38 protein-coding genes (2 of these 38 only partly in view) are annotated in these 57671 nt (G+C 67.5%); 18 read left to right on the top strand and 20 right to left on the bottom strand.

From position 1 onward, the window contains the following. From ASE63_RS24985 to ASE63_RS24965, 5 genes are all read right to left on the bottom strand, one after another. The coding region annotated (locus ASE63_RS24985) for a leukotoxin LktA family filamentous adhesin (protein ID WP_056808134.1) crosses the window boundary (this coding region is incomplete at its 3' end): on the bottom strand, positions 1-4444 show 4444 of its 15498 nt. 11054 nt of the annotated region lie to the left of the window's left edge. A 2-nt stretch (positions 4445-4446) separates the two neighbouring features. After that, a complete protein-coding gene (locus ASE63_RS24980; RefSeq protein ID WP_056808132.1) occupies positions 4447-5022 on the bottom strand; it encodes an invasion associated locus B family protein in 576 nt (191 codons plus the stop codon). A 316-nt stretch (positions 5023-5338) separates the two neighbouring features. Further along, positions 5339-6694, bottom strand: a complete 1356-nt coding sequence (locus ASE63_RS24975) for an MFS transporter (protein WP_162261830.1) — start codon at positions 6692-6694, stop codon at positions 5339-5341. Next, on the bottom strand, positions 6688-7620 hold the full coding sequence (locus ASE63_RS27835) for a hypothetical protein (RefSeq protein WP_056808128.1): 933 nt from the start codon (positions 7618-7620) through the stop codon (positions 6688-6690). Before ASE63_RS27835 ends, ASE63_RS24975 begins: the two co-directional genes overlap by 7 nt. A 143-nt stretch (positions 7621-7763) precedes the next feature. Beyond that, the gene (locus tag ASE63_RS24965) at positions 7764-8357 is read right to left on the bottom strand and encodes a TetR/AcrR family transcriptional regulator (RefSeq protein WP_082610284.1); all 594 of its coding nucleotides are present in this window, start codon (positions 8355-8357) and stop codon (positions 7764-7766) included. 479 nt (positions 8358-8836) lie between these two features. Between ASE63_RS24965 and bcsN the strand changes: the two genes are divergently transcribed. The 7 genes from bcsN (at position 8837) to sucD (ASE63_RS24930) (ending at position 19890) form a co-directional block, all read left to right on the top strand. Then, the gene (gene bcsN, locus ASE63_RS24960; RefSeq protein WP_056808124.1) at positions 8837-9700 is read left to right on the top strand and encodes a cellulose biosynthesis protein BcsN; all 864 of its coding nucleotides are present in this window, start codon (positions 8837-8839) and stop codon (positions 9698-9700) included. 27 nt (positions 9701-9727) lie between these two features. Further along, the gene (gene bcsA, locus ASE63_RS24955; protein ID WP_056808122.1) at positions 9728-11917 is read left to right on the top strand and encodes a UDP-forming cellulose synthase catalytic subunit; all 2190 of its coding nucleotides are present in this window, start codon (positions 9728-9730) and stop codon (positions 11915-11917) included. Continuing rightward, on the top strand, positions 11914-14361 hold the full coding sequence (locus tag ASE63_RS24950) for a cellulose biosynthesis cyclic di-GMP-binding regulatory protein BcsB (protein WP_082610283.1): 2448 nt from the start codon (positions 11914-11916) through the stop codon (positions 14359-14361). The genes bcsA and ASE63_RS24950 overlap by 4 nt, the downstream gene beginning before the upstream one ends. Next, positions 14358-15383, top strand: a complete 1026-nt coding sequence (locus ASE63_RS24945) for a glycosyl hydrolase family 8 (RefSeq protein WP_056808119.1) — start codon at positions 14358-14360, stop codon at positions 15381-15383. Before ASE63_RS24950 ends, ASE63_RS24945 begins: the two co-directional genes overlap by 4 nt. Next, on the top strand, positions 15374-17503 hold the full coding sequence (locus tag ASE63_RS24940) for a tetratricopeptide repeat protein (protein WP_056808117.1): 2130 nt from the start codon (positions 15374-15376) through the stop codon (positions 17501-17503). Before ASE63_RS24945 ends, ASE63_RS24940 begins: the two co-directional genes overlap by 10 nt. A 332-nt stretch (positions 17504-17835) precedes the next feature. Then, entirely contained in the window at positions 17836-19005 is a 1170-nt protein-coding gene (gene sucC / locus ASE63_RS24935; protein ID WP_056808115.1) for an ADP-forming succinate--CoA ligase subunit beta, read from the top strand. A 3-nt stretch (positions 19006-19008) separates the two neighbouring features. After that, a complete protein-coding gene (gene sucD, locus ASE63_RS24930; RefSeq protein ID WP_056808113.1) occupies positions 19009-19890 on the top strand; it encodes a succinate--CoA ligase subunit alpha in 882 nt (293 codons plus the stop codon). Positions 19891-20033: 143 nt separating this feature from the next. Here the strand turns inward: sucD (ASE63_RS24930) and bhcR are convergent, their stop codons facing one another. Beyond that, positions 20034-20864: an HTH-type transcriptional regulator BhcR gene (gene bhcR / locus ASE63_RS24925; protein ID WP_056808111.1), complete on the bottom strand. Its 831-nt coding sequence runs from the start codon at positions 20862-20864 to the stop codon at positions 20034-20036. A 241-nt stretch (positions 20865-21105) separates the two neighbouring features. Between bhcR and gcl the strand changes: the two genes are divergently transcribed. From gcl to ASE63_RS24910, 3 genes are all read left to right on the top strand, one after another. Beyond that, the gene (gene gcl, locus ASE63_RS24920; RefSeq protein ID WP_056808109.1) at positions 21106-22884 is read left to right on the top strand and encodes a glyoxylate carboligase; all 1779 of its coding nucleotides are present in this window, start codon (positions 21106-21108) and stop codon (positions 22882-22884) included. 37 nt (positions 22885-22921) lie between these two features. Beyond that, positions 22922-23980, top strand: coding sequence for a 2-dehydropantoate 2-reductase (locus tag ASE63_RS24915; protein WP_056808107.1), 1059 nt, complete (start codon positions 22922-22924; stop codon positions 23978-23980). 68 nt (positions 23981-24048) lie between these two features. Beyond that, a complete protein-coding gene (locus ASE63_RS24910) occupies positions 24049-24837 on the top strand; it encodes a fumarylacetoacetate hydrolase family protein (protein WP_156410599.1) in 789 nt (262 codons plus the stop codon). 1 nt (position 24838) lies between these two features. On the opposite strand, the gene ASE63_RS24905 is transcribed toward ASE63_RS24910, so the two are convergent. From ASE63_RS24905 to ASE63_RS24890, 4 genes are all read right to left on the bottom strand, one after another. Further along, positions 24839-25564: a GntR family transcriptional regulator gene (locus ASE63_RS24905; RefSeq protein ID WP_056808168.1), complete on the bottom strand. Its 726-nt coding sequence runs from the start codon at positions 25562-25564 to the stop codon at positions 24839-24841. Between the two features lie 308 nt (positions 25565-25872). Further along, positions 25873-26802 carry a succinate--CoA ligase subunit alpha gene (sucD, locus tag ASE63_RS24900; protein ID WP_056808105.1) on the bottom strand — a complete coding sequence of 310 codons (930 nt, stop codon included), beginning with the start codon at positions 26800-26802 and terminating at the stop codon, positions 25873-25875. A 122-nt stretch (positions 26803-26924) separates the two neighbouring features. Beyond that, complete coding sequence (gene sucC, locus ASE63_RS24895) at positions 26925-28121, bottom strand: ADP-forming succinate--CoA ligase subunit beta (protein ID WP_056808104.1); 1197 nt, start codon at positions 28119-28121, stop codon at positions 26925-26927. Positions 28122-28320: 199 nt separating this feature from the next. Continuing rightward, positions 28321-30498, bottom strand: coding sequence for an acetate--CoA ligase family protein (locus tag ASE63_RS24890; RefSeq protein ID WP_056808103.1), 2178 nt, complete (start codon positions 30496-30498; stop codon positions 28321-28323). Between the two features lie 324 nt (positions 30499-30822). On the opposite strand from ASE63_RS24890, the gene ASE63_RS24885 reads away from it, so the two are divergent. Continuing rightward, entirely contained in the window at positions 30823-32544 is a 1722-nt protein-coding gene (locus ASE63_RS24885) for an NADH-ubiquinone oxidoreductase-F iron-sulfur binding region domain-containing protein (protein ID WP_056808102.1), read from the top strand. Beyond that, positions 32541-35312 (top strand): formate dehydrogenase subunit alpha, encoded by a 2772-nt coding sequence (gene fdhF, locus ASE63_RS24880; protein ID WP_056808100.1) that lies wholly within the window; start codon positions 32541-32543, stop codon positions 35310-35312. The genes ASE63_RS24885 and fdhF overlap by 4 nt, the downstream gene beginning before the upstream one ends. 427 nt (positions 35313-35739) lie before the next feature. Here fdhF and frc read toward each other — a convergent pair whose 3' ends face one another. The 3 genes from frc to ASE63_RS24865 form a co-directional block, all read right to left on the bottom strand. After that, complete coding sequence (gene frc, locus ASE63_RS24875; protein ID WP_056808098.1) at positions 35740-37014, bottom strand: formyl-CoA transferase; 1275 nt, start codon at positions 37012-37014, stop codon at positions 35740-35742. Positions 37015-37026: 12 nt separating this feature from the next. Continuing rightward, on the bottom strand, positions 37027-38763 hold the full coding sequence (gene oxc, locus ASE63_RS24870; RefSeq protein ID WP_056808096.1) for an oxalyl-CoA decarboxylase: 1737 nt from the start codon (positions 38761-38763) through the stop codon (positions 37027-37029). 64 nt (positions 38764-38827) lie between these two features. Then, on the bottom strand, positions 38828-39514 hold the full coding sequence (locus ASE63_RS24865) for a GntR family transcriptional regulator (RefSeq protein WP_056808094.1): 687 nt from the start codon (positions 39512-39514) through the stop codon (positions 38828-38830). A 266-nt stretch (positions 39515-39780) separates the two neighbouring features. On the opposite strand from ASE63_RS24865, the gene ASE63_RS24860 reads away from it, so the two are divergent. The 4 genes from ASE63_RS24860 to ASE63_RS24845 all read left to right on the top strand — a co-directional run bounded on the left by ASE63_RS24860 (position 39781) and on the right by ASE63_RS24845 (position 46440). Further along, positions 39781-41295 (top strand): tripartite tricarboxylate transporter permease, encoded by a 1515-nt coding sequence (locus ASE63_RS24860; RefSeq protein ID WP_056808093.1) that lies wholly within the window; start codon positions 39781-39783, stop codon positions 41293-41295. Positions 41296-41381: 86 nt separating this feature from the next. Then, positions 41382-42401, top strand: coding sequence for a tripartite tricarboxylate transporter substrate binding protein (locus ASE63_RS24855; protein WP_082610281.1), 1020 nt, complete (start codon positions 41382-41384; stop codon positions 42399-42401). Positions 42402-42544: 143 nt separating this feature from the next. Next, entirely contained in the window at positions 42545-43057 is a 513-nt protein-coding gene (locus tag ASE63_RS24850; RefSeq protein WP_056808088.1) for a tripartite tricarboxylate transporter TctB family protein, read from the top strand. Positions 43058-43392: 335 nt separating this feature from the next. After that, complete coding sequence (locus tag ASE63_RS24845) at positions 43393-46440, top strand: cyclic nucleotide-binding domain-containing protein (RefSeq protein ID WP_156410594.1); 3048 nt, start codon at positions 43393-43395, stop codon at positions 46438-46440. Between the two features lie 60 nt (positions 46441-46500). Here the strand turns inward: ASE63_RS24845 and ASE63_RS24840 are convergent, their stop codons facing one another. From ASE63_RS24840 to ASE63_RS27830, 4 genes are all read right to left on the bottom strand, one after another. After that, positions 46501-47532 carry a G1 family glutamic endopeptidase gene (locus ASE63_RS24840; protein ID WP_162261829.1) on the bottom strand — a complete coding sequence of 344 codons (1032 nt, stop codon included), beginning with the start codon at positions 47530-47532 and terminating at the stop codon, positions 46501-46503. Further along, positions 47529-48554, bottom strand: coding sequence for a phosphatase PAP2 family protein (locus tag ASE63_RS24835; protein WP_056808083.1), 1026 nt, complete (start codon positions 48552-48554; stop codon positions 47529-47531). Before ASE63_RS24835 ends, ASE63_RS24840 begins: the two co-directional genes overlap by 4 nt. A 67-nt stretch (positions 48555-48621) precedes the next feature. Next, positions 48622-50370: an adenylate/guanylate cyclase domain-containing protein gene (locus tag ASE63_RS24830; protein ID WP_056808081.1), complete on the bottom strand. Its 1749-nt coding sequence runs from the start codon at positions 50368-50370 to the stop codon at positions 48622-48624. A gap of 236 nt (positions 50371-50606) precedes the next feature. Continuing rightward, a complete protein-coding gene (locus ASE63_RS27830) occupies positions 50607-50867 on the bottom strand; it encodes a hypothetical protein (protein WP_056808079.1) in 261 nt (86 codons plus the stop codon). A gap of 158 nt (positions 50868-51025) precedes the next feature. On the opposite strand from ASE63_RS27830, the gene ASE63_RS24820 reads away from it, so the two are divergent. Then, a complete protein-coding gene (locus ASE63_RS24820; RefSeq protein ID WP_056808077.1) occupies positions 51026-51709 on the top strand; it encodes a Crp/Fnr family transcriptional regulator in 684 nt (227 codons plus the stop codon). A gap of 12 nt (positions 51710-51721) precedes the next feature. Here ASE63_RS24820 and ASE63_RS24815 read toward each other — a convergent pair whose 3' ends face one another. From ASE63_RS24815 to ASE63_RS24805, 3 genes are all read right to left on the bottom strand, one after another. Then, the gene (locus ASE63_RS24815) at positions 51722-53497 is read right to left on the bottom strand and encodes an adenylate/guanylate cyclase domain-containing protein (RefSeq protein ID WP_056808075.1); all 1776 of its coding nucleotides are present in this window, start codon (positions 53495-53497) and stop codon (positions 51722-51724) included. Between the two features lies 1 nt (position 53498). Continuing rightward, positions 53499-54464 carry an ABC transporter substrate-binding protein gene (locus ASE63_RS24810; protein ID WP_056808166.1) on the bottom strand — a complete coding sequence of 322 codons (966 nt, stop codon included), beginning with the start codon at positions 54462-54464 and terminating at the stop codon, positions 53499-53501. A 428-nt stretch (positions 54465-54892) separates the two neighbouring features. After that, positions 54893-56356: a calcium-binding protein gene (locus ASE63_RS24805; RefSeq protein ID WP_082610279.1), complete on the bottom strand. Its 1464-nt coding sequence runs from the start codon at positions 56354-56356 to the stop codon at positions 54893-54895. A gap of 668 nt (positions 56357-57024) precedes the next feature. Here ASE63_RS24805 and ASE63_RS24800 point away from each other — a divergent pair. Further along, positions 57025-57671 carry the beginning of a type I secretion system permease/ATPase gene (locus tag ASE63_RS24800; RefSeq protein ID WP_082610278.1) on the top strand. It continues 1159 nt past the right edge of the window, so 647 of the gene's 1806 nt are visible here — the first part of the coding sequence; the start codon lies at positions 57025-57027; its stop codon lies off the right edge, out of view.

Genomic DNA, 57671 nt, shown 5'->3' with positions numbered 1-57671 from the left:
CGTGCAGGTCGGTGAGGCTGGAGCGGCTGACCTTCGCGCTGACGGCGTCCTCGCCTTCGGAATCGCGAATATCGACATAGGTGAGCGCGAGACCGAAACCGACCTTGCCGCCGGCATAGCCGGCGCCGCCGCCGATGCCGATATCGGTGGTCTGGTAGGCGCTAACCCGCGCGACCTGCGAATTGGCGATGCTCGGCACGCCGCTGAGGACGGAGTCCTCGATCGAGGCCGCGACACGGTTGGTGATCAGGCCGAGCGCCGCCGAGATCGCGATCGCACCGCCATTCGAGGTCGCGCCCGCGAGGCCGAGCCCGACCACGGTCGCGCGGCCGCCGGAAACGGCCTGGACGGTGGTGTCGTAGACGCCGGTCAGGGTGGAATTGGCGATGCGCGCATCGGTGCTGTTGTCGAACTGGCCGATCGCGACCGCGCCGGAGACGCCGCCGCTCAGCGGGCTGTTGCTGCCGGCGAGGTTCAGCGCCGCGGCGCCCGAGCCGATCTCGGCGATCGTCGCGTTCAGCGCGGTGACGTTCGTCGTCACCCCCGGGCCATGCCGGACCACCGTCGCCCCGTCGAGCCAGGCCGAGGTGCCGAGCGTCGTCAGGCCGACCGAGGAACTGCCTGCTCCGGTCAGGCTGATCGAGGAGGAGGTCTTGCGGTTCGAGGTCGCGATCGCGTCGCGCACGAAGTCGGGCGTGCCCGGCGGCAGGAAGTTCTCCATGCCACCGCCGCCGACGCCGGCCGCCGCGCCGGCCACGGACGCCACGGTCAACCGTCCGTCCGTCGTCGCGGTCACGTCGAGGTCGGCGGTGGTGATCCGGCCCTGCGCCACCGAGCCGGCGAGGCGCCCGTCGGATAAGTCGTCGCGGTTGTTGCCGACATAGGCGCGGGTCACCGCCGCCGCGTCGAGCACCGAGAGGGCGAGCCCGAAGCCGTTCGAGCCGCCCGCGGTCAGCGCGCCGCTCAGGCTGAAGACCGAGACGATCTGGTCGGCATTGACGTTGACGCGCGGGGCCGTGATCCGCGCCTCGTTGCTGATCGAGGCGATGGTGCGGTTGCTCAGGCCGGCGATCGAGACCATGCCGTTCAGCCCGATCGTCCCGGCCGATTCCCCCGAGGTCGTGGCGATCACGAACATCTTGTCGGAGGTCAGCGCCGTGACGGCTAGCCCCGTCGTGTCGATGACGGCACCAGCGGCGATCGCAGCGATGGTCGTGCTGCTGCGGCCGATATTCAGCATCGAGCCGCCGACGGCGGAACCGCTGCCGCCGCTCGTACCGCCGGTGAAGCCGAAATTGCCGCCGGCGTCGATGCTGTGCGTCACCGTCTCGGCATCGATATGGACACCCTGGTCCCATCTCTGCGTGTAGTCGTAGTCGAGATCACTCGTCCACGAGCCGGTATGGCCGGTCTGGTTCAACCGCGCGCCGCTGGCGACATAGGCCGAAGTCTGGTTGTCGACGCGGAAATAGTCGATCGCGCCGGAGAGCCCAAGCTGCGTCGAGGCCGAGGTGGCGTTGGCATAGGTCGTCAGGATGTTGCTGACGACGCCCATATTGCCGTTGAGATGCGAGAAGGTCTCGCCGAGGCCGGACCAGTTCAGCCAGGTATTCGAGATCGGCATCTCGCTGAGGGCGGCGACGCCGATCGTGCCGGCATTGATGGTGACGCCCGACCCGATCGAGGCGTCGGCCTCGTGCTTGAAGTCGCCGACGGCGATGCCCATCGAGACGGAGATGTTGGCGGAGGGGTTCGACGCCGTCGGGTCGGTCGATTTCGAGTTGGTCGAGCTGTCTGCGATGACGCGCACACCGAAATCGCGCTGACGTGCCGCGACGACGACGTCGCCGGAAGCCCAGATCGTCGGAGCGGCGTCGCCAGGATCGGCGCCGATCGTCGCTCTGGCCGTCAGGTCGCTGTTGGCGATCGCGATGGCGCTGCCCACCCGCGCCGGGACGCTGGAACTGCCGGTCCTCACCTCGCCCAGGATCCTGGTCAGCAGGCCGGGAATCGTCGTACCGCCCAAATCGGCATTGAACAGCGCGTTGTTTCCGACCGTGGTCGAGGCGCTGGTCGCGTTCTTCGTGGTGTCGGTCGTCGCCTGGACCGTGAGCCGGTAGATCTTGTTGAACTGGCCGCCGACCGAGGCTCCGAACACGGCCTCCGTCGTCGCCTTGTAGTCCGAATAGGCGAAGGCGATGCCGCCGAGCCCGCCTGCCGAGGCCATCGCGGTGGCCGATGTCGAGAAGCTGTTGGTGTTGCCTGCCGTGACGGTGACGTTCGAGTTCCAGGCGCTGTTGATCGTCGCGCCCGAATGCACCTTCGCCGTGGTCGTCACGTCGACGGCGCCATAGGCCACGGTCGCCGCGACCACGGTCTGGCCGGTGGTGATCGTCAGCGCGGTCGCCATCAGGTTGACGTCGTTGCGCGCGGTCACCGCGAGGTTTCGCCCGACATTGATCGTCGCGCCCGAGGCGATGTCGGCCTTCACCGTGCCGGCGATCTCGCCGATCGAGACCGCCGCGCCCCAGGGGAAATTGCCCGACAGTGTGATCGCCGGCAGCGATGCGTCCTGCTCGCCGGTGGCCTCGAGCTTGACGTCGCCCGTGGCGGTGATGGTCGCGCCGTTCTCGATCTCGATCTTCGAGGTGATGTCGCTACCGACATACGCGCCGTTCAGCCCGAACATCGCGCCACCGAGCGTCTGCGCGGCCATCGCGACCAGCGTCCCGGCATTCGGGTCGATATAGGAGGCGATCGCGGTCGCCGATGCCTGCATCGTCACGTCGCGGCCGCTTATCGTGCCCGAGACGATGATGCTGGCATTGGCGTTGGCCCGGCCGGCGATCAGCGTCTGCGACTGGCTGGCCTCGAGCAGGATGTCGCCGGCATTTTCGCCGCTGCCGGCGCTCACCCCGGCGAGCAGCTTGCCCCTGACGGTGATCGCCGGCGCGACGAGCGTGATCGAGCCGGAATGGCCGAGCGACGGATTGGCGACGGAAAGCTCGCCATTGCCCCGGTTGAAGTTGCGGGTGTCGATGATCCCGTCGCCGAGGATCCTGATGCTGTTCGTCGCCTCCAGCGACACGTTCGTGCCGTTGGTGATCATGTTGGCGCTGCCGCCGGTGCCGATCACGATGTCGGTTGGGTCGATATAGAGCAGGCCGGCCTTGCCGTTGCGGGCCGAGAGATCGACGTCGACTGCGCCCAGAGTCACGGTCTGCTTGGCGCTGAGCTCGAGGAAGCCGCCATCGCCGCTGGTGCCCGCGGTGCCGCGGAAGCGGGCGCCGGCCTCGACGTCGAGATCCGTGCCGGCGAAGACGATCGCCGAGCCCGCCTTGCCCGCTGCATCCCGTGCCGCGCTGACATCGAGCGTCGCGCCGCGCGCGATCGCGATCGCCGCATCTGAGGTGATCGAGACCTTGCCGCCCTCGCCGGTATTGACCGCGCCGGCAGCGGCAGGGCCAGCCTGCCTTGGCGCCGTGCCGGTGGCGCTGATCTGCGCCGTCTGCGCGACGGTGGTTCCCTTGCCCGAGCGGATCGCGACGGATCCGGCGCCGCGCCTTGCCGTCGCATTGGCGCTGAGCCGGCCCGACACGCTCGCGGTCCCGGCCGCGACGATCTCGATGCCGCCGCCCTTGCGCGCCACCATCGCCCCGCCATGGCGCAGCCCTGCAGTGTTGACGCTCTCGGAGAAGGCCGCCTGGTGCCGCCGGCGGCGCTCGCCAAGATCGACCGACGCGGCATTGGCCTTGATCTGTCCGGCGACGCTGACCGAATGGCCGTGGAGCGTGACGCCGCGCCGGGCGTTGATCGTGCCGTCGATGGTGATCCGGCCATCGGGCGAGATCGGCACGTCATTGGCACGGAGCCTCGCCGCCATGGCCTCGTTGACCACGCCGTCACGTCCGATCACCTGGTCGAGGAAGTCGCGCGTCGGCGTGTTGACGGTGAGCTGGCCGGTATTGATCACGCCCTGCGGCCCGACCGTGAAGCCGGCCGAATCCGAGAAATAGATATGGCCGCCGATCTGGCCGTTCCGATAGGAATTCAGGATGCCGTTGACGACGACGGGGCCGTCCCGGACGATGTTGACCAGCGCGCTCGTATTCTGCGGCAGGTGCATGTTGACCGTGGTTCCGGCCGCCTGCTCGAAGCGCGAGAAGGAGTTGTAGCCGGCCCCGGTCGCAACGGTCTGCGTGGTGATCGTCGTCGTGCTGCCGCTGACTGCGACATTGGTCTGGGTGCGCCCGTCCGGCGTGATAATGTTCTGCGCGAAGGCGGGTGCGTTCCACAGCGCCAGCGCCATGGCCTGCCCGACGAGGCAGCGCTGGCGCCAGCGCGCCAGGATCGACCGCGACTGGTCGGCGCGTGCGGCTTCATGGCTTGCGCCGGTGCGCACCAGAATCGCCGGAGCGGGTTTGGCGGCGCGACGGCGCGACATGGTCAGAGCCTCTCCTTGGCGAGCGCGTCGAGCGCCGGATCGAGGCCGCGGGTCGAAAGCGGCAGGGTCAGGTCGCGACCGGCGGCATCCCTGAAGACGATTCGCCCGGCGTCGCCGGCCTTGCGCCATTGCTTGAGCATGTCCTCGCCGGGCTGCGCATCGGCGAAGCAGCCGCTCGCGATGCAGCGACGCCACGGCAGGTCGAGCGGCTTGGGGTCCTTGTCGCCGATGGCGATCTGAACGCTGCTCGGGAAGGTCACGCTGACCGGCATCACGGCGGTGATGCGCAGCGGGTCGGCGGCGGCCATGCGCCCGATCGCGATCTGCGCGATCGGCGTCTGCTGGCCCTGGGCCTGCAACACCAGCGCGACCTCGCAGACGCGCGGCGCCTTGGCGCTGTCGAGGCGCTGGCAGCGCAGCGTCCAGTCGCCGAAGCTGGCGGTGGTGACGCTCGGCTCGGCCGGGACCTGAACGGCAGCCGGCGTGGCTGCCGGAGCCGTCGCGAGCGTGTTCCCCGGCTTCGGCGCAGGCGCCTGGGCGGTGGCTGCAGCCGAAATGAGGATAATCGAAGCCGTCATCCACAAATGCCGGATGCTGCTGGCTTTCTTGCGTCCTGTCGTCACGCCTCACCTCAACCAGGCCGGGCCGCCGGCGGCGCCGGTCGGTACTGCTTCAAGGCCGGAGGCGTCGCGAAGCCCGGACACGGCACCACCCCGCTCCGCTCGTGGCAGTGCGAAAGTGTGCGGGCCGTGCCCGGTCAGGCACAGCAACAGGCTGTCGCGGCAGGAGCCCCCCGGCCGTTCGATGATCAAGAATTCTCAGATTGCACGTTACTGTGCAATACGTGTGTCAAAAATGGTCAGTGAAGCAGAGGCCGCCGTAAGGCACCGATCCTCAGATCAGCGCTTGCCGCGAGCGGCCGCGCGGACCCGCTACCGCGAGCAGGATTGCGCTGAGACCGAGCGCCGCCGCGATCAGCGCGAACATGCCCCAGACGCCGGCACCCCTGATGATCGCGAAGCAGATGAGGGGGACGATGATCGAGACGAGCCGGCCCATGCCCCAGGCCATTGCGGTGCGCGAGGCTCTCAGCCGTGTCGGGATGATCTCGGCCGCGTAGATGGCCAGGATCGAGGCATAGACCGCGCTGAGCAGGGCGAAGCTGATGCCGAGGCCGACGAGGGCGGCGAATTCCGTCGCCTCGGCGAAGAAAAGACCCAGCACGGCCATGGCGCAGGCGCAGATGATCAGGCTCGCCTTCCGGCTGATCCGGTCGATCAGGGGCGCGACGAGCAGGTTGCCGATCACCGGACCGAACATGATCAGCCCGGCTGCGACCACGGATTCGTTGATGCTGAACTGCTTGCTGACCATGATCGCCCCGCTCATCAACGGAAAGCCGATGGTCGCCCAGGGGGCGAGCGCATAGAGACAGCAGAGCAGGACGAACCTGCGGCCGGTCGTGCCGGGCTCATCGTCGGCGCGGGCGTTCGGCGCGCTCGGTGCCGGTCCGGCGGTTTTCCACAGGATTGTTCGACCGAAGCGGCTGAGCGCCGTTTCGGCCTCCGCGAGGCGGCCGGCCGCGGCGAGCCAGCGTGGCGATTCAGGCAGCAGGCTCAGGAGGGCGGCGGCGAGCGCCGCCAGGACCGCGCCTGTCCCGACCGCCCAGCGCCAGCCCTCGATGCCGATCCAGGTGGGGGAGGCCGCGCGCAGCAGCAAGATCAGGGCCGGCGCACCCAGGAAGGCCAGGCCGGCGCAAAGGCAGGACATGGTTCCGCGCAGCCGCGGTGGCATGATGTCGGCCAGATAGGCGGCGATCAGCGGCGGGCAGGCCCCGATGCCGAGACCCGAGAGGAAGCGGTAGCCGATCAGGCTCGTCGAGCTGTCGCTCGCTGCTGCGGCGAGCGAGCCGATGGCGACGAAGGCCAGTGCCGCCTGCAGCGCCAGGCGCCGGCCGACCCGGTCGCCAAGCAGGCCGAAGATCGGCGCCCCTATGGCGCCGCCGGCGAAGATCGCGGCGAGGAACACCGAGAGTTCGGTCGGCGTCATCGTGCGGGGCGGCGCCTGGAACACCGCGCCCAGAGCATTGCCGAGCGCGACCTCGGCGATGTCGGCGAAGAGCGCGAGCGTGACGACGGCGAAGATCGCGAGCCTGAGCCGGCAGAACGGCAGCGCATCGAGCCGCTCGCCGACCGTCGGCACCGGCAGGCTCGATGCCGGCGATGCCGTGTCCCCAACCTTGTTCAACACGGGGAACCGCTCCGCTCTGCGAGGGCTGCGTCCGCGACGGCCGGCAGGGCAGCGCGGCCGTCGAAGTTGGTGGCCGCGTCGAACGCGTTGCCGATGACCGCGAGTTTCGCGGCCTGCACCTGCGCATAGCCGGCGCGGAAGCCCTGGGAGAGCCAGATCGGCGAGCGTCCGGCTGCGCCGCACCAACCGAGGCTGCCGATCGCGATGGCCGCGGCGAGCGTTCGCCCGGCATGGGTCCGCGAGACGTCGAACGGCCGGGCGAGGGCGGAGACCGAGGTCACGTCGGTGATGGCCCTGTCCACGTCGCGCGCCGCCGCCATGTCGAGGCCCGCGATGAGCCGGTCCATCAGGCTTCCGCCCTCGTCCACGGAGGCGAACACCGCATAATCTGGCGCCGGGGTGCGGATGATGCTGCTGGCCAGAAGCCCGTCTGCGACCGCGGGCTGCATGCGCGGCAGGAACTCGGCGCCAGCCTCCCGAAGCTGGGCGGCGCGGCTGCCGCCGTCGAGCGCGTCGAGCGCCGCCAGATGCGCATGATGCCATTCGGTCAGCGCCCAGAGGACCGCCGGCGCCGGCATCGCGAGCACGCCGGCGGAGCCGATCGCCGTCCGGGTCGGCAGTATGATGCCGTATTTCAGCGCCTCGGCGAAGAACGCCTGGGCCGTGTTTCGGCTGGCAAGGCGATGCGCCAGCGCATCCTCGACGAATTCGCGCCGCGACACGCCCGCCCGACCTGCCGCTGCACTACGGAAATAGCGCGAGAGCGCGGCATGCGACATCAGCCAGCGTTGTTGGGTGGAGAACTGGGCAGCCAGTCGCGGCGCGGCCTGCTGCAACGCCTGGAAGCTGCTGGCGAGCCGGTGGACGACCCGATCGAACTCCGGATGCGCCAGCATCCGTTCGATCTCCGCTGCCGCTGTCTGCATCCATTATCCCCGGCATGGCGCAGCGTTCGTCGGCGCGACTTCTTCAGCTTTTCTTAACGTAAACCATCCGTTGTTCAAGAAGTCATGACCGCCTTGCCGCGATGGCGGGCCCGGCCCGTCTTCCGCGTGCCGAACCTGGCCGATCAGGCGACAGGCCCGGTGGCGCCGTAAAGGAGCGCGCGGACCATGCTCTCATAGCGCAGATGGAGCTTGTCGGGGGCTATTGGCGGCAGGCTCTGGTTGGTGCCGCGGGCACCGTCGGCGAGCAATTGCGCCAGATCCTCTGCTCTGCCGTCCGGCTTGAGGCGCAGAAGGCCCTTGGCCTGCATCTCGGCGATGAGGCCGGCGAGCTCCGCCTGGAAGGCGACGGCGGAGGTGATCATCAGATCGCGGCAGCGCCGGAAGGCCTGGTCGTTGATCTCGATGGCGTGTGGCGAGGTCGCCAGCCGGCGGCGGGCATGGCCATAGCGCGTGTCGAGAATCGCCGCGAAGATCGCGACAGGATCGCCCTGATCGTCCAGGACGGCCCGGCCCGCAACCATGCCGGCCTCGACAGCGTCCAGGTTGACGTTCTCGATCAGGAAACGGAAGGCCTCCTCCTTGCCGCTGAAGTAGTTGTACAGCGTTCGCCGGGTCACATCGACGGTCTTGGCGAGGCCGATCATCGTCAGCTGCTCATAGCCATGGTCCAGAAATGCCCGCTCGAGCCGCAATACGAGCTCTGTCCGAGTTACCATCTAATCGTCCGGGTGTTCGGCGTGGAACGCGCTCCGGCAAGCCCTAGCGCGACAGGCGAAACTCGCGCAACCGTATGAGCTCCGGCCAATCGTCGTACCCCCATCGGCTTCGGCGGAGTGATCGGATGCCAAGATGGGTCGCCCGTCCGTCTGAAGCAAAAAACGGTCGCTTGCGGCTTCCTTTCCCGCCCGTTGCTACCTTCTTGAGTGGCGCCCGCAAGGCAGGCCGGCCTGCCAAATCGTGGCCGGGTTGACGCCGGGGAGCGCGACGATCTGCTTCCGGGCGCCGCAAGCAGTCCAAGCAGCGCTTGGAGATAGCGCGCGAATCATCGACATAGTGGTTCAGCCGGGGGGCTGCGAGGTCGATCGTATGCGACTTCGCACAAGTGACGATCGGCTGCCGATGTCCGCAACGGCATGACGATCGACCCTTCACAGCGGTGGCGTCTGCCCCCGATGGGAGCCCGGTTAACCGAACGATGGCTTTAGCAGCTTGCCGCCTTCTCGCCGCTGTCGGTCTCTGCACGGCCCTCGCCGCCTGCGGCGAGCATCGGCTCGCCGATTCCGATCTGACGGTGGCGACGCGCGCCATAGCCGTCGCGCCGAGCCGCGCGATCGTGATCCCGCCGGTGGGCGGCCCCGCGATCGTCTCCGTCACCCAGCGCAGCTACGACAATGCGGTCTCGCAGGAGATCCGGCTCGCGACCCGCGGCGCGACGCCCGGCGAGAACGCGATCTACGCGGCACTCTTCACCGCCGCCGATGTCGTCGAGACCGAAGGCGTCGAAGGCAGCCTGCTCAAGATGCCCTCGCTCGATGATTATGCGATCGCGCGCGAGATGGAGGAACGCCTGCCGGGCGTGGTGATGATGCCCTCGGCTGTCTTCGTCCAGAACAAGTACGGCCCGTTCGGCTACGCCTTCGGTCGCGGCATCGGGGGGGAGGCCTGCCTCTTCGCCTGGCAGAGGCTGGCGCGCGGGGACAGCTTGTTCCGGCCGCGATCCGGAGCGGTCTCGGTCAGGATACGGCTCTGCGATCCGCAGGCGACCGAGGCTTCCCTGCTGCGGATCGCCTATGACTACGCGATCAGCGGGTCGCTTTCGCGCTCGGGCTGGAGACCCATCGACGACGCGCCGCCGCCTTCGAGCGGCCTCGGCGAGGCCGGGGCGCCGGTCTACCCTGTCGTCGCGGGGCCGGGCTTCGGGGAGGCCCCGGAGCGTCCGTCGGCATCCGTGCGGGCGCGGCCGAGAACCGTTGCCCCGCGCGTCGATCCGGCGGAACCTCCCCCTCCGGATCGACGTATCGAAGGATACCCGATCGTTCCGCGCCCGGCGGGCCCATGACAACAGCACCCGTCGCTGGATAACCCGATGCGAACCGCGATCTACGTCATCGTCTGGGCCATCGTCGCTGCTGTCGTTGTCGCCCTCATCACGCTGCCGATCAGCCTGCAGGCGCATCTGATCGCCAGCACGATCGTGATCGCGGCCATGATCCTGCTCAAGTTCCTGCGCCCGCTCGGCGTCTGGCGGCTGATCGCGCTCGGCCTGGGGACGGCGATCGTCCTGCGCTATCTCTACTGGCGCACGACCAGCACGTTGCCGCCCGTCAACCAGATCGAGGATTTCATTCCGGGTCTGATCCTCTACCTCGCCGAGCTCTACAACATCGGCATGCTGTTCCTCAGCCTGTTCGTGGTCTCGATGCCGCTGCCTTCTCGCAAGGCGCCGCCGTTCGACCCCGAGAACCCGCCGACCGTCGACGTCTTCGTGCCGACCTACAACGAAGATGCCGACCTGCTCGCGACCACGCTCGCGGCCGCGCTTGCCATGGATTATCCGGCAGGTCGCATGCGGGTGTATCTACTGGACGACGGTGGCACGGACGAGAAATGTGCCTCGGCCAATTTCGTCGCCGCGGCTGCGGCGCGGGAGCGGCGCGCCGAACTGCAGGGGCTTTGCGCCGGGCTGGGCGTCACCTATCTCACCCGCGCGTTCAACAAGAGCGCCAAGGCCGGCAATCTCAACAACGGGCTCGCCAACTCGACCGGCGAGCTCATCGTCGTGTTTGACGCCGACCATGCGCCGGCGCGCGATTTCCTCACCGAGACGGTCGGCTTCTTCGGCGTCGATCCGCGGCTCTTCCTGGTCCAGACGCCGCATTTCTTCATCAATCCCGACCCGCTGGAGCGCAACCTCAAGACCTTCGATCACATGCCGTCCGAGAACGAGATGTTCTACGGCATCATCCAGCGCGGCCTCGACAAGTGGAATGCGGCCTTCTTCTGCGGCTCGGCCGCGGTTCTGCGACGCGAAGCGCTCGATGAAGTCGGCGGCTTCGCCGGCCGGAGCATCACCGAGGACGCCGAGACGGCGCTGACGCTGCATTCGACTGGCTGGAACAGCGTCTATGTCGACAAGCCGCTGATCGCCGGCCTGCAGCCCCCGACCTTCGCGAGCTTCATTGGGCAGCGCTCGCGCTGGGCGCAGGGCATGATGCAGATTCTGATCTACCATCGCCCGCTGTTCAAGCGCGGCCTCTCGCTGCCGCAGCGCCTTTGCTACACCTCCTCGGCGTTGTTCTGGATGTTCCCCTTCGTACGGCTGATCTTCCTGGTCGCGCCGCTGTTCTACCTGTTCTTCGGGCTGGAGATCTTTACCGCATCGGGCGCCGAGTTCCTCGCCTACATCCTCGGCTACATGATCGTTAACCTGCTGATGCAGAACTATCTCTATGGCCGCTATCGCTGGACCTGGATCTCGGAGCTCTACGAGTTCATCCAGTCGGTCTACCTGCTGCCGGCGATCGTCTCGGTCATGCTCAAGCCGAGCAAGCCGACCTTCAAGGTCACCTCAAAGAACGAGACGCTGGCGACGCGCCGGGTCTCCGAGCTGGGCACGCCCTTCTTCATCATCTTCGGCGTGCTGGCGCTCGGCCTCGTCGCGACCTACTGGCGCACGATCGTCGAACCTTACAATGCCGATACGACGCTCGTCGTCGGCTATTGGAACATCCTGAACCTGCTGATGGCCGGATGCGCGCTCGGCGTCGTCTCGGAGCGGCCGGAAGGGCGCTCCTCGCGGCGATTCGCGGTCGAGCGCCGCGGCGAGATCGTCGTCGATGGAAGGACCATCCCGATGGTGACGGATGATGCCTCCGTCGGCGGCGTCGGCATCCGCATCATGGCGAACGAGTACGACCGGATACCGAACGGCAGCGCGGCGCTGATCTCCTTCGAGACGACGATCGACATGCCGCGCGGCCAGTTGCCGGTCAGGGTGCAGCGCGTCCAGCGCGACGAAAAGGGCGTGCTGCTGGGCTGCCGCTACGAAAGCACGGAACCGCTGCACAGCCGGATGATCGCCGACCTCGTCTTCTCCGATTCCGAGACCTGGAGTCGCTTCCAGGGCGGGCGGCGGCAGAATATTGGCGTGACGCTGGGCACGCTGCGCTTCCTGCGGATCGCGATCTTCCAGACCAGCCGCGGCCTGACCTACTTCTTCGGCCTGACCCGCTTCAACCGCCAGAGGCCCCCGGTCAAGAAGGAAGCCACCCGATGACCGGGCGTTTCCTGATCCGCGCCCTTGTCGCGGCAATGCTCTCGGCCGGCGCTTCCCATGGTGGCGCGCAGGAACCGGCGAAGCCCGTGGCGCCGGTCGCGCCCTTCACGATCGCGCCCCCAGCGGCATCGCCGTCTTCCCCGGCTCCGGCACCGGCGTTGCAGGCGCCGGTCGCCCCGGCGCGACCGGTCCAGACGAATGTTTCAGCCTTCAGGCCGCTGCTGCCTGCGGCGCGCGTCAATCTCGAGGGCGAGGCCGATACCCGTACCTGGTCGTTCCATCTGACCCAGGACGAGGCGGGCGCCGATATCGACCTGAATGTCGCTTATCAGAATGCGCTCGTCGTCATGCCCGAGGCCTCGCGCCTGGTCGTGAGGGTGAACAACGAGCGCGTGCTGGAGGCGCCCGTCGCTTCTTCGGAGCGGCAGGCAAGCCTGTCCGCCAAGCTCCGCAAGGGGCTGCTGAGACCGGGACAGAACACGATCCGCTTCGAGGTCGCGCAGCGCCACCGGACGGATTGCAGCGTTGCCTCGACCTACGAGCTGTGGACGCGGATCGAAGGGGCGGGCACCGGGCTCGTCTTCAGAGCGGTCTCGCCTTCGTTGCGGCAGCTGCGCAATCTCGACGACCTGCCGGCGGTGGGCGCCGACGAGAGCGGCCAGACGACGCTCCGGATCATCGCGCCGAGCGTCTCGCGCTCGGTCGCGGGGAACCCGATCATGGCCGTCGCCCAGGCATTGGCCCTGCGCGGCGGTTTCAGCCAGCCGGTCGTCGAGGTGATGGAGCGCCCCGAAGGCGCGATCCGCGCCGGCACGCTCGCCGTCGTCCTGGGGATCACCGCCGAACTTCCCGAGGTTCTCGCCGAGGTGCCCGAACAGGCGAAGGGACGCAGCTTCGTCGGCTTCGTCTCCGATGCGAGGCTGGGGCCTTCGACGCTGCTCATCGCCGGCAACACCTGGCAGGATGTCGAGAACGCCATCGAGACGACGCTGACAAAACCCATGCGACGGCCGCCCAACATGACCCGCAGGGTCATGGACACGGCGAGCTGGCATCTGCCCGCTGCGCCCGTCATCACGGACGAGCGCGCCCTGTCATTCTCGGAACTGGGGATACCGACGCAGGAATTCACCGGTCGGCGCCTGCGGGTCCGGGCAGTCGTCGCCTTCCCCGGGGACTTCTATGCCGGGGCCTATGGCGAGGCGACGCTGTATCTCGACGGCGCCTATTCCCCCGAAGTGCGCCCGGGAGACAGCCATCTCGAAGTCTTCGTCAATGGGCGGGTCGCCGCCACGGTGCCGCTCAATGCGGCTGGCGGCGGCTATTTCCGGCGCTTTCCGATCAATCTGCCGCTCCGCAACTTCCGGGCCGGCATCAACGAGATCTGGTTCGAGGCCGTGACCGTCTCCGCAAGCGACCTCGCTTGCGGTCCGGGCGCCACGCTTCCCGGTGCGAACCGTTTCGCCCTGTTCGATTCCACCGAGCTCGCCTTTCCCGATTTCGCGAAGATCGGCGTGATGCCCAATCTGGCGGCGACGGCTGGCACCGCTTTTCCCTACTCGGTCGCCACCCGAACCTCGCTGATCCTGGGACGACAGGATGCAATGAACTACGGCGCGGCCGCCACGCTGCTTGCGCGGCTGGCCCAGCAGGCGAACCGCCCGCTGGCGATCGATGCGTTGAGCAGCACGAGCACGGCGTCGGGCCAGCCTACGCTGATCGTGGGAGCAGCCGGGCAGCTGCCATCGGGCGTTCTCCCGCGCGTCGGCGTCTCTGAAAACGTCCGCACCACCTGGCCAGCGCGCGCCGACGAGGCGGTCGTGGGGCCCGACAGCGAGGGCTCCGCCGTCTTCGATGCCGTCATCAAGAGCTTCCAGGGGCGGCATGGCAGACCTGTTACGGAAGCGGAATCGACGCCGCGGAGCAACGACGAGCTGCGCGATCGCTGGCGCAGTTCGCTCGGGGGACCGCTCGCCCGCTATTTCGTCTCCTTCGATCAATGGCTGCAGCGCACCTTCTCGTTGTCCTTCGCGCAGCTGCGCGTGCCGTCCGGCGCGACCACGCTGTACGATCCCGCCGCGGGCACGGACATGATCGTGGCGCAGGCGGTGGATCCGGATTCGGGCGAGGTCTGGACGGCTTTCGTCGCGCGTCGCACGACGGCGCTCGAGAGCACGATCGCGCGGCTTACCAAGCCGGGGAACTGGGCCGGCCTCTCCGGCAAGCTGACCGCCTATCAAGGCTCGCAGGGGTTCCAGGTGCAGGAACCGGAGAAGACGAACTTCGTCGCGACGCGGGCCTTCAGCCTTGCCAATATGCGCCTGGTATTGGCGAACTGGATGTCGAGCAACATCGCAATCTACGCGCTTGCCGTGCTGGTGGCCTGCATCGTGCTTGGCATCGGGACGTCCCTGGTGCTGCGCCAGGTGGGACAACGGTCATGAGCAGAATTCTTGCGAGCCTCGTCGCGGCAATCATGGCTTTCGGCATCGCATTTCCCGCCGCCGCGGCGATCCCGGCCGAAGCCTGGGACCTCTACCGGCAGAAATTCGTGATGGCGGATGGCCGCGTCGTCGATGACGTCAACGGCGAGATCAGCCATAGCGAGAGCCAGGGCTACGGGCTCCTGCTGGCCTATCTCGCCGGCGACCGCACGACCTTCGCCCGCATCCTCGCCTTCACCCGCACGGAAATGCTGATCCGCGACGACGGCCTTTCAGCCTGGCGCTGGGATCCGAAGGCGAGCCCGCATGTCACCGACATCAACAATGCCAGCGACGGCGACCTGTTGATCGCCTATGCGCTGGCATCGGCGGGCGCGGGCTGGAACATGCCGAACTACACGGCGGCGGCGCGCCAGCTTGCGCGCAGCCTGACCAAGGTCGCCCTGCTGAAGCGCAACGGCGAGATCTGGCTGATGCCGGGCGCGCATGGCTTCTCCGAGAAGGACCGCCCCGACGGACCCGTGGTCAATCCTTCATACTGGATCTTCGAGGCCCTCCCGGTCATGGCGCGGCTGACGGGCGACCAGAGCTGGATGCAGGTGAAGGCCACGGGGCTGCGGCTGCTGGACCGTGTCGCGAAGACGGCCAAGCCGCCGGCCGAATGGCTTTCGGTGAAGGGCGAGCCGAAGCCGGCCGAGGGCTTCCCCGCGCAGTTCAGCTACAACGCCATCCGCATCCCCCTCTATCTGCTGCGCGCCGGCCTCACCGAGCCCGCCCGCTTCGGCCCGATCCGCGCGGCATGGTCGAACGGAACCGCCACCATCGATCTGGGCAGCGGCAAGCCGGTCGATCCGCTTCCCGATCCGGGATATCGCATCCTGGCGGCAAGCATCGCCTGCGCGCTCGACGGAACGCCCGTGCCGGCGGAGTTGAAGACCTTCCAGCCGACGGCCTATTATCCCTCGACGCTTCACCTGCTCTCGCTCGCCATGCTCGCCGAGAGGTATCCGCGATGCATGTGAAATCGATCCTGGTCACGGCAGCGGTCGCCGGCACCGTGGTCTATGGGCTGGGCAGCTACTACGGCTGGCCGGCGCGGGGCGAGAGCCAGAACCCGCTGGAGAGGGCCCTGGCGCAGGAGAAGCGTACGGCCGAGGAGGCGCTGCAGCCCGCGATCGATCTCGCCCAGGCGCAGCGCCCGCCCGCCGGGCAACCGGCTCCGGCCCCACCGGTCGTCGACGAGAGCGCGCTGCGCTATTTCGCGCAGCAGGGCGACACGCGCCGCCTTGAGGCTGAGATGGCGCGGCTGCGCGCGCTTTATCCGGAATGGAAACCGCCGGCCGACCTGACCGGCACTGTGGCGCGGGTCGATCCCGAACTCGAACGCATGTGGAAGCTCTTCGGCGAGAGCAAGCTGGGGGAGCTTCGGGCCGCAATCGCCCAGCGCAGCGCCGGCGATCCGAACTGGCAGCCGCCGGCGGATCTCGTCCAGCAGCTGGATCAGGCCGAGGCGCGGCAGCGCCTCGTCAACGCCTCCAATGCCAAGCAGTGGGAACAGGTCATCCGCATCGGCACCGACACGCCGGCCCTCCTGACCTGCGCCAATGTCGATTCGCTCTGGCGCGTGGCCGAGGCCTTCGTCCAGACGAAGCGCCCCGACCGGGCCCGCGACGCCTATTCCTATGTCCTGACCAACTGCACCGATCCGGCCGACCGGCTGGCGACGATGCAGAAGGTGCTGCCGGCCCTGCCCGAGGAGATGACGCTCGCGCTGCTGGCGCAGGAGCGCAATGGCGAGTTCTCCTCGATCCGCGACGAGCTGGCGCGCCAGCGCATCGGCCGGGCGGCGGAGAACCCGCCGCTGACCGCCACGCCCGAAGAGCTGAGGCGCATCGAGGCGCTCGCGACCGCCGCAACGACGCCGGATGATGCGATCCTGCTCGGCTTCTACGCGCTGCACCACAATGATGCGGCGAAGGCGGTCACCTGGTTCAAGACCGCGCTCTCGCGCAATGGCGGCGCCAAAGCAGCCGAGGGTGCGGTGCTCGCGCTCAGCGCCGTCAAGGACCATCTGCAGGCCGAGGAGCTCGGCTCGCAATGGCTCGAGGCCGGAGCGGCCAACCGCAAGGCCTATCTCGATGCCGCGACCGCGCTGATTGCGCAGGAGCCGCCGCCGCGCCTGAGCGAGGCCATCGTCACGCGCATCGCCAGGACGGTCGGCTCCGAGCGCTATGCCTCCGGGGCCAGCGGCCTCGGCTGGTACGCCTATAATTCCGGGCAGGTCGAAGCGGCCGGGGAGTGGTTCAAGACCGCTCTAGGTTGGGATCGCAACCTCGAACAGGCGGCCTACGGCCTGGCACTCGTCCGCCAGCGCCTGCGCGACCGGGCGGGGCTGCTCGCCATCGTTTCGGAATGGGGCGCGCGCTCGCAGCGCATCGCCGATATCCTCCGCCCGGGTCGTCAGGCGGCGCCTGCGCGGGAGGTGCGGGAGATACCGCTGCCGGCCGCCGTGCCGGAGTCGGTCCCGCGCGAGGGTCCCCGGCTTCCCGCCCGCGTGGCGCGCGCCGCTTCGCCGCCGGCTGCGATCGAGGACGAGGTGCCCTCGCGATCCGCCGAGCCCGCCGCGCCGCGCAGGGCGGCCTCCGGCGGCGGCCGAGCGGGCGCCGCAGCCCTCGCCCAGGGTTGGCGCCTGCTCGACCTCAAGCGCCCCGCTGCGGCCATCGAAGCCTTCGATATCGCGCAGCGCACGGGCTCGGCGCAGGTTGCCGGGGATGCCGCCGCCGGCAAGGTCTATGCGCAGTTGCAACAGGGGCTGACGGCGGAGGCCAATGTCTCGGCCGCTTCGGCGCCGATCCCGCAGGCTCGCCGCCGCGAACTGACGGCGCTCATCCTCTCGGAGCGCTTCTACGCCCTGTACGACGCGAAGAACTACAACGCGGCGCTGCTGGTTCTGGGCGAACGCGCGCGCTACGCGCCGGAAACCACCGATCTGATGATGTCGCGCGGTTGGTCCTACTTCAATCTCGGGCGCTACGCCGACGCCCGCAAGGTCTTCAGCGCGCTCCATCGCGCCAACGGCTCGCCGCAGGCGCAGTCCGGGCTGACCGCGATCGACGAGGTCACGAAGATCACGCGCTATTAGCGCGGGCTGATTTTGCAGAGAAACTCGGGTCATCCCGGGCGCAGCGAAGCGCAGACCCGGTATCCATTGCTGAACTTTGCCCGGAAGCGCTCCGGAATGGGTCCCGGGGCAAGCCCGGGACGACGACGCGGATCCGTGGAAATCAGTATGCCCCAGCGGAGGCCGAGTTTTCGCTGAAGCGCGCCACGTCCCGGAAAGCCCGGGATGACAGCGGTCCAGAGACAGCCCGCATCCGCAAAAGGAAGCCGGCCAGTTGCCGCCTGATCCATATTGGCATAATGTATGCCAAGATGGATGCCGCCTCTTTGGGGCGTTAGCGGAGGGACCGGGCCGTGAAGATCCATGAGTTCCAGGCGAAGCACCTTCTTGCACCGTATGGCCTGACCGTGCCGGAGAGCGGCGTCGCCATCAGGGCCGAAGAGGCCGGTGAGATCGCGGGGCGCCTCGGCGGCGCCGTGATGGTCAAGGCGCAGATCCATGCCGGCGGGCGCCAGCGCGCCGGCGGTGTTCGGCCGGCCGAAACACCCGCCGACGCCGAGGCTGCGGCCGTCGCCCTGCTCGGCGAGGCGCTGGTGACGGACCAGACCGGCCCAACCGGCCAGATCGTCAGGCGGGTCCTTGTCGAGGCCGCTGTGCCGGGGCAGCGCGAGCTGCATCTCGCCTTGCTGGTCGACTCAGCCGCGGGCGAGGTGATGCTGATCGGCAGTTCCAGGGGCGGCGCGGATATCGAGGAGCAGGCGGCGCGCGGCGAGCTTCGCATCCGTGAGCTCAGGCTCGGGACCGGCCGCGAGGCGCGGGCGCAGGTCGTGGCGGCCTTCCTGGCCGGGCTGGGCCTGGAGGGCGCAGTGCATGAGCGGGTTTGCGCGCTCGTGGACGGCCTGCGACGGGCCTTCGTCGAGCTCGACGCCAGCCTGATCGAGCTCAACCCGCTGGCGGTCACCGACGCCGGCACGCTGGTCGCGCTCGACGTCAAGATGATACTCGACGACAACGCGCTGTTCCGCCACCCCGAGCTCGCGGCGCTGCGCGACGAGGACGATACCAGCGCCGTCGAGCTGCAGGCCCAGCGCCACCAGCTCAACTATATCCAGCTCGATGGCGACATCGGCATGGTGGCGAATGGCGCGGGCCTCGGCCTCGCCACGCTCGACATGCTCGTCGCGGCGAATGGCCGGCCGGCCAATTTCATGGACATCCGGACCACGGCAAAGAGTCTCGACATCGCCCACGGCTTCGGCCTGCTGCTCGATAACCCGGCGACGCGCGCGATCCTCATCAACGTCCATGGCGGCGGCATGCAGGCCTGCGACACCATCGCCGAGGGGCTCGGCATCGCCTTGCGGCGCACCGGTCGCTCGCTGCCGCTGGTCGTGCGCCTGGCCGGCAACAACGCCGATTTCGCGCGCTCGCGCCTGCAGAACTTCGGCTGCGCGGTGATCGACTGCCCCGACATGTGGACTGCGGCCTCGCAGGCGGTCGCGCTGGCCGAGAGGAGAGCCTGAGCCATGGCCGTCTTCCTGAACCGAGACACTCGCGTCCTCTGCCAGGGCATGACCGGATGGGCCGGCACCCATCACGTCGCGCGGATGATGGAATACGGCACGCAGGTCGTCGGCGGCATCACGCCGGGCAAGGGCGGGCGCTCGCATCTCAACCTGCCGGTCTATGACCGGGTCGCCGATGCTCAGGTCGAGACCGGGGCGAATGCGAGCATCGTCTTCGTGCCGCCGCCCAATGCCGCTGCGGCCATGATCGAGGCGATCGAGGCCGAACTGCCGCTGGTGGTCGCCGTCACCGAGCGCGTGCCGACGCTCGACATGGTCCGGGTGCGCGCGGCGCTGAAAGGCGCGCGCACCATTCTGGTCGGCGCCAATTCGCAGGGCATCCTGGTGCCGGGCGTCGGCAAGCTCGGCGTGATGGCGACAGGCAGCGAGCGTCCCGGCGGCGTCGGCATCGTCTCGCGTTCGGCCTCGCTGACGAGCGAGGTCGTGGCGCAGATCACCGCCGCCGGCCTCGGCCAGTCGACGACGATCGGCGTCGGCGGCGACCCCATCCACGGCATCGGCATGCGCGAATGCCTCGAGCTGCTGCTGGCGGATGTCGACACGCAGGCCGTGGTGCTGATCGGCGAGATCGGCGGCACGGAGGAGGAGGAGGTCGCCGAGTATGTCGCGGGGCTGCGGCCGTCCAAGCCGGTCATTGCGCTGATCGTCGGCCGCGAGGCGCCGCTCGAGCGCCGCATGGGCCATGCCGGGGCTCTGACCCTGCGCGGCAGGGGCGATGCGGCCGGCAAGATCAAGGCGCTGGAATCGGCCGGCGTACGGATCGCCCCGAGCGCTCATCTGGTGGGGGAGACGGTCAGGCAGGCGCTGGCCGGGCGGGGGTGAGTTTTCACGGGCCTTTGGCCTCATTGCGAGGAGCGCAAGCGACGAAGCAATCCAAGGGGGCGTAGAGCGCTGCCGCTCTGGATTGCATCGCTGCGCTTGCAATGACGGCAACAGCCTCTTCGGACGCGCTGGTGCGACTGGCCTCACTCCCGCGCCGGCAGCTGCCCGCCGATCGATAGCGTGATCTCGTCGGCGGCTCGGCGCACCATCGGGCCGTAATCGTCGAGCTTGCGCGGGGTGACGCGGACGGCCGGCCCCGATACCGACACGCCCGCTATCGCCTCGGCATGCTCGTTGAAGATCGGCGCGGCGACGCAGCGCATGCCCAGCGTGCGCTCCTCGTCGTCGAGCGCCCAGCCGCGCCGGCGCCCCTCCGCCAGCTCGCGCAGGAACCGGCCGAGATCGGTGATGGTATGCTCGGTGAAGCGCTCCAGGCGCCGCAGCGCGCAGATCTGGCGCACGCGATGTTCGGGGAATTCGGCCAGCAGCGCCTTACCCACGCCCGAGGCATGCATCGCGCCACGGCTGCCGGCGCGGAAGAAGGCGCGCAGCGTGTCGTGGCTCTCGACCTGCGAGATGAACACCACCTCGCCATTGTCCTCGATCCCGAGATTGACCGTCTCGCCGCTCGATTCCATCAGCGCGTGCATCATCGCGCGCCCCATGCTCGCGATGCGGCGGTTGCGCAGGAAGGCCGAGCCGGTCTTGAAGGCGCCGACGCCGACCAGCCAGAGCCCCCGCTCCATGTCGTGCTGGACATAGGCGCGGACCTCCAGCGTCAGCAGGATGCGGTGGACCGTCGAGGCCGAGACGCCGGAGCGCCGGCTGAGCTCGCTCAGCGTCAGCCCGTCCTCCTCGGCCAGGATCTCGAGCAGTGTCAGTCCACGATCCAGCGCCTGCACCGCACCGCCGGCGCTTGCGGCTTTCAGGGAGCGCGGCCGCCCGCGCCCCTTGCGTTGCTCGACGAGGCTCATGCGGATTCTCCCATAGACTTTCGTTCCGGCAGGAAAGCACGGTCGCTGCCGGTTAGCGAACGATAGGCGGAATATTTTTGCACCATTTGGGCCAGACCCAGTTCGGATAATCGGAAGTGTCTGTTAAAATATGAAAAATCGCCATCGCGAGAGGAATGAAAAAATATTCTGAAATAAATTGACCCATGCGTCGATCTGGCATCTCGTATACCAATCGAGGTTCTCTCGTGGGGAGCAGGCCATGCCGAAAATGCGGGCTATCGAGGCTGCGGTCAGTGTGCTGGAGCGGGAGGGCGTGACGCAGGCATTCGGTGTGCCGGGCGCCGCGATCAACCCGCTCTATGCCGCGCTGAAGAGCCGCCGCTCGATCCACCACATCCTGGCGCGCCATGTCGAGGGCGCCTCGCATATGGCCGAGGGCTACAGCCGCGCCGTTGCCGGCAATATCGGCGTCTGCATCGGCACCTCCGGCCCCGCCGGCACCGACATGATCACGGGTCTCTATTCGGCCATCGCCGATTCCATCCCGATCCTCTGCATCACCGGCCAGGCGCCGCGCGCCCGCCTGTACAAGGAGGATTTCCAGGCCGTCGACATCGAATCCATCGCCAAGCCGGTAACGAAATGGGCCGTGACTGTGCGCGAGCCGGCGCTGGTGCCGCGCGTCTTCCAGCAGGCCTTCCACATCATGCGCTCGGGCCGCCCGGGGCCGGTGCTGATCGACCTGCCGGTCGACGTCCAGATGGCCGAGATCGAGTTCGACGACGACACCTATGCGCGGCTTCCTGTCTACAGGCCCGCCGCCACGCGCCGCCAGATCGAGAAGGCGATGGCGATGCTGGAGGCTTCGCAGCGGCCGCTGATCGTCGCAGGTGGCGGAGTGATCAACGCCGATGCGGCCGAATTGCTGGTCGAATTCGCCGAGCTCACCGGCGTGCCCGTGGTGCCGACCTTGATGGGCTGGGGCGCGATCCCCGACGATCACCCGCTGATGGCGGGCATGGTCGGGCTCCAGACCAGCCATCGCTACGGCAATGCGACGATGCTGGCTTCCGATTTCGTGCTCGGCATCGGCAATCGCTGGGCGAACCGCCATACCGGCTCGATCGAGACCTACACGAAGGGCCGGACCTTCGTTCACGTCGATATAGAGCCGACCCAGATCGGCCGCGTCTTCGACCCCGATTTCGGCATCGTCTCGGATGCGAAGGCGGCGCTCGAATTGTTCGTGGCAGTGGCGCGCGAGCAGGAGGGCAGGGGGCAGCTGCGGAACCGCAGCGCCTGGGCCAGCGAATGCCGCGGCCGGCGCGAGACCATGCTGCGCCGGAGCGATTTCGAGCACGTGCCGCTCAAGCCTCAGCGCGTCTATGCGGCGATGAACCAGGCTTTCGGCCGCGACGTCTGCTACGTCTCGACCATCGGCCTGTCGCAGATCGGCGGCGCCCAGTTCCTGCGCGTCCACAACCCGCGTCACTGGATCAATTGCGGCCAGGCCGGCCCGCTCGGCTGGACCTTGCCGGCAGCGCTGGGCGTGCGTGCCGCCGATCCGGAGCGCGAGATCGTCGCGCTCTCGGGCGACTACGATTTCCAGTTCCTGATCGAGGAGCTGGCCGTCGGGGCGCAGTTCAACCTGCCCTATATCCACATCGTCGTGAACAACGCCTATCTCGGCCTGATCCGCCAGGCCCAGCGCGGCTTCGACATGGATTTCCAGGTCGGGCTCGGCTTCGACAACGTCAACAGGCCGGGTCTTGCCGGCTACGGCGTCGACCATGTCGCGGTCGCCGAGGGGCTCGGCTGCAAGGCGCTGCGGGTGCGCAGCCCCGATGAGTTCGAATCCGCCTTCGCCCAGGCCAAGGCCTGGCTGGCGGAATATCGGGTGCCGGTGGTGATGGAGTTCATCCTGGAGCGCGTCACCAACATCGCCATGGGCACCGAGATCGACAATGTCGTCGAGTTCGAGGAGGCGCTCGACCTACCGCTGCCCGCCCCCGAGCCCGTTCTGCAACCCGCGCAATGACGCCGGCCCACCCCCGATAACGAGAGAGGATGCGCCCATGAAGATCTGCATCTACGGCGCCGGCGCGATCGGCGGATATCTCGGCGTGATGCTGAAGCGCGGCGGGCAGGACGTGTCGCTGATCGCGCGCGGCGCCCAGCTCGAGGCGATCAAGGCGAACGGGCTGACGCTGCTCCACAAGGACGGGACGCTGACGGAGCAGATGCCGGCGAGCCGCGACCCGCGCGAGCTCGGCCCGCAGGACGTCGTGATCATCGCGCTCAAGTCGCATCAGGCCTGGGAGGCGGCAGAGGATCTGGCGCCGCTGCTCGGGAAGGAGACGGCGGTCGTCACCGCGCAGAACGGCGTGCCCTGGTGGTACTTTTACGGCCTGCCCGGTGAATATGCCGATCTGCGCCTGCGCAGCGTCGATCCCGGCGACCGCCAGTGGCGCGCGATCGGCCCGGAGCGGGTGATCGGCTGCACGGTCTATCCGGCGACCGAGCTCGTCGAGCCCGGCATCGTCAGGCACATCTATGGCGACCAGTTCGGCCTCGGCGAGCCCGACCGGCAGCCCAGCGCCCGGCTCGACCGTCTCACTGAGGCGCTGAAGGCCGGCGGGCTGAAGCCGCATCTCTACGACGACATCCGCAACGACATCTGGCTGAAGCTCTGGGGCAATCTCTGCTTCAACCCGATCTCGGCGCTGACCCATGCGACGCTCGACATCGTCGCGACCGACCCCGGCACGCGCGCGCTCGCGCGCAGCATGATGCTGGAGGCGCAGGAGATCGGCGAGAGGCTCGGCGTGCGCTTCCGCGTCGATGTCGAGCGCCGGATCAACGGCGCGGCCGGCGTCGGCGCCCACCGCACCTCGATGCTGCAGGATCTGGAAAAAGGCCGGCCGCTCGAGATCGACGCCCTGCTGACCGCGGTGCAGGAGATGGGCCGGCTGGTCGAGACGCCGACGCCCTTCATCGACGCGGTGCTCGGGCTCGTGCAGCAGATGGCGACGGTGAAGGGGCTCTATCCGACCTTCCCTCAGGAGGCGCTGGCCGAGCGGCAGGCTCCCGCCGAGGCCACGGTGCAGCCGCTGCGCCATATGGCGGCCTCGTGAACGACGGAGGCGAGGCCATGGCGCATGCGACGATGCGGACGGCTGCGCGGACCGAGAACAGCCCGGCGATCGCACATTGGCTGCGTTTCCTGCATCGGGGGCGCGAAGGCTTCGGCAGGCTGTCGGGCGAGACGATCGCGATCCACCATGGCGACATTTTCGCAGGCGCCGAACCAACCGGCGAGACCTTGCCTCTCGCCGAGATCACGCTGCTGACGCCGACCGCTCCCTCCAAGATCATCGCCCTCTGGAACAATTTCCACGCGCTCGCGGCCAAGCTCGCGGTGTCGGTCCCAGCGGAGCCGCTCTACCTGATGAAGGCGCCGTCCTGCGCGGCGGCTTCTGGTTCCACGGTGACGCGGCCGCCATCCTATGCGGGCAAGGTCGTCTATGAGGGCGAGCTCGGCATCGTCATCGGCCGGCGCTGTAGCCGGGTGAGCCCGCGGGAGGCCGGCGATTTCATCTTCGGCTACACCTGCGTCGACGACATCACGGCGCTCGACCTGATCGCGGCCGACCCTTCCTTCCCGCAATGGGTGCGGGCGAAGAGCTTCGACGGTTTCGGGCCGTTCGGGCCGGTGGTGGCGACGGGGCTCGATCCGCGCCAACTCACGGTCCGCACGCTGCTGAACGGGCAGGAGCGCCAGAACTATGCCGTCGCCGACATGGTCTTCCAGCCGCATGAGCTGGTCAGCCGTCTCTCGCACGACATGACGCTGCTGCCCGGAGACCTGATCTGCTGCGGCACCTCGCTCGGCGTCGGGACGATCAAGGAGCCGGTCAACACGATCGAGGTGACGATCGAGGGGATCGGCACGTTGACGAACGGGTTCGTGCAGGAGACGCCGGCGGGATAGTTCAGTCAAAAATCTCGGCGTGTTCGTCGACATAGGCCGCGAGGCCCAGCGTGTGCTCGCGGCACAGCCGCTCGGCCAGCGCGACGTCGCGCTTCTCCAGCGCCTCGATGATCTGCAGATGCTCGACGATCGAGCGGCTGGCGCGGTCGTCGCGGCCGATCGTCATCTGGCGGATGCCGCGCACATGCAGCAGCAGATTGTCGGTCATCTCGACGAGCAGCTGCGATTTGCTCAAGCCGATCAGCGTCTGGTGGAAGACGAGGTTGGCGGAGGAGTATTCGCCGACATGGTCGGACGGCTTGTGGGCCTCGTCGAAATCCTTGAACAGGGTGCGCAGCTTGCCGATCTCGGCGTCGCTGGCGCGCTCCACGGCGAGGCGTGCGGCCATGCTTTCCAGAGCCGCCCAGGCCTGGATCATCTCGACGATCTCGTTCTTGGTCTTCTTCAGGACCATGATGCCGCGCCGCGGCAGCGACTTCACCAGCCCTTCCTGCTCCAGCATCGCGACTGCCTCGCGCACCGGCGTACGGCTGACGCCGAGCTGCTCGGACAGCTGGCGCTCGTCGATCCAGGTTGGCTCCGGCGAGCCGTAGATGTCCATGTTGATGATCGCATGCTTCAGCGCGGCATAGACCTTGGTCTTGAAGGTCGCCTCGGGCGCGAAGCGCTTGAGCACGAGGCTCTGCGTCGCGGCGGCAGGCGGGGTCGTGTCGCTCGGGGCTTTCAAGGTCGCTGCTCCTGCATCGCAGCAGCGCATAGAGCATTGCGCGAAAAAGTGGAAACCGGTTTTTCGCAGGAGCAATGCTACAAACTCTTAGAATCGATCACGTTTTTCGCATTCGGACGGTTTCGTCCGAATGCGACGTGATCAAGCGCCGGTGCGGCGCCACGTCCATGCGGGAGGTGAAACCCGCTTCCTTGGCTACGGCCCAAAAAAGCGGCCCCGTGACCAGTTCGTCGCGGGGCCGTCAGGGGGGAGGAGATCGTATCCGCCAGTATGCCGACCGGATATGGCTCAAAATGCGGCAGTGGGAATCAGAAGGACCATTCGATTTCGGCGCAGCGCTTCTGGACGCCGACTTCGCCGTTGAGCAGTTCCACCAGCGTCTTGCCGAGGCGCGCCGGCGAGGGCGAGACCTTGATGCCGGCCGCTTCCATCGCTGCGATCTTGTCTTCGGCACCGCCCTTGCCGCCGGAGATGATCGCGCCCGCATGGCCCATGCGGCGGCCGGGAGGTGCCGTGCGGCCGGCGATGAAGCCGACCATCGGCTTGCAGCGTCCGCGCCTCGCCTCGTCCCTGATGAACTGCGCCGCGTCCTCCTCGGCCGAACCGCCGATCTCGCCGATCATCACGATCGATTCGGTTGCCGGGTCGGCCAGGAAAAGCTCGAGCATGTCGATGAATTCGGTGCCCTTGACCGGGTCGCCGCCGATGCCGACGGCCGTGGTCTGGCCGAGCCCTTCGAGCGAGGTCTGAAACACCGCCTCATAGGTCAGTGTGCCCGAGCGCGAGACGATGCCAACCGAGCCCTTGCGGAAGATGTTCGCCGGCATGATGCCGATCTTGCTCTCGCCGGCCGTGACGATGCCGGGGCAGTTGGGCCCGATCAGCCGCGATTTCGAGCCGCTGAGCATGCGCTTGACCTTGACCATGTCCATCACCGGGATGCCTTCGGTGATGCAGACGATCAGCGGGATTTCGGCGTCGATCGCTTCGCAGATCGCATCGGCCGCGCCCGGCGGCGGCACATAGACCACGGATGCGTTGGCGCCGGTCCTGGCCTTGGCCTCGGCGACAGTGTTGAACACCGGCAGGTCGAGATGGCTCTGGCCGCCCTTGCCGGGCGCGACGCCACCGACCATGCGGGTGCCGTAGGCGATCGCCTGCTCGGAATGAAAGGTGCCGTTACGCCCGGTGAAGCCCTGGCAGATGACCCTGGTGTTCCTGTCGATCAGAATGCCCATGCGTTTCCCCTCTTATGATTATTGGTTCTTCGCTGACTGCTTCTGCGCCCCGCAGATCGGAACGGTCTTTCGCTTCGTCTCCTTGGTTCTCACGGTGAGAGATCGGGGAATTCGCCCCGCCCTCAACCTTTCCGCACGGCGGCGACGATCTTCTGCGCGGCGTCGTCGAGATCGTCGGCCGGGATGACGTTGAGTCCGGAGGAGCGGATGATCGCCTTGCCCTCCTCGACATTCGTGCCCTCCAGCCGGACGACGAGCGGCACTTCCAGCCCCACCGTCTTCACCGCGGCGATGACGCCGCGCGCGATGACGTCGCACTTCATGATGCCGCCGAAGATATTGACCAGGATGCCTTTCACGTTCGGATCGGCGGTGATGATCTTGAAAGCCGCCGTCACCTTCTCCTCGCTGGCGCCGCCGCCGACATCGAGGAAGTTGGCCGGGCTTTCGCCGTAGAGCTGGATGATGTCGAGCGTCGCCATCGCAAGCCCGGCGCCGTTGACCATGCAGCCGATCGTGCCGTCGAGCGCGATATAGGCGAGATCATATTTGGAGGCCTCGATCTCCTTGGCGTCTTCTTCCGTCTCGTCGCGCAGCTTGTAGACGTCCGGATGCCGGTAGATCGCGTTGTCGTCGAAGGAGATCTTGGCGTCGAGGCAACGCAGCCTGCCGTCCTTGGTCACGATCAGCGGGTTGATCTCGAGCATCGCCATGTCCTTGGCAATGAAGGCGGCATAGAGCTTCGCCGTCAGGTCCTCGGCCTGCTTGGCGAGGTCGCCGGTCAACCCCAGCGCCTCGGCGACGGTGCGGCCGTGCAAAGGCATGATGCCGGTCGCGGGATCGACCGAGAAGGTCTTGATCTTGTCCGGCGTGTCATGGGCGACGGCCTCGATGTCCATGCCGCCCTCGGTCGATATGACGAAGGCGATGCGCGAGGTATCGCGGTCGACCAGCATCGAGAGATAGAATTCGCGGTCGATCAGCGAGCCGTCCTCGATATAGAGGCGGTTGACCTGCTTGCCGGCCGGGCCGGTCTGGACGGTGACCAGCGTGCGGCCGAGCATCTGCTGCACGAAGGCCTTCGCCTCGTCGGCCGATTTCGCCAGACGCACGCCGCCCTTCTCGCCGGCTTCCGGCTCCTTGAAGCTGCCTTTGCCGCGGCCGCCGGCATGGATCTGGGATTTCACCACCCAGACCGGCCCGCGCAGCTGCTTGGCGGCTGCCTCCGCATCCCCTGCCGAGAGCACGGGGAAGCCGTCCGGGACGGGAACGCCGAATTCCCTGAGCAGCCCCTTCGCCTGGTATTCATGGATATTCATGGCGGCCTCTCTTGGCGATCTCCCTCGGGTTCGGGGAGAGCGACCGGGCCGTTCCGCGGCGCCGGCCAGTCGGAATGCAAGGCTTCAACGATGTCGGGAAAGCCGTTCCCTGCCAAGGGCAGGGAACGGTGGTCACGCGCTGCGTGCAGCCTCCGACGCGGGATAGCATTCCGGCGTCGGCAGGGTCGGGATGTCTCGCTCAGCCCTTGATCAGGCCGGCGGCACGCGCCCATTTGTACTTGGCGCCGAGCACTTCGACCGGCGTCTCCGTGGTGTACGGATAGGCCACGATGCCGTGGTCGTAGAGCTTCTCGCAGGCCTTCTCGACCTCGACGTCGCCGACCAGCGAGGCGACGATCGGCTTGTCGATGCCCTTGGCCCGCGCCTCCGTTACGACCTCGATCATCTTGTCGGCGAAGACCAGCGGTGGCGTCACGATCGTGTGCCAGTAGCCGAGGATTAGAGCGTGGATGCGCTCGTCGTTGAGGCCGAGGCGGACCGTGTTCTGGTAGGTCAGCGGCGGCTCGCCGCCGGTGATGTCGACCGGGTTGCCGGCCGCGCCGAAGGGCGGGATGAACTTGCGGAAGGCCGCGTCGAGGTCGTCCGGCATCTTCATCAGGGTCAAGCCGTTGTCGAAGCAGGCGTCCGAGAGCAGCACGCCGGAACCACCGGCGCCGGTGATGATCAGCACGTTCTCGCCTTTCGGCGCCGGCAGGACCTGCACGCCGCGGGCATATTCGAGCATGCCGCGCAGCGAGGGCGCGCGGATGACGCCGGACGCCTTGAGGATGTCGTCATAGATCTTGTCGTTGCCGGCGAGCGCGCCGGTATGGGAAGCCGCGGCCTTGGCGCCATAGGCGGTGCGGCCGGCCTTGAGCACGATCACCGGCTTCTTCTTCGAGACGCGGCTTGCGACCTCGGAGAAGGCGCGGCCATCCTTCAGATCCTCGCAATGCATCGCGATGACCGAGGTGTTCGGGTCCTGCTCGAAGAAGGTCAGCAGGTCGTCCTCGTCGAGGTCCGATTTGTTGCCGAGGCCGACGATCGAGGAGACGCCCATCTTGGTCGAGCGGGCGAAGCCGATGATCGACATGCCGACGCCGCCGGACTGCGAGGACAGGGCCGCCTTGCCCTTGACGTCGAAGGCCGTGCAGAAGGTCGCGCAGAGGTTCTCCGGCGTATAGTAGAAGCCGTAGATGTTCGGCCCCATGATCCGGACATTGTGCTTGCGGGCCGTCGCCAGCAGCTCGTCCTGCAGCTCCGGTTCGCCGGATTCGGCAAAGCCGGAGGGGATCATCACCGCGCCGGGCACGCCCTTGCGGCCGACCTCGTCCATGGCGCCGTTGCAGAGCTTGGCTGGCACGGCGAAGACCGCGACATCGACCACGCCGTCATAGTCGAGGATCGACTTGTAGGCCTTGATGCCCTCGATCGTGTCGGCCTTGGGATGCACGGGCACGATCGTGCCCTTGTAGCCGCCATTGATCAGGTTCTTCATCACCGAATTGCCGATCTTGCCGGCCTCGTTCGAGGCGCCGATCACGGCCACGGCCTTCGGATGGAAGATTCGGTTCATCGCCGTGACGATGGCGTCCTGGTCCGGGCGGAAGCGTTCGACGCGTGCCTCGAAATTGCAGACGATGCGGGCATCGACCGCCGTCGCGCCGGATTTCGTCGCGAAGACAGGATTGAGGTCGAGCTCCTCGATCTCGGGGAAATCCTCGAGCAGTGCCGAGACCTGGACCAGGATCGCGGCCAGCGCGTCCCGGTCGACCGGCTCGCCGCCACGCACGCCGTCGAGCATCTCCTTGGCCTTGATCGAGCCGATCATGTCGAGCGCCTGCGCCTCGTTCACCGGCGCGAGGCGGAAGGTCAGGTCCTTGAGCACCTCGACGAGGATGCCGCCGAGGCCGAAGGCGACGAGCTTGCCGAAGGAGGGGTCGGTGATCGCGCCGACCAGCGTCTCGGTCGCGCCGGAAGGCAGCATCTGCTGCACCTGGATGCCCTCGACCTTGGCGTCGGCCTTGTAGGTCTTGGCATTGGCCAGGATCTTGTCATGGGCGGCGCGGGCCTCCGCATCGCTCTTCACGCCGACGATCACGCCGCCGGCATCGGTCTTGTGCAGGATGTCGGCCGACACGATCTTCATGACGACGGGATAGCCCATGCCGCCCGCGAGCTTGGCGGCCTCGTCGGCTGATTTGGCGAGGCCTTCCTTGGGCAGCGGGATGTCATAGGCGTCGCAGACCAGCTTGGCCTCCGGGGCCGTCAGGCCGGTGCGGCCATCGGCCTTCACCCCGTCGAGGACCTTGCGGACCGTTGCCTGATCGTTTGCCGTCTCGCGCGGTTTAACTTTGAGAGCTGCCTGGGTCACCATGATGCATTTCCTCCCGTGGAAATTTCTTTTGTTGATCCGTCGTCGCGCTGTGCCGTGTACCCGGCGCATTCGCTCGCAGGCCTTGTTTGGTATTTGGCATGCCAATTCGCGTGACTGTCAAGAGGGTGGACGAAGGACGGCAGAACATCTTGCTGGCGAGCTGCCGGCGGGAATCGCGGCCTCTCCGAAGCTTCTGGCATTATGCATGCCACGTGTTGGCACCTTGGAATCTTTCGGATATCGTTCGGTTTCGCCGCAAGTGTCGGGATAACGGCACGGGGCAGACGGGACCGAAACGTTCCGGAGAGGGAGACGCTACCGTCGATGAGTGGGCCGCACGATCAGCAGAGTCACAACGTCCACGCCTTCGAGCATCCCGGCCTCGGCCGGAAGCGGGCGCGCTCGACGCCTAAGGGGCGGCAGATCGAGCCGCGCGCGCTGCAGGAGATCGCGGAACTGCTCGGCGACCGCCCGCGACGGCGCGACCTGCTGATCGAGCATCTCCACCTGATCCAGGACCGCTGGCACCAGATTTCGGCGGCGCATCTGGCGGCGCTGGCCGACGAGATGAAGCTGTCCTTCGCGGAGGTCTTCGAGACCGCGACCTTCTACGCCCATTTCGACATCGTGAAGGAGGGCGAGCCCGACCTGCCGCCGCTGACCGTGCGCGTCTGCGACAGCCTGACCTGCGCGATGTTCGGGGCGGAAGACCTGCTCGAAAGCCTGACCAGCGCCGTCGGGCCTTCGGTCCGGGTCGTTCGCGCGCCCTGCGTCGGGCTTTGCGACCAGGCGCCGGTGGCGGAGGTCGGCCATCATTTCATCCATGCCGCGACGACTCAGGGCGTGCTGGCCGCGATCGAGGCGGGTGACACCCACCCGCACATGGCCGATTACATCGACTACGACGCCTATCGCACCGGGGGCGGCTATGCGCTGCTCGACAGCCTGCGCTCGGGCGAGCGCAGCATCGATTCGATCCTCTCCTTACTCGACGATTCCGGCCTGCGCGGGCTCGGCGGCGCCGGTTTTCCGACGGGGCGCAAATGGCGCGCCGTGCGCGGCGAGCCCGGCCCGCGGCTGATGGCGGTCAATGGCGACGAGGGCGAGCCCGGCACCTTCAAGGACCGGCACTATCTCAACACCGATCCGCATCGTTTCCTCGAGGGTACGCTGGTCGGCGCCCATGTCGTCGAGGCGAGCGACGTCTACATCTATCTGCGCGACGAATATCCGCTGGCGCGCGAGATCCTGACGCGCGAACTCGCCAAGCTGCCGTCGGGGGGCCCTACGATCCATCTGCGCCGCGGTGCCGGAGCCTATATCTGCGGCGAGGAATCCTCGCTGCTCGAAAGCCTCGAGGGCAAGCGCGGGCTGCCGCGGCACAAGCCGCCTTTCCCCTTCCAGGTCGGGCTCTTCGGCCAGCCGACGCTGATCAACAATATCGAGACGCTCTACTGGATTCGCGACATCGTCGAGAAAGGCACCGGCTGGTGGAGCTCGCAGGGTCGTAACGGCCGCACCGGCCTGCGCAGCTATTCGGTGTCCGGCCGGGTCAAGAGCCCCGGCGTCAAGCTCGCCCCTGCCGGCGTCACCATCCGCGAACTGATCGAGGAGTTCTGCGGCGGCATGCAGGAGGGCCACCGCTTCCGTGCCTATCTGCCGGGCGGAGCCTCCGGCGGCATCCTGCCGGCCGCGATGGACGACATCCCGCTCGATTTCGGCACGCTGGAGAAGCATGGCTGCTTCATCGGTTCGGCTGCGGTCGTGGTGCTGTCGGACCAGGACGACATGCGCGGCGCCGCGCTCAACCTGATGCGCTTCTTCGAAGACGAGAGCTGCGGGCAATGCACGCCCTGCCGCGTTGGCACGCAGAAGGCGGTGATGCTGATGCAGCGGCCGGTCTGGAACCGCGAATTGCTCGGCGAGCTCTCGCAGGCGATGCGCGACGCCTCGATCTGCGGCCTCGGGCAGGCGGCGGCGAACCCTTTGACCTGCGTGATGCGTTACTTCCCCGAGGAATTCATGACGAGGGATGCCGCCGAATGACCCAGGGCATCAGCTTCGAACTGAACGGCGAGCGCGTCGAGGCTCAGGCCGGCGAGACGATCTGGCAGGTGGCGCAGCGGCTCGGCACCGAGATCCCGCATCTCTGCTACTCACCGGAGCCCGATTATCGAGCCGATGGCAATTGCCGCGCCTGCATGGTCGAGATCGAGGGCGAACGGGTGCTCGCCGCCTCCTGCATGCGCAAGCCGAGCGTCGGCATGAAGGTCCATACCGCGACTGAGCGGGCCGAGAAGGCGCGCAAGATGGTGATGGAACTGCTCGTCGCCGACCAGCCGGCGCGCGCGACCTCGCATGACCCGACCTCGAAATTCTGGGGTTGGGCGGACAAGACCGGCGTCATCGAGAGCCGTTTCCCAACCGCGCAGCGTTGGGCCTCGGATGTCAGCCACACCGCGATGAGCGTCAATCTCGACGCCTGCATCCAGTGCGGCCTATGCGTGCGCGCCTGCCGCGAGGTCCAGGTCAACGACGTCATCGGCATGGCCTATCGCAATGCCCAGGCCAAGATCGTCTTCGATTTCGACGACCCGATGGGCCAATCGACCTGCGTCGCCTGCGGCGAGTGCGTCCAGGCCTGTCCGACCGGCGCGCTGATGCCCTCGGTCTTCCTCGACGCGGAGCAGACGCGCACCGTCTGGCCGGACCGCAGGGTCGATTCGCTCTGCCCCTATTGCGGCGTCGGCTGCCAGGTCACCTACAACGTCAAGGACGAGGCGATCGTCTATGCCGAGGGGCGCGACGGCCCGGCCAACCACAACCGGCTCTGCGTCAAGGGGCGCTTCGGCTTCGACTACATCCACCATCCGCATCGGCTGACCAAGCCGCTGATCCGGCTGCCGAACATGCCGAAGGATGCGCAGGACCAGGTCGATCCGGCCAACCCCTGGACGCATTTCCGCGAGGCGTCGTGGGAGGAGGCGCTCGATCTGGCGGCTTCGGGGCTGAACCGAATCCGCGACGGGAAGGGTCGCAAGGCGCTCGCCGGCTTCGGCTCGGCCAAGGGCTCCAACGAGGAGGCTTATCTCTTCCAGAAGCTGGTGCGCACCGGCTTCGGCTCGAACAATGTCGACCACTGCACCAGGCTCTGTCACGCCTCCTCCGTGGCGGCGCTGATGGAAGGCGTCAATTCCGGCGCCGTCACCGCGCCCTTCTCGGCCGCTCTCGATGCCGAGGTCATCATCGTCATCGGCGCCAATCCGACCGTGAACCATCCGGTTGCCGCGACCTTCATCAAGAACGCGACGAAGAAGGGCGCGAAGCTCGTTGTCATGGATCCGCGGCGGCAGTCGCTGTCGCGCCATGCCTGGCAGCATCTCGCCTTCAAGCCCGGCAGCGACGTCGCCATGCTGAACGCGATGCTGCACACCATCATCACCGAGGGCCTTACCGACGAACAGTACATCGCCGGCTACACCGAAGGCTTCGAGCGGCTGAGGGAGAACATCCAGGCCTTCCCGCCCGAGAAGATGGCGGCGGTCTGCGGCATCCCGGCTGAGACGCTGAAGGAGGTCGCGCGCGCTTACGCCCGCTCGCGCGCCTCGATCATCTTCTGGGGTATGGGCATCAGCCAGCACATCCACGGCACCGACAATGCCCGTTGCCTGATCGCGCTCGCCATGGTCACCGGGCAGGTCGGCCGGCCGGGCACGGGGCTGCACCCGCTACGCGGGCAGAACAATGTGCAGGGCGCCTCCGATGCCGGCCTAATCCCGATGGTCTATCCCGATTATCAATCGGTCGAGAAGGCCGAGGTTCGCGCGATCTTCGAGGACCTCTGGGGCCAGTCGCTCGATCCGAAGAAGGGCCTGACCGTCGTCGAGATCATGAACGCGATCCATGCCGGTGAGATCAGCGGCATGTATATCGAGGGCGAGAATCCGGCGATGTCCGACCCGGACCTCAACCATGCCCGCGAGGCGCTGGCGATGCTCGACCATCTCGTCGTGCAGGACCTGTTCCTGACCGAGACCGCCTTCCACGCCGATGTCGTGCTGCCGGCTTCGGCCTTCGCCGAGAAGGTCGGCACCTTCACCAACACCGACCGGCGCGTGCAGATGGCCCGCCAGGTGCTGCGCCCGCCGGGAGACGCCAGGCAGGACTGGTGGATCATCCAGGAGGTCGCCAACCGCATGGGCTGCGGCTGGGACTATGCCGGCCCGGCCGATGTCTTCGCCGAGATGGCGCTGGTGATGCCGTCCTTCCGCAACATCACCTGGGAGCGGCTGGAGCGGGAAGGGGCGGTGACCTATCCGGTCGATGGGCCGGACCAGCCCGGCAACGAGATCATCTTCGCGCAGGGCTTCCCGACCGAGAGCGGGCGGGCGAAGATCGTGCCGGCCAACATCGTGCCGCCGGACGAATTGCCGGACACCGAATATCCGATGGTGCTCTCGACGGGCCGCGTGCTCGAGCACTGGCATACCGGCTCGATGACGCGGCGTGCCGGCGTGCTCGACGATCTGGAGCCTGAAGCCGTGGCGCTGATGTCGCCGCGCGATCTCGGGCGCCTCGGCATCGCACCCGGCGGCTTCGTCCGGCTGGAGACCCGCCGCGGCGCCGTCGCGGTCAAGGTGCGCTCGGATCGCGACGTGCCGCAGAACATGGTGTTCCTGCCGTTCTGCTATGCAGAAGCCGCCGCCAACCTCCTCACCAATCCGGCGCTCGACCCTTACGGCAAGATCCCGGAGTTCAAGTTCTGCGCCGTCAGGGCTTCGCCGGCCGAGGAACTGAGCACGGCGGCGGAATAGCTCGGGCTGCAGGAGCAACGCTGCTTTCCGAGCGCTTCCAGGATTTCCGCCAGAACCACCGTCATCCCGGACAAGCGGCAAAGCCGCGCCGCTCCGGGATCCATCGGAGGGCTCCGGAACTCCACGATGGATCCCGGAGTTCCGCTGCGCTCCATCCGGGATGACGGTGCTGTGTCCGAGACGGCGTGGCATCCGCCAACGAGCCAGACACTTTTCTGTCTTTGCGAGCGGAGCGGAGCAATCCAGGAGCGGCAGAGCTCTACGCCCCCCTGGATTGCTTCGCTGCGCTCGCAAGGACGCGGACGCGCCGGCCGCAAAAGGGGAGGCTCCGCCGGAAGGATCGGGCGGTTCCGGCGCAATGCAAAAAAGGCGAGGGCGGCGCCTCCTGCGAGACGCCGCCCTATCCTCCCCAGCCGAATGAGACGCGCTACTCCGCCGCCGTCCGAGTCAGAGCCCCCGTGGCGCCCGAATCGAGGATCGCCGCGATGCGGGCCTCGTCGAGCTTCAGCACGTCGCGCAGCACCTCGTCGGTGTGCTCGCCGAGCAGGGGCGAACGCTTGACCTCGGTCGGACTGTTCGAGAGCTTGATCGGGTTGCCGACCGAGAGATATTTGCCGCGCTTGGGGTGGTCGACCTCGACCACCGTTCCGGTGTCGCGCAGCGACTTCTCTTCGGCGATCTCCTTCATCGACAGGATCGGCCCGCAGGGGATGTCGTATTCGTTGAGGATGTCCATGGCCTCGAACTTGGTCTTGGACATGGTCCATTGCTCGATGCGCGCGAAGATCTCGTTCAGCCGCGGCAGGCGGGCCGGTGGCTTGGCGTAGTCCGGATCGGTCTTCCAGGTCGGCTCGCCGATCACGTCGCAGATCTTCTCCCAGACCGGGGCCTGGGTGATGAAATAAATGTAGGCGTTGGGGTCTGTCTCCCAGCCCTTGCATTTCAGGATGCGGCCGGGCTGGCCGCCGCCGGAATCGTTGCCGGCGCGCGGCACGGCGTCGCCGAAGGGCAGGCCCTCGCCGAACTGGCTGTATTCCTTCAGCGGACCATGGCCGAGCCGCTGCTGGTCGCGCAGCTTGACGCGGCAGAGGTTGAGCACCCCGTCCTGCATCGCACAATCGACCTTTTGGCCGAGGCCGGAATGGGTGCGGTGATAGAGCGCCGTGACGATGCCGAGCGCGAGATGCAGGCCCGTGCCCGAATCGCCGATCTGGGCGCCGGTGACCAGCGGCACGCCGTCGCGGAAGCCCGTGGTCGAGGCCGCGCCGCCGGCGCATTGCGCGACGTTCTCATAGACCTTGCAATCCTCGTAGGGGCCCGGGCCGAAACCCTTGACCGAGGCGACGATCATGCGCGGATTGACTTCGTGCACCTTGGCCCAGGTCAGGCCCATGCGGTCGAGCACGCCGGGCGCGAAGTTCTCGACCATCACGTCGCAGATCTTCACCATCTCCCAGAGCACCTCCATGCCCTTGGGGTTCTTGGTGTCGAGCGTGATCGAGCGCTTGTTGTGGTTCAGCATCGTGAAATAGAGGCTGTCCGCATCCGGCACGTCGCAGAGTTGCCCGCGGGTGATGTCGCCGGTTCCGGGGCGCTCGACCTTGATGACATCCGCGCCGAACCAGGCGAGGAGCTGCGTGCAGGTCGGCCCCGACTGGACATGGGTGAAGTCGAGAATCTTGACGCCTTCGAGCGCTTTCATTGGATCCCTCCCTTATTTCTTCTTGAGTGCGCTTTGCGGATTGAGATTGCCGATGCGGCCGCTCTCGCTGCCGGCGGTCGGGTCGATCACCGCGTTGATCAGGGTCGGCTTGCGGCTGTCCATTGCCGCGTTGACCGCGCGCTTCAGCTCGTCGGGCGAGACCACGTTGACGCCGACGCCACCGAAGGCCTCCATCATGCGGTCGTAGCGCGCATTCTCCACGAACACGGTCGTGGCCGGATCGTCGCCGGCGCTGTTGACGTCGGTGCCGCGATAGATGCCGTTATTGTTGAAGATCACGACGCAGACCGGCAGCTGGTACCGGCAGATCGTCTCGACCTCCATGCCGGAGAAGCCGAAGGCCGAGTCGCCCTCGACGGCGAGCACGGGGTTGCCGGTCTCGACGGCGGCGGCGACGGCATAGCCCATGCCGATGCCCATCACGCCCCAGGTGCCGACATCGAGCCGCTTGCGCGGCTGGTACATGTCGATGATCCCGCGCGCGAGATCGAGCGTGTTGGCGCCCTCGTTGACGAGGATCGCGTCCGGTCGCTCCTTGATGATGGTGCGCAGCACCCCGAGCGCGCCGTGATAATCCATCGGCACGTTGTTGTTCATCAGCCGCGGCGCCATCTTGGCGACGTTCTCGTCGCGTTTTTTGGCGACGGCGCCCGTCCAGTCGGTCGGCGGGGCAGCCCAGGCGGCGCCCATGCCGGCGAGCAGCGCGTCGACGCAGGAGCCGATGTCGCCGACCACGGGGGCGACGATCTCGACATTCGAGTCCATCTCCTTCGGCTCGATGTCGATCTGGATGAACTTCTTGGGCGCGTCGCCCCAGCTCTTGCCCTTGCCGTGCGACAGGAGCCAGTTCAGCCGCGCGCCGATCAGCATGACGACGTCTGAGTCCTTCAGCACGGTCGAGCGCGCCGCGCCGGCGCATTGCGGATGCAGGTCCGGCAGCAGGCCCTTGGCCATGCTCATCGGCAGGAAGGGAATACCGCTCTTCTCGACGAACTGACGGATCGCGTCGTCGGCCTGAGCATAGGCCGCGCCCTTGCCGAGGATGATTAGCGGCCGCTTCGCACCCTTCAGCACGTCGAGCGCGCGACGGATCGAGTCCGGCGCCGGGAGCTGTGCGGGTGCGGCGTCGATCACCTCGACCAGCGACTTGGCGCCGGCCTCGGCATCCATCACCTGGCCGAAGAGCTTGGCCGGCAGGTCGAGATAGACACCGCCCGGCCGCCCCGAGACCGCCGCGCGGATCGCGCGCGCCAGGCCGATGCCGATGTCCTGCGCGTGCAGGACGCGGAACGCCGCCTTGCAGAGCGGCTTGGCGACGGCGAGCTGGTCCATCTCCTCATAGTCGCCCTGCTGCAGGTCGACGATCTCGCGCTCGGACGATCCCGAGATCAAGATCATCGGGAAGCAGTTCGTCGTCGCATGGGCGAGCGCGGTCAGGCCGTTGAGAAAGCCGGGCGCCGAAACGGTCAGGCAGATTCCTGGCTTCTTCGTCAGGAAGCCGGCGATCGAGGCGGCGTAGCCGGCGTTCTGCTCGTGGCGGAACGACAGCACGCGGATGCCCGCCGCCTGCGCCATGCGGCCGAAATCGGTGATCGGAATGCCCGGCACGCCATAGATCGTGTCGAGCCCGTTGAGCTTCAGCGCGTCGATGATCAGATTGAAACCATCGGTCAGCTCGCGCTCTACTTCGGGCGCGGCAGAAGAGATGCTCTGTACGACTGCGGACATCCCGATTTTCTCCCTGGTTTTTTGCTTGTTTTGCTGATTGTTCTGGCTCTCGACGTCGTCCGGCTCAGTCGAGCTGGACGAACTGTTCGACGTGCTGACGCAGCTTGAGCGTATGCTCGCGAACGAGCCGCTCGGCGCGCTCGCCGTTGCGGGTCTCCAGCGCCTCGACGATCTCCTTGTGGTCGACGATCGAGCGCCGGGCCCGGTCCCGCTCGAAGATCGTGCGCTGCCGGATGGCGCGCACATGGGTGAACAGCCCGTTGGTGATCTCGCCGATGAGCTTGCAGCCGGACAGCGCGACGATCGCCGCGTGGAAGCGGATATTGGCGTCCGAATACTCACCCATATGCTCTTCGATGTCGGCGCTGTCGAAGCTGTCGACGAGGCCGTGCAGCTCGGCGATCTCGGCATCGGTCGCGACTTCGGTGACGAGCCGCGCGGCCATGCTTTCCAGCGCGGCCCAGACCGTGATCATCTCCAGGATCTCGGCCTTGGTCTTGCGCACGATGAAGATGCCGCGGCGCGGCGCGATCCTGACGAGGCCTTCCTGCTCGAGCTGGGCCAGCGCCTCGCGCAGCGGGGTGCGGCTGACGCCGAACTGCAGCGAAAGCGCCCGCTCGTCGAGTCGCAGCTCGACGCCGGGATCGTAGATCTTCATGCCGCCGATGGCGGTCTTCAACGCATCATAGGTGCGGCTCTTGAGGCTCTGGACCTCCTCGATGGGCTGGATTTCAAGCTGGGCCTTGATCATTCGAAGTCGATTTCCATGCTGTTTTGGCTAGTCGGCTCCGTCCTGCAATCTGCATTCGGCGAGCGGTGGTTTCTGGCATACCATATAATGAAAGAAATGGGCGTGCAACGGCCCTAATTCGGCAATTATTATGCTGCAGTGCGGCTAGAATTGGCATATTGCATGCCACATTGTTTCATCCTAGGCTTACTCGAATAAGGCCAGTCGGTTCTGCGTTGGTCATTGCGCGGTCCCTGAACAAGGCCAGCCTATGGGGACGAAGCGCTATGGATGAACTGAACGCCCTGTTCGGCGGATTCGCCGTTGCTCTCAGCGCCTACCACATCATGCTCATGGTGATCGGCATCACGCTCGGTGTCGTCATCGGCGTCCTGCCGGGTCTCGGCGGCGCCAATGGTGTCGCCATTCTCCTGCCTCTGACCTTCAGCATGCCGCCGACATCGGCGATCATCCTGTTGACCAGCATCTATTGGGGGGCGCTGTTCGGCGGCGCCATCACCTCGATCCTCTTCAACATTCCCGGCGAGCCCTGGTCGGTGGCGACGACCTTCGACGGCCACCCGATGGCGCAGAACGGCAAGGCCGACGAGGCCTTGGTCGGCGCCTTCACGGCCTCCTTCGTCGGCGCCATCTTCGCCGTCTGCCTGATCACCTTTCTCGCGCCGGTGGTGGCGAAATTCGCATTGAAATTCGGCCCCGCGGAGTTCTTCGCGGTGCAGTTCCTGACCTTCGCCAGCTTTATCGGCATGGGGCGGGGCTCAGCGTTCAAGACGGTCGCCTCGATGTGCCTCGGCTTCGCGCTCGCCTCCGTCGGTCTCGACGGCGTCACCGGGACGCTCAGGATGACATTCGGGCAGGATGAGCTCCTGAACGGCTTCAAGTTCCTCGTCGCCGTCATCGGCCTCTTCGGCGTCGGCGAGATCCTCTGCTCGATGGAGGATGGGCTCAAGTTCAACGGCGCCACCGCCAAGCTGCGCATGGATGCGGTGATCCGCACTTGGAAGCAGCTACCGAAGATGTGGCTGACCTTCCTGCGCAGCTGCATAGTCGGCTGCTGGATGGGCATCACCCCCGGCGGTGCCACCCCGGCCTCCTTCATGGGCTATGGCATCGCCAAGCGCCTTTCGAAGAACGGGCCGAATTTCGGCAAGGGCGAGCTGGAAGGCGTGGTCGCGCCGGAGACCGCCGCCCACGCGGCCGGCACCGCGGCGTTGCTGCCGATGCTGACGCTGGGCATTCCGGGTTCGCCCACGGCCGCCGTCCTGCTCGGCGGCCTTCTCATCTGGGGGCTGCAGCCCGGGCCGCTGCTCTTCGTCGAGCAGCCGGACTTCGTCTGGGGCCTGATCGCCTCGATGTATCTCGGCAACGTCGTCGGGCTCGTCATGGTGCTGACCTGCGTGCCGGCCTTCGCCGCGATCCTGCGCGTGCCGTTCTCCATCATCGCGCCGGCGATCGTCTTCATCTGCGCGATCGGAGCCTTCACGGTGAACAACGCGATGTTCGACGTCTGGATGATGCTGATCTTCGGCGTGCTCGGCTATCTCTTCAACAAGCTGCGCTACCCGCTGCCGCCGCTGGTGCTCGCGCTGGTCCTGGGCGATCAGGCGGAAAGCTCGTTCCGCCAGGCCATGCTGGTTTCGCAGGGCGATGTCAGCATCTTCTGGTCGAACTGGCTCTGCGGCAGCATCATGACGCTGGGGCTGGTGATGGCCTTCTGGCCGACGCTGCAGACTCTGCGCGCCAAGCTCACGAGCAGCGGTCCCGTGGCTCGCGCGGCCTGAAGAGCCTCCGCGCGGTTCTCGCAAATATTCGCCTTCATGACTTTACCAACGCGGCGACAAAGCCGCCAATAAAGGGAGGAAGTGTGATGATCCGGAGGGGAGTGTCGAAGGCCAGAACAATTGCGGCAGCGCTGGCGGCGAGCGCCTGCCTGACCGCGCCCGCCCTGGCGCAAGGGTGGGAACCGACGAAGCCGGTGACGCTGATCATCCCGGCAGGCACCGGGGGCGGGGCGGACCAGATGGCCCGCTTCATCCAGGGGCTCGTCCAGAAGCACAACCTGATGAAGCAGCCGCTGATCGTGATCAACAAGTCCGGCGGCGCAGGCGCCGAAGGCTTCCTCGAGATGAAGGCGAGCGCGAACGACCCGCATAAGATCGCGATCACGCTGTCCAACCTGTTCACCACGCCGCTGGGCACCGGCTCGCCGTTCGGCTGGAAGGATATGAAGCCGGTCGCCATGCTGGCGCTGGATCAGTTCGTCCTCTGGGTGAACACCGAGGCGCCGCAGAAGACGGCCAAGGACTATGTCGAGGCGGTGAAAGCCGGCGCCGACCGCCAGTTCAAGATGGGCGGCACCGGCTCCAAGCAGGAGGACCAGATCCTGACGGCGGCCGTCGAGCAGCAGACCGGCGGCAAGAAGTTCACCTATGTGCCCTATGCCGGCGGCGGGCAGGTTGCGGTGCAGCTCGTCGGCAAGCATGTCGACTCGACCGTCAACAACCCGATCGAGGCGGTCGCGCAATGGCGCGCCGGCCAGCTGCGCCCGCTCTGCATCTTCGACGCGAAGCGCTCGACCTACACTGCCAAGGTCACCGAGAAGGAAGCCTGGAGCGACATCCCGACCTGCAAGGAATCGGGTCTGCCGGTCGAGTACCAGATGCTGCGCGGCATCTTCACCACCAAGAACGCCACGCCGGCGCAGGTGAATTTCTACGTCGACCTGATGAAGAAGGTCATGGCGACGCCGGAATGGCACGAGTTCATGGAGAAGGGCGCCTTCAACCAGACCTTCATGAGCGGCCCCGACTACGAGAAATGGGTCGCCAATGCCGACACCCAGCACGCCGACCTGATGAAGAACGCCGGCTTCCTGGCGACGCAGTAGTCGCAGGGGAACGCCATCGACGGATCGCGAGCGGCCTCTTCCGGGCTCGGTCGCGATCCGCCACCGCTGTCCGCCGCAGCCGAACCGGGCAGCGGCGGCCGGACCATCAAGAGCATCGAGACCCAGCGGAGGGGTAGAGAGACATGGACACCAATGACGAGGCCGAAGGGCGCGCGCTCTTCAGCTACCGCACGCTGGATATCGCGGTAGCGCTGTTCTTCCTTGTCGTCTGCGCGATCGTCGTGACCGACAGCCTGCGGCTCGGCATCGCGTGGAAGCCGAACGAGGGACCGCAGCCCGGACTCTTCCCGTTCTACATCGTCGTCGCCATGGGGATCGCCTCTCTCGTCAACCTGGCGCAGGCGCTGCCGCATACGGAGGACGGCGCGAAGACTGCGACGACCGTTCCGGGCATCAAGCGCATGGCGGCGATCTTCGTTCCCGCCGTGGTCTTCGTCTTCGCGACGAACTACATCGGGATCTATGTTTCCGCCGCGATCTATATCGGCGCCTTCATGGTGTTCTTCGGTAAGTTCCCGCTCTGGAAGGCGGCGGCGGTTTCGCTCGGCATCGCCATCGTGAACTTCATGATGTTCGAGGTCTGGTTCCTGGTCCCGCTGCCGAAGGGCCCGCTGGAGGCTGCCCTCGGCTACTGATCCGCACCACGGCATTTGCGGGGCGGCGTCTCGGCGGAGCGCCCCGCGAAGAGGACGAAGCGCCTGGCCCGGGAAAGGCATCCGGCCGTTTGGGCCCTCATCCTGAAGAGTGCCGCAGGCGCGTCTCGAAGGATGCTCCAGCGATCTCCTGAGCCTCTTGGAGCATCCTTCGCGATGCCGTTCCGATCGGAATGGCTCCACAGGATGAGGGCTCAGGGACCAAATACGATAGCCCTCGACCGCCGCATCATCGCTGCCCGTCTGCCGATCTGCTATGGTACCAAACCGAGCGCCCGCGCAGACGATATCCGAAGCGGTGAGGGGCAGTGGTCGGCTTGTTCGATTACATCTGGCGCAACAGCCGCCGTGAGCAGATCTGGATTCTCTGCTTCGTCGTCCTGTCGTTCCCGTTCTATTATTTCTCCCTCGACGTGCCGCGATACATCATCACGGACGCGCTGCAGGGGCGGGCCTTTGCCGAAGCGGGGGAGACGGCGAGGCTGTTCCGGGTCGCCCTGCCGCTGCCGGACTGGCTCGGCGGCCCGCGGACCCTGTTCGAGGGAATCGGGCTCGACAGGCTGTCCTATCTCTTCGCGCTGTGCGGGCTCTTCCTGCTGCTGGTCCTGATCAACGGCGCCTTCAAATACGTCATCAACATGCGCAAGGGCGCGCTCGGCGAGCGCCTGCTGCAGCGCCTGCGCCTCGACCTGTTCTCGGCCGTGCTGAACACCAGGCCCGAGGCGCTGCGGCGCATCAGGCCGTCGGAGGCTGCGACGATCATCAAGGACGAGGTCGAGCCGATCGGCGGTTTCGTCGGCGATGCCTTCGTGCAGCCGGTCCTCCTCGCCGGCCAGGCTTTGACGGCGATCGCTTTCATCCTGCTGCAGAACCTCGCGCTCGGGCTGATCGCCGTCGGCATGATCCTGCTCCAGGGCGTCCTGATTCCGCGTCTGCGGCGCGAGCAGATCCGCCTCGGCAGGCAGCGGCAGATCGCATCACGGGCTTTCGCCGGCAAGGTCGGCGAGGTGGTGGAAACCATGGCGGAAGTCGCCAACCACGGGACCTCGGCCGTCGAGAAGAGCCAGGTCGCCGAGCGGTTGGAGCAGCTCTTCGGCATCCGCTACCGGCTGTATGGGCGCAAATTCGCGGTCAAGGCTTTGAACAACCTGCTGGCCCAGGTTACGCCCTTTCTGTTCTACGCCGTTGGCGGCTATTTTGCCCTCGCTGGCCGCCTCGATCTCGGCCAGCTCGTCGCCGTCATCGCCGCCTATCGCGATCTGCCCTCGCCGGTGAAGGAGCTGATCGACTGGGACCAGCAGCGGCTGGATGTCGAGGCCAAGTTCCAGCAGGTGGTCGAGCAGTTCTCCCTGATCGCCGCTGCGCCGGTCGAAGCCGGCGCGGACGCCGAGAACGCGGTTCGCCTGCCCGAGACGGGCGAGATCGTGGCGCGTGGGCTGAGCGTGGTGAACCCCGCCGGCGACCTCCTGCTGGACCGGATATCGCTGTCGCTACCGCTGCAACGGCACATCGCTCTCTCCGGCGGGGCGAGCGAAGGCGCGGGCATCCTGGCCCAGCTTCTCGGCGGGGCGATCGCGCCCAGCGAAGGCTCGCTAACCATCGCCGGTCTGGCTCTGTCGGCCTTGCCGGCGGAGGCGCGCGGCCGCGCCATCGCCTATGTCGGGCCGGAACCCGTCATCCTCGACGCCAGCCTGCGTGACAACATCCTCTACGGCCTGCGCCGGGTGTCACCCGAAGTCGTGAACCCGGCCGGCTGGACGATCGATCCGCGCCGGGCGCATGCGGCGAACGAGGCCGAGCTCGAGCTGAAACTGGTCGAGGTGCTGCGCATCGCCGGTCTCGCCGATCCGGTCTTCCGCTTCGGGCTCGCCTCCAAGCTCGATCCCGCAACCCCGGCCGACATCGTGCGGCGCATTCCCGAGATCCGCGCCCGCATCCGCGACAGGCTCATTGAAAGCGGCGCTGGTGCCGTGGTCGAGCCCTATGATCCGGCCCGCTATGCCCGCAACGCCACGATCGGCGAGAATATCCTCTTCGGCGTGCCGGTCGATCCGGCGCTGCTCGGGGCGAACCTCGCTGGCCACGCCCTGACGCGGCAGGTCCTGGCCGATCTCGGCCTGACGGAGACGCTCACCTGGATCGGGCGGCGGATCGCCGCGACGATGCTCGAGATCTTCCGCGATATCGCCCCCGGCCATGTGCTGTTCGAGCAGTACTCGTTCATCGCGGCAGAGGATTTCGAGGAGTATCGGGACGCACTCACTCGCGTCGAGGCCGGCACGGCGGGCGAGGCAGACCGCGCCCGGCTGATCGGGCTTTCGCTGCTCTATGTCGAGCCGCGGCACCGTCTCGGCCTGCTCGACGAGGCGGTCGAGGAGCGGATCCTGGCGGCTCGCGCCGCCTTTCGCAAAAGGGCCTCGACGGAATCCGCCCATGCGATCGCCTTCTACGATCCGGAGCATTACTGTCCGGCGGCGCCCTTGCGCGAAAACCTCCTGTTCGGGCCGGTGGCGCATGCCGCGGCCGACGAGGTGATCCGCGACGCGCTGGCGGAACTGGGCCTGGACGGGGAGATCTACCGGCGTGGGCTGGAGCAGCCGGCGGGCTACGCCGGACGGCTGCTTTTCCCGGTGATGAAGGCGCAGATCGCGCTGGCGCGCTGCCTGATCAAGCAGCCGCAACTGCTCATTCTCGACAATGCCCTGGGAGCCTTCGGCCGGACCGAGGCACGGCAGATCCTCGGTCGCATCCGGGCCGCGATGGCGGGCCGGAGCCTCGTCGTCGCCGGCCGCGAGCTAAAGCTGGGCGACGGCTATGATCTCCACATCGCCTTCGAGGGGCCGCGCCTGGCGGCGGTGCGTCCGGCCGCGGCCGAGGGGCAGGCGCCCGTTGCCGAAGAGCGGGCGGATAATGACGAAATCCGCGTGCTGCGGCGCGTGCCCATCTTCGCCGGTCTCGATACGGCGCGGCTGAAGCTCCTCGCCTTCACCGCCGAACGCACCGTCTTCGCGGCGGGGGACGTGCTGTTTCGCCAGGGCGACGAGTCGGATGCGGCCTATGTCCTGCTCTCCGGCACGGCCGATGTGGTGATCGATGCCGGGGACGGCCCGCTGCGCGTCTCGCAGGTGGCGCAGAACGCCATCGTCGGCGAGATGGGGCTGGTCACGGACGATCCCCGCTCGGCCAGCGTGGTCGCGACGTCGGAGATCGAGGCGCTGAGGCTGCGCAAGGATGTCTTCCTCGCGCTGCTCGCGGAATTCCCGCAGATGGCGCTTTCGGTCACGCGGCTGATGGTCAAGCGGCTGCGCGACAACGCGGCGAGCGCCGGGCAGCAGGAGCGCTCGGGCAGCGGCAGGAGCGTGTGACCTGACGCCCGCTGTCATTCCGGATTCGTCGCTTCGCGAATGGCCGGAAAGACGGTGACGCTACGGCGAAACATACTCCAGTTCGAGCTTCTGTACCGGCAAGAGCACGCGGTGCGCTGTCGAAATCGTGCGAACCTGCGTCGGATGGGGAACGATCTCGTACATCCGGATCGACCGCGCTCCCTCCAGGTCGCGGTCTTGCAGGGCGGTGCTGCCCCAGGCTTGCGACTCGGCGATGCAGCCGGTGAAGGCGAACGGCGTGAAGACGGGCAGGGGAAAGGCGTCCCAGCCATCCGCCCCGTCCGGGCTCGGGCGCTCCATGATCCATTCGGCCGTCGCGCCGCTGATGCGGCAGGGGCCGGGCGCGAAGGCTCGGAAGGCTTCCAGCATCAGCCCTCGGGTCTCGTTCTTGAGGTTGCAGATCACGGATGTCTCGTCGAACACCGTGATGACCGCGCTGACCTCGTCGCCCGGGCAGATCGCCAGGCGCAGGGGCTGCTCCTCCGTCGCCTGGCCGCGGGCCCACCACTGGAACCAGGTGCGATAGCGCTGCCTGCGTGGCGAACCGGGCCAGCATTGCTGCTTCGTGCCGATCTGTGGCAGCGACGCGTCGAGATAGAAGCGCTGGCCGTCGAGGCCGATCCAGGTCGAGCTGCGATATTCCGGTTCGCTCCCGCCGAGCGGCACGGAGACGGTCGGCACCCTCCAGCGGCCCATCACCGAAGCGAAACTCTGCCCGTCCCGCGGGGTCACATAGCCGCCGGACCAGTTGGCGCTCTTCTGCGCCGGTTGCGAGGCGATCGCCGCGACGCCCCGCGTGATCGGCGCCGGCGCCGGCGCGACGGGCCAGGGCAGGGCGGCACGGAAGCGCAGCGGCCGGCCACTGGCGGGCCGCTGCAGGAAGGCATCGCGGAACGCCGCTGCCAGCGGATTCGCGCGCATCGCCTTGCGGGTGGGCAAGCCGAAGCGCTCGAGCTCGCTGTCGGATGCGCGGGCGGGCTCGAAATCGGCATCCGGCACGCCGAAGGTTTCGATCCGGATGACGCGCGACGTCGCCGTTCCACTGCGTGCGCCGTGCTGACCGGCGGTCATGGGAAACTCCTGTCCGGCGTCCATTCCCGCCGCGCCGCAGCGATGACGGCATCGCCGAAAGGCTGGTTGGCATAGTGGAGCGGTGCGCTTGGGCAGGCGATCAGGATGTCGAAAACCGCTTGCGCCAGCAGCCGACCTGCGGCGGAATCGCTCGGGAAATGCAGGCCGGCGATCTCGCGGTTGCGCGCGATGCGGTATGCCAGCACCTTTGCCGACTCCGTCAGGGCCTTGATGTCGGCGTCGGGCAGCGGCGGATGCACGATGTCGAGCACATGGCCGATGCAAAGGGCACTCAGCCAGGCCTGCGTCGCGTGTCCGCTCGGATAGGCCGAATGCCCCGGCACGGGCACTGGCGGCAGCAGCGCGGGGCATTCCCAGGAGGGCCGGGGCCGGTTGAACGCGTGCTTGAAGTGCAGCGCGGCGTAGGAGGCGAGCAGGCTGGCGATGTGCAGCACCCGGAAGGTCTTCGGATGCGATCCGGGCGTCATCGCCAGCAATTCCATGAAGGCCGTGATGAACTCGACATCCTGGCTCAGTATCTCGCCCATGGCCGAGGCGCGCTCGTCGCGCGCCATCGCGCAGAGTGCGACGATCTCAGCCTCCTGCTTCGTCGGCGAAGTTGCGTCAGCGGGATCGACGGCGCCGTTGAGCGCGAGAAGGATGTCCGCCAACGGCTGGTAGAGTGGCTCCGGGTCCCAGGTACGGGCGAAATGCGCCAGCACCTTGAAGGCATACCAGCGAGCGCCCCAGTTGTTGTCGTCGAACGGAACCGACGGTGCCTGATCGTCGTCGTCGCTGCGGAACTTGATCTTGCCGGCGGCCGTATCGGGCTCCCTGCGGATATGCACCGTCCGGCGCAGGTCGCGGATGCGCCCCTGCGCCGGCAGGCCGGCCGGATGGCTCTCCATCACGAAGGGGAAGTCGGCCCTGTCGGGCACGAACCAGCCGCCTCCCATGTCCCCGCTGATGCCTGCGTTTCCGGTGTTGCCGGTATTGCCCGTATTTCCGGTGTTGCCGGTCATGGCTCGCCCCCCACGATTGCTGTTGCGGCAAGGTCGTCAGGCTTCGGCTCAGGCGGTCGGCGTCGGCTCAGTTGGGCAGTCCCGCTTCCCGCAGATGCCCGATCCATTGCTCGAGGATCGGCTGGGCGAAGGGGCAGCGCGGCGCATAGGCTGTCAGGCGGAAGTCGGGTTGGACCCGCATCAGCCGGTCGGCAGCATCGGTGGCCTCGGTCATCCGGCCGGCTGCGGCCAAGCTTGCCGCAAGCGTGCGCAATGTAAAGCGGATTGAAGGGTTATGGGCGACGGCGCTGCGCGCCCAGCTCACGGCCTGATCGTAGTCGCCAGCGATGTAATGCGCTTGGGCGAGGATGCCCTCGTGCCAGAACCGGTAGGGGTCGGCCGGCGCCAGGCGCTGTCCGTTCTCGCCATGCTGCACCGCCAGCGGGCCGTTGCCGACGAAGCCGCGCGCCGCGCTGCTCATCGTCCAGGCCATCGCGACGCTGGGCCCCGCCTCGATCGCCTGGTCGAGGAAGCGCAGCGCGGTGACGCTGTCGCGCAGCAGATAGGCCTGGACATGGCCGTAGACGGCAAGCGCGAGGGCGTCGTTGCCGTCGCGCTCGATCGCCGCCCGGGCGCGCTCGACGGCGGCCTTCGCATCGCCGTCCGGGTCCGGCGAGCCGAGCTCGCCGACGCGCAGGACATGCCAGAGCGCGGCATAGGTGAAGGAAGGCGCGTAGGACGGGTCCAGCACCATCGCCTGCTGAAGCAGGCCGCGCGCCCGCGCGAAGCTGTCGACATCCATCTTGTAGAGCAGGTCGAGTGCCTGGAGCAGCAGGTCGTAGGCGGTCATGTTCTGCGGGTGCTTGCGCAGCGCCTGCCGCAGCTCGCGCTCGCGGATATGCGGCGCGATCGTCCGGACGAGCTTCAGCGAGATGCGGTCCTGCAGCTCGAACAGTTCGCGGACCTCGCCGTCATAGTGGTCGGCGCTGATCACGGCACCGTTCTCGTTCGCGATCAGCTCGGTGCTGATCCGGATCCGCCCTTCCGACAAGGCAACCGAGCCGTCCATCACGTAGCGGACGCCGAGTTTGCGGCCGACGGCCACGGGGTCGATCCGCCGCCGGCCGTATTCCAGCGTCGATCCGCGCGAGATCACGAAGAGGTCCTTGAGGCCGGACAGCGACTGGATGATGGAATCGACCACGCCATCCGCGAGATGGCTCTTGTGCACCGCGCTCATCCGGAAGGGCAGCACCGCGATGGACGCCCGCGCGTCGGTGCCGACCGCCTCCTCCCCGATCTTGCGCGCCGGCGCGGCCGCCGGGTCGGCGCGCAGGGCGAAGACGCGGACGGGCTGCCGGTGATTGCGCAGGAAGATCTCGCCCATATCGAGACCGAGCCCCCTCGCCGGCTCGTCGAGCAGCCGGAAGATCGCTTCCGACACGATGACGCCGCCCGGCTCGGCATAGGATTGCAGCCTCGCCGCGATGTTGACGCCGTCGCCGAAGATGTCCTCGTCCTCGACGATGACGTCGGCGAGGTGGATGCCCATCCGAAAGGCGATGCGCAGGGCCAGGGGCTGGTCCTGCGTCGCGGCGGAGAGCGCGCGCTGCAGCGAGAGGGCGCAATGCGTCGCGCCCGCGGGGCTGTCGAACGTCGCCAGGAAGCCGTCGCCCGTGTTCTTGACGATGCGCCCGCCATGCTCGTGTGCATGCGGCTCGATCAGGCTGGCGCGCAGGCTCATCAGGCGTTGATGAGTCGGCTCCTCGGCCGCCTCGCTCAGACGCATATACCCGACGACGTCGGCTGCGAGGATGGCGGTCAGATGGCGTCGCATCGTCGCTACGAAGCTCTCACAGCCGAGCCCGGTCCGTGCCGGTCGGGATTGCCAGTGCATCAAGCCTTGCAGGATGCTGGCATGAGAGCTCTGCGCGGTCCACCCATATGCTGGTCCATCCGGCATATGGGGAAGCGCGCGGAAACGCAGCTGTCCGCGTTTCCGGAGGAATGGGCGGCCTGCCGGCTGCGGCCCTTTGCGGCGCGCCTTATCGGGACAAGCCGCGCCGGCGGTCGTTATTTCGGGCCGCTGAACAGCATCTCGATGCGCGGCATTCCGATGTCGTTCAGCGTGTTGTCGTCGAGCGGCTCCGGCTGAAGGCGCGCCCGCCGGCTGTCCGCGCTGCCGATGAAGCGGCGGCGCAGCCGTCCGGCCGCGCGCGAAAGCCTGGCCAGAAAAGGGCATTCGCCTCGCCGCGGGGACGCTGCGTCGTCGCGAAGGGGTTCCTGGGCTGCTAGGGTCAGGGGCGTCAGATATCGATCCGTGGCATGGTGCATGGTCAGGCTCCACTCTCCGATCGGCGCTCGCCGGGACCGTGGAAGCCGGCCGCGGCTGCTGATCGCGATGGATTTCTGTGCCGATCCGGCCGCATGTTCTGTGCGCTGTCTCACTTAACGTCAGGTGGTTCAAAAAGCTCGAACCTCGAGGTCGCGGAATGAACGATGACCCCCGCCGCATTGCGAGCCTGTTGTCGGCGAACCCGTTCTTCGCCGGCCTGGCCCAGGATACGCTCGACAGGATCGCCGGCATCTGCCGGCCGCAGCATCTCGCGGCGCGGGCGGTCCTCTTCCTGAAGGGTGACGCGAGCGACGGGCTTTATGCCATCCGGCGAGGCCTGATCCGCATCGGCACGACCGACGATCTCGGGCAGCAGATGACGATGAACCTGCTCGGCGCCGGTGACGTCTTCGGCGAGATCGCGCTGCTCGACGGCCGCTCCCGGACCGCCGATGCGGTGGCGCTGGAAAGCACCGAGATGCTCTTCCTGCCGCGGCGCGACTTCCTCGGCCTGCTCGAGGGCGAGCCCGCGATCGCGCTGCATCTCATCGAGCTTCTCTGCGCCCGGCTGCGCGACGTGATCGAGCGCATGCAGGAGACGACCTTCCTCCCTGCCGAGACGCGGCTCGCCCGGCGCATTCTTGCGCTCGCCATCGACTATGGCAGCGAGGTCCATGCCTCGCAGGAGGAGCTGGCATCGCTCACCGGCGTGACGCGCGAGACGGTGAACCGCCAACTCCAGAGCTGGAAGCGCAGCGGCATTCTCTCGCTCGGGCGCGGACGGCTGGTGATCCACGACATCGAGCATGTCCGCCGCCTCGCGCGGATCGGCGCTGTCTGAGTGCACCGCGATCTACGTCCCGGCCGCGCTGCCGGCGGCGAAGACGGTGATGGGGCGGTCGAAACCTTTCAGGTCCCGCGACTCCAGCTGGATCAGGGGGCGGCGGGCCCCGACCGCTTCGGCGAGGGCCCGGTTGACGAGGATTTCGCCGTCGCCTGCGCTCGAGCACAGCCGGGCCGCGAGATTCACGACATTGCCGATCGCGGTGTAGTCGAGCCGTCCCTCCGATCCGATCCGCCCTACCGTCGCCAGCCCCATCGCAAGGCCGACGCCGAAGCCGAGCCGGTGGTCGAGGGCATGCCGGTCGGCGAGCAGCTTCTGGACGGCTCTCTGCATTGCACCCGCCATCTCCATGGCGACCAGTGCAGGATCGGGAAGCGGCACCGGCGCGTTGACCAGCACCATCGCGCCGTCGCCGGAGAAGTTGGTCAGCGTTGCGCCATGGGCGCTCACCACGCGTTCCAGCGCGCCGTAATACTCGTCCAGCAGATCGATCACCGTGTCGGGCTCGGTGCGGCCCGAGAAGGCGGTGAAGCCGCGCAGGTCGCAGAACACCACCACGACCTCGACGCGCCGGCCGTCGAGCACATGGTCGTCGCCGGTACGCTCGACCAGTTCGGCCACCTGTGGCGCGAGAAAGCGCCTCAGGCGCCCGATGCGTTCCGAACGCTCCTGCGAAACCGCGAGCTCACCGGCCATTTCGTTGAAGCGGGCCGCGAGCCGCCCGAATTCGTCGCCCGTGGCGAGCTCGATGCGGTGGTCGAACTGCCCGGCGCCGATCCGGGCGACCCCGTCCTCCAGAAGCCGGATCGGCCCGAGCATGCGCTGGGTGAGCCAGTAGGCCAGCCCTGCTGCCAGAACCGCCCCGGCGATGAGCAGGCCGAGCGTGCGCCACAAGGCGACATAGATCGGCCCGAAGGCTTCTGCTGCGGGCTGCTTGACCAGCACGCTCCAGCCGACCCCGGAGATCGGCGCCATCGCCGCCAGCACCTCGTCGCCCGACAGGTCGCGCCCGGTGATCGCCTCCCCGGGCCGGGCGAGGATGGACGCCCGCAGTTCCCGCAGTGGCAGCGTCGCGGTGTCGTCCGCCCGCAGCACCAGGCTGATATCGGGATGGGCGATCAGGCGGCCCGGCCGGTCGAGCACGAAGGCCTCGCCGGTCCGCCCCACCCGGATCGCCGCGATCACGTCCCAGATGAATTTGAGGTTGACCTCCGCGACGGCGACGCCGACGGCCGGGCGATTGCCGGCGACTGCGATGGTCATGAAGGGTTCCGAGCCCAGCTGGAAGGTCACTGGGCCGAACCACACGCGCTCCTGGCGCGCGCCCGCCACAGCGGGATTTTCGGACATATCCTCGCCGCCCTCGATCCGGTTCAGGCCGATGCGGGAGACGAACAGGCGTTCCTTGCCGGCGGCATCGACGAGGGTGAGGCTGAGCACGGCCGGGACCTGGCGCATCAGCAGCAGGGCGTCGAGCCTGCGCCTGTCGTCGGGTCTCGACCCCCATGGCAGCTGCACCATCCAGCCGAGCTGGTCGCGGATTCCCTCCATGAAATCCCCGATCTTCGCGGCCGCCACCCGCGCTTCCGCATCGAGGACATCGTTCAGGCTGGCGCGCTGGTCGCGATAGCCGAACCAGGCCTCGCTCACGCCTGCGATCAGAAGCGGCACGACGGCCGCGGCGAACAAGGCGATGAAGTACTTCCTGAACAGCGACAGCTGCCGGCCGCCGGGAGGGCGCGGGACATCGGCTCGGCTCGTGCTGCGGCTCAGCGGCCAGGTCATGTCATTCGATCACGAGGTCGGCGCTGCTCAGAAGCGAGGGCGGAACGGTGAGGCCGAGCGTCCTGGCGGCCTTGAGGTTGATGCACATCTCGACCTTGGTCACACGCTGGACCGGCAGGTTGGCAGGCTTCTCGCCCCTGATGATGCGGCCGGCATAGATGCCGGTATGGCGGTGCGACTGCTCGAAATCGCCGCCATAGCTCATCAGGCCGCCGGCGAGCGGGAAGTCGCGGGACTGGGTGATCGCCGGCACGCCGCGCATGACCGCGAGCGCCGCCAGCTGCGGGCTGCGATAGGCGAAGTACGGGTCGGATGTGAAGACGAGGCCGCCCGCCTGCATCTCGGCGGCGGCCGCGAACATGGCGTCGAACTCGGGCTCCGCGCTGGCCCTCAGGATATGCAGCTGAAGGCCGAGGCTGTCGGCCGCCGCCTGGACGTTCCGCAGTTGCGAACCTGCGGTCGGACTTGCCGGGTTGAGCGCGACCGCAAACAGCTTTGTGCCCGCGCGCAGCTCGCCCATGAACTCCAGCCGCTTGCGCGAGACTTCGACGCTGAGGCTCGACACGCCGGTGAGATTGCCGGCCGGGCGGGACAGGCTGTCGACCAGCCCGAGCGCGACGGGATCGCCACCCAGCTCGAACACGATCGGAATGCTGGATGTCGCCGTCTTGGCCGCGAGCGCAACTTCCGCACCGCCAGGCGCGACGATCACGGCGACGGCGCGCGCAGCCAGTTCCTGCGCGAGGGCCGGCAGCCGCGAGTATTGGCCTTCCGCCCAGCGATACTCGACCGTGACATTGCGCCCCTCGGCATATCCGGCTTCCGCCAGCCCGCTGCGAAAGGCGGCAAGGCGGCTGGCGTAGCGGTCGGGCGTTTCCGAGCCGAGATAGCCGATCAGCGGCAGCGGGGCGCGTTGCGCGCGGGCCGGGACCGCCCAGGCCGCCGCTGCGCCTGCGAGCGCGAGCATCTCGCGCCGCGTCGTCGTGGCGGCAGCATCGGACAGGGCGCAGCGCACGGAACGCAAGGCCGTCTCTCCTTCCAACCAACGATGCCGCCAGCTTGAAGCGCCCGATATTACCGCACTCGCTCGCCCGCATACAGTCGTTGCGTCAGGGCGCGCGGCAGCCCGCGGCACCTCCGGCCGACAGGAGCCTGGCGTCTTGGCGGCGCGCACGACCATGGGGGCGTGAAGCGCCTGGCACGCGAAGGAAAGCGAAGGACACAGGCCTCTCGGTGCAGGTTTTCGGTGGTTGGAAGAAACAGACTGGGCGCCCGCCGGAAAGCAGGCGCCCAAGGGTGGAAGTCAAGGCACGATCGCTGTCGCCCCCCGGCACATGCCGTTGTTATTGGGTTGGCGGCGCGGCGCGCCGCCAACCAACCTTGCGTAATGCCTCGTCACACCAAGGTGATCGCCTCGTATCCCAGCGCGTCGTTGATGTCCTCGATCGATTCGAAGGTGCCGCCGCCGGTGACGCCATCGATCTGGATCGTGCCGAAGCCGAAATCCAGAACCACGCTGGCGCCGGAATCGTCGACGGTGACGGTGGTGGTGGCGGGGTCGAGCACGTCGACCTCGATCACGTCCTCGTCGCCCTCGCTCAGATCGGTGACCTCGTCGTCGCCGAACGGGGTGTCGGCGCCGTCACCGAAATGGAAGGTGTCGGTGCCGCCGCCGCCGGTCAGGGTATCGTCGCCGGCCTCGCCATAGAGATCGTCGCTGCCGTTGCCGCCGTCGAGTTCGTCGGCGCCTTCGCCGCCACGGAGCTCGTCGCCGCCGGCATCGCCGCTCACCGTGTCATCGCCTGCTCCGCCGAGCGCGATGTCGGCTCCATCCCCGCCTTCGATCGTGTCGGCGCCGTCGCCACCGTCGAGCTCGTCGGCCCCCGCGCCGCCGGCCATCGTGTCGTCGCCTTCGTCGCCGGTCACGATGTCAGCACCGTCGCCGCCTGCGAGCGTATCGGCGCCTTCACCGCCACCGACCGTGTCGTCGCCGGCGCCTCCATCCAGATCATCGTCACCGGCATCGCCGGTCAGGGTGTCGATGCCATCGCCTCCGGCGAGGATATCGTTGCCATCGCCGCCGGTCAGCGCGTCGTCGCCAGCGCCGCCATCGAGGTCGTCGTCACCGTCGCCACCGTCGAGCGTGTCGTTGCCTTCTCCACCAGCGAGGGTGTCGATGCCGTCACCGCCGGTCAGCGCATCGTCGCCGGCGCCGCCATCGAGTTCGTCGTCACCGTCCCCGCCGCTGAGCGTATCGATGCCTGCGCCGCCGTCGAGCGTGTCGTCGCCACCGCCGCCGCCGATGGTGTCGTCGCCGTCGCCGCCGGTCAGCGTATCGTTGCCGATGCCACCTGCCAGCGTGTCGTTGCCGGCGTCGCCGTTCAAGGTGTCGTTGCCAGCGCCGCCGGTCAGGTCGTCGTCGCCTTCGCCACCATCGAGCGTATCGTCACCCGCGCCGCCGGTCATCGTGTCGATGCCGGCCCCGCCGGTCATCGTGTCGATCCCGGCGCCTCCGGACATCGTGTCGTCGCCCTCGCCGCCGTCGAGCGTGTCGTCGCCCGCGCCGCCATTGACGGTGTCGTTGCCGGCGTCGCCGGCCAGGATGTCGTTGCCGGCATTTCCGCTGACGATGTCGTCGTCGTCACCGCCGCTGACCGTGTCATCGCCGGCATTGCCGTTCAATGTGTCGACGCCTGCGCCTCCCAGAATGGCGTCGTTGCCCGCCCCGCCATTGACTAAGTCCGTACCAGCGCCGGCGTCGATGCTGTCGTCGCCCGGAAGGCCGAAGATCTGGTCGTCGCCGCTCGTATCAGGCGGAGGAATGACGTCGGGTCCTGGCGTGCCAATGATGAGTGCCATAGCGTTTACTCCCTCTTTTACACATGGGCCTCCCGGCAGGCGCGTCGCTGCGACTGCGCGATCATGCGCATCGGCATCGCTCGTGGGCGATCGGACGGTCTGCGAAGGTGCCGGACGCTAAGGAGATGCCGGAGGGGCGCGCAATCCCCAACTGGAGACAAAACATGCGCCTCGCTTCGGCGTTATTCTGATGCGCTACGGCAAGATCTGCGGTTTTGTCGTTGTTAACGCCGGTCAATACTTCCGTGTTGCAACATGCCGTTGGGGTGCCGGAAAAATGCGCGACGCGCGCCGGGCATTTCTGTCACCAAATGGGGATTATGAAGAAGGATAACCTTGCCTAGCTTCGCTCCGTTGCCGCAGGGGCGGGACGGGCGAGGCACGGCACTCGGCGTCTTCCGCGGCTGTGGCAACCAACAAGAGGGGGACGTCGGAGGAACGAAGCAAGCCTGAAGTCCGAGGAGGCGACGACATGTGCATAGTGCTGTTCGAGGGTGCTGCCGGCCAGACCGACCCGGCTTCGATCTCCGGCTCGTCCGCCAAGGCGGACATGCCCCTGCAGGCTGTCAAACGACCCGACCAGCCTTGAGCCACCAGCCCGGCGGCGTGAGCGCGTCGCCAGCCGCCGGCCACGTCGAAACCGCTTTCGTTGCATTCCCCGAGGACACATGGCCTACGCGTCCGCGAGCCGTACGGCGTCCGAGTTCGACCCGAGGAGGGCTGCCGAGACGGCCAGTCCGGGCGGGCGGGCGCTTTTGGCGGCGATTCCGGGAAGCGGGGCCTTCGTTTGGGTCGTCGTCTTCAGCATCGTCGTCAACCTGCTGCTGCTGGTCCTGCCGTTCTACTCGATCCAGGTCTTCGACCGGGTTATCACCAGCGGCAGCGCCGAGACGCTCATCGCCCTGACCGTCCTCGCCGTGGCGGCGATCGGGTTCAGCGCCTGCTTCGAGGTGCTGCGCAACCGGTTGCTCGGCTGCTTCGCCGTCGGTCTCGAGCAGTTCCTCGCGCCCCTCGTGCTCAAGGCCTCGATCATCGATCCCGCACGGCGGGGCGAGGGCGGCACCCACGACATGGTCCGCGTGCGCGAGCTCAGGAACATGCTGGCGAGCTCGACCGCGTGCACGCTCATCGACGCGCCGTTCCTGCCGCTCTTCATCCTCGTGCTCTACCTGATCCATCCCTGGTACGGGACGATAGCCCTCGTCGGAGCCCTGCTCCTGCTGCTGTTGGCCGTCGCCAGCGGACGGGTCGCGCGGGCCGAGCGGGCACAGGCGACGGGCGCCGCCGCCCGGGCCCAGCGCACGCTCGACGGTAT

This window comes from Allobosea sp. Root381, from assembly GCF_001429395.1.
In the GTDB taxonomy this organism is placed as follows: Bacteria; Pseudomonadota; Alphaproteobacteria; order Rhizobiales; family Beijerinckiaceae; genus Allobosea.
This window is presented reverse-complemented; position numbering and strand designations above follow the sequence as displayed.

Excerpts from the sequence above, each read along its gene's own strand:
- ASE63_RS24980 (WP_056808132.1), bottom strand. The coding sequence starts at position 5,022 with ATGACGGCTTCGATTATCCTCATTTCGGCTGCAGCCACCGCCCAGGCG.
- ASE63_RS27835 (WP_056808128.1), bottom strand. The coding sequence starts at position 7,620 with ATGCAGACAGCGGCAGCGGAGATCGAACGGATGCTGGCGCATCCGGAG.
- ASE63_RS24965 (WP_082610284.1), bottom strand. The coding sequence starts at position 8,357 with ATGGTAACTCGGACAGAGCTCGTATTGCGGCTCGAGCGGGCATTTCTG.
- bcsN (WP_056808124.1), top strand. The coding sequence starts at position 8,837 with ATGGCTTTAGCAGCTTGCCGCCTTCTCGCCGCTGTCGGTCTCTGCACG.
- bcsA (WP_056808122.1), top strand. The coding sequence starts at position 9,728 with ATGCGAACCGCGATCTACGTCATCGTCTGGGCCATCGTCGCTGCTGTC.
- ASE63_RS24950 (WP_082610283.1), top strand. The coding sequence starts at position 11,914 with ATGACCGGGCGTTTCCTGATCCGCGCCCTTGTCGCGGCAATGCTCTCG.
- ASE63_RS24945 (WP_056808119.1), top strand. The coding sequence starts at position 14,358 with ATGAGCAGAATTCTTGCGAGCCTCGTCGCGGCAATCATGGCTTTCGGC.
- ASE63_RS24940 (WP_056808117.1), top strand. The coding sequence starts at position 15,374 with ATGCATGTGAAATCGATCCTGGTCACGGCAGCGGTCGCCGGCACCGTG.
- sucD (WP_056808113.1), top strand. The coding sequence starts at position 19,009 with ATGGCCGTCTTCCTGAACCGAGACACTCGCGTCCTCTGCCAGGGCATG.
- bhcR (WP_056808111.1), bottom strand. The coding sequence starts at position 20,864 with ATGAGCCTCGTCGAGCAACGCAAGGGGCGCGGGCGGCCGCGCTCCCTG.
- gcl (WP_056808109.1), top strand. The coding sequence starts at position 21,106 with ATGCCGAAAATGCGGGCTATCGAGGCTGCGGTCAGTGTGCTGGAGCGG.
- ASE63_RS24915 (WP_056808107.1), top strand. The coding sequence starts at position 22,922 with ATGAAGATCTGCATCTACGGCGCCGGCGCGATCGGCGGATATCTCGGC.
- sucD (WP_056808105.1), bottom strand. The coding sequence starts at position 26,802 with ATGGGCATTCTGATCGACAGGAACACCAGGGTCATCTGCCAGGGCTTC.
- sucC (WP_056808104.1), bottom strand. The coding sequence starts at position 28,121 with ATGAATATCCATGAATACCAGGCGAAGGGGCTGCTCAGGGAATTCGGC.
- ASE63_RS24890 (WP_056808103.1), bottom strand. The coding sequence starts at position 30,498 with ATGGTGACCCAGGCAGCTCTCAAAGTTAAACCGCGCGAGACGGCAAAC.
- ASE63_RS24885 (WP_056808102.1), top strand. The coding sequence starts at position 30,823 with ATGAGTGGGCCGCACGATCAGCAGAGTCACAACGTCCACGCCTTCGAG.
- fdhF (WP_056808100.1), top strand. The coding sequence starts at position 32,541 with ATGACCCAGGGCATCAGCTTCGAACTGAACGGCGAGCGCGTCGAGGCT.
- frc (WP_056808098.1), bottom strand. The coding sequence starts at position 37,014 with ATGAAAGCGCTCGAAGGCGTCAAGATTCTCGACTTCACCCATGTCCAG.
- oxc (WP_056808096.1), bottom strand. The coding sequence starts at position 38,763 with ATGTCCGCAGTCGTACAGAGCATCTCTTCTGCCGCGCCCGAAGTAGAG.
- ASE63_RS24865 (WP_056808094.1), bottom strand. The coding sequence starts at position 39,514 with ATGATCAAGGCCCAGCTTGAAATCCAGCCCATCGAGGAGGTCCAGAGC.
- ASE63_RS24860 (WP_056808093.1), top strand. The coding sequence starts at position 39,781 with ATGGATGAACTGAACGCCCTGTTCGGCGGATTCGCCGTTGCTCTCAGC.
- ASE63_RS24855 (WP_082610281.1), top strand. The coding sequence starts at position 41,382 with ATGATCCGGAGGGGAGTGTCGAAGGCCAGAACAATTGCGGCAGCGCTG.
- ASE63_RS24850 (WP_056808088.1), top strand. The coding sequence starts at position 42,545 with ATGGACACCAATGACGAGGCCGAAGGGCGCGCGCTCTTCAGCTACCGC.
- ASE63_RS24840 (WP_162261829.1), bottom strand. The coding sequence starts at position 47,532 with ATGACCGCCGGTCAGCACGGCGCACGCAGTGGAACGGCGACGTCGCGC.
- ASE63_RS24835 (WP_056808083.1), bottom strand. The coding sequence starts at position 48,554 with ATGACCGGCAACACCGGAAATACGGGCAATACCGGCAACACCGGAAAC.
- ASE63_RS24830 (WP_056808081.1), bottom strand. The coding sequence starts at position 50,370 with ATGCGACGCCATCTGACCGCCATCCTCGCAGCCGACGTCGTCGGGTAT.
- ASE63_RS27830 (WP_056808079.1), bottom strand. The coding sequence starts at position 50,867 with ATGCACCATGCCACGGATCGATATCTGACGCCCCTGACCCTAGCAGCC.
- ASE63_RS24820 (WP_056808077.1), top strand. The coding sequence starts at position 51,026 with ATGAACGATGACCCCCGCCGCATTGCGAGCCTGTTGTCGGCGAACCCG.
- ASE63_RS24815 (WP_056808075.1), bottom strand. The coding sequence starts at position 53,497 with ATGACCTGGCCGCTGAGCCGCAGCACGAGCCGAGCCGATGTCCCGCGC.
- ASE63_RS24810 (WP_056808166.1), bottom strand. The coding sequence starts at position 54,464 with ATGCTCGCGCTCGCAGGCGCAGCGGCGGCCTGGGCGGTCCCGGCCCGC.
- ASE63_RS24805 (WP_082610279.1), bottom strand. The coding sequence starts at position 56,356 with ATGGCACTCATCATTGGCACGCCAGGACCCGACGTCATTCCTCCGCCT.